The organism is Pseudomonas asturiensis, from assembly GCF_900143095.1.
GTDB classification, from domain to species: domain Bacteria; phylum Pseudomonadota; class Gammaproteobacteria; order Pseudomonadales; family Pseudomonadaceae; genus Aquipseudomonas; species Aquipseudomonas asturiensis.
Genome location: NZ_FRDA01000016.1, coordinates 57,383 through 112,416, shown reverse-complemented (window position 1 = coordinate 112,416; position 55,034 = coordinate 57,383). Strand labels below are relative to the sequence as shown.

Genomic DNA, 55,034 nt, shown 5'->3' with positions numbered 1-55,034 from the left:
CCGTCAGGCCGCCCAAGCCGCTGTACAGCAATGTCAGCCCCGCCGTGCCCTCGCCGTGCATCAGCACGTGCCGGCTGGATGAGCACAAGGTCTGTCTGGGATGCTTTCGTCATGTTGAAGACATCCGCGAGTGGCGCTCGGCCGATGACGAGCGCCGACGCCAGATCCGCCATGCAGCCGAGCAGCGTCGGTCCCGCGCTGACACAGGCCATGCCGCCGGCTGACGTCCCGTCGGGTTGTGTATTTATTGCACTGTGTTAGTGTCAGAACCTGCTTCTCTTGATAGAGAGGCCCGTCAAAACCCCGCCCAGCTCGGCGGGGTTTTGCTTTTATCACGCGCGGAAAAAGGAGTCTGCCCCGATCATGAACACTGCACCTTCACTCATCCTCACCCGGCTCGACGTACAGCGTCTTGAGCACCTGATCGACAGTCTGGACGATTCCACGCCGGGTCTCCTGGCGTTGCAGGCCGAGCTGGACCGCGCCGAACAGGTGGTCGGCCACGATGAAGTGCCTGCAGGCGTCGTGACCATGAACTCCCGTGTGCATTGCCGCGAAGAGGGCAGCGGCAAGGACTATCACCTCAAGCTGGTTTATCCACAGGATGCTGGCACTGAGGGCACTGTTTCTGTTCTGGCACCGATGGGCTCCGCGCTGCTCGGCCTGCAGGTCGGTCAACACATCGACTGGCCCGCGCCGGGCGGCAAGACCCTCAAGCTGACGCTGCTCGCCGTTGAGTATCAGCCGGAAGCAGCAGGCGAGTATCAGTAAGCCTGTGCGCTCATCGACCGCCAGAGAGAGCGAGCTTGCTCGCGAATTAAGGCGGTACAGTCGTAGAAGAGGCGGCGGCTGATGCATCGCCTTCGCGAGCAAGCTCGCTCCCACTGGGTTTTGTGTTTATTCGACAGGATCTGTGTATGGCACGGAGTTCAAGCTGACGGTGCTCGCCCCCACGGGGTTTGAGGCTGTCCGACACCTCACGCCTCGTCCATCGCCTCATTGAGCAGTTTTTCCAGTTCGGCCTTGTGGCGCAGGAACAGGATGCTCTGGCCGTGCCCGTCGTTGAGCAGGCCTGACAGGTCCAGATCGGTGATGTAGCAGCGATAGCGCTTGGGCTCCAGGCGTTTGCCGAGAATCTGGCGGGCCACCGCCTGATACAGCTGATCGCCATATTCGAGTTCGGAGAACTCGCTGTTGTCGCAGTACAGCGTGACGTTCAGTTGCCCCGGGGAGGTTTCCTCGATGATGGCCTGTACGTCGTAGAACGGTTTGTCCGCCGCCGTCGGGGCGCGGCGTGGTTCGATGCGGCGTGCGCGTGACGCGCCAGCAGGCATGAGCTGGTAGTAGAGCGTCTCCAGCAGGGTCGGTTCGTCCGGGTTGTCCAGCGGCAGTGACGCGCCGCGACGGTAGACCAGCGAATGAAAGAAACGCTGCAGCGGCATCAACAGGCTTTGTTCATCGTGCCACGGTACGCGTTGATGCCAGAGCGAATTGTGTTCATCCAGCACGTACAGGTCTGCCTCGTCATCGCTGACGCGGTAGAACACCTGGATGCATTCCGGTTGCCCGAACGGCAGGATTAACGCCAGATCGTGACCATCCAGTGCATGCGGGTCCAGATGCAGCGGGCTGTACTGGGGCAGTTCTTCACCCAGGTATTTGAACAGTCCTGGCAAGCTGTTGACCACCACGTGGCCAACCTGGCCAGGGACCATTTCCAGAATGTGGTACTGCTGCTGCACCTGAATCAGGTAGCGATGGTTGAGGCGTCGCGCGAGCAGCAGGCGTGCAGTATCGGTCAGTTCTTCAACACGCTGGGCGATGGCGGGTGCCCGGTTGTGGCAGAAGCAGCGCACATGGATACGTGGCTGGTTGGCGCCCTGAGGCAAGCTGCTCAGCAGCTCGCTCAGGCAATCCAGCAGCGCGTGCGGGCCGTCGTAGCGGTTGACCAGCGTTTCGTTCCAGCTGTTGAGGGTGATCTGGTCCAGGGTGAGCACCAGATTCTCGCGAACGCCTGCATAACTGAGCGAGTCGGTGCGCTCGGTCGTCATCAGGATATTCAAGTCGCGGTGATGCCTGAGTGGGTCGACCCCCACATTGACCAGCAGCAGTATTTCCCTGGGTTCGCTTGCCCGCAACAGGGCGTCGTCGCTGACGTCGGCCAGCGGCAGTTCGATGGTCTGTTGCAAGGCACCGAGCAGATTGAACAGCTCGAATTCACTCAGGTCGCTGGTTCCGGGATGCAGGGCGACGCGGGTTGTGGTGTCGATGACATTGTTGCGATGACACCACGCCAACAGGTCGAGCAGCTCGCGACTGCGCTTGATCGGAGAAAAATTCACCCATTCGTGTATCCCCAGGCTGCCGTTGTACAGCGCCCACTGATGCTTGCCGGGCTCGCGCTTGTCCGGTGAGTGCACCAGGGTCAAGGTGTCTTCAGCCAGATCCGGCGCGATGCCGGGGTTGATGAACTCGACCTTGCCCGCCTTGCGTTCGAATGCGGCATACAGGCGTCGCCCCAAAACCGTCAGGTCGCGAGCGTTGAGTGCGTCAGCGGTGCTTTGCAGTCGGGCGAACTGAGTCTGGAACCGATAGCTGTAATTCAGCTCGTTGACCAGTGCGCGGCGTTCGTGCGCGACCTGGCGGACTTTCCACTGGCTGCGACTGTCGAGCAGTGCCAATTGACGTTCATCCCAGCCCCATTCCTGGGTCAGACGCTCCAGTAACTGCCGCTGCCAGCTGTTGCTGCGCTGACGCGTCGGGCCGGTGAGCTTCTTGTTGACCTTCAGGTAGAGACTGCGTCGCACCAGCTCCAGGCGCTCCGACTCCTTGCGGGCCAGCAGGTGTTCCTCGATCCGGCGATACACGACCATATAGGGGTCGAGTTCGTCCAGGTCCAGCCGGTTGGCGAATACCGCCTGCTTGAAACGCATGCTCAGGCATTGAACGTCCGGGTGCTCGCTGGAGTACACCTCGATCAGCAGTAGTTTCAGAACGGATTTGTAAGGGGAGTCGATGGCCTTAAACAGTTGCCAGAGCCCGGCACCGACGAATTCAGCAGGCGGAATCTGCGCCATCGGCCCCAGATCGATGACTTCCTCGGCGCGAATGAATCGTTTGGACAGCAGCGTGTGGGTGTAATCCTCGTAGCTTTGCTCTTCGTAGACCGGCACCAGCCACCACATGGGGGTGCGTCCCGCGAGCCAGATAGCGGTGCGGTAAAACTCGTCGAGCAGCAGGTAATGCTGGGTTGTGCCGCAATCGTCAGAGCTGAGCTGCGTGTCGCGATCCCCCTTCCTGAAGCGCTGTGGGTCGATCAGAAAGAAATGCGCTTCCGCGCCCATGGTCGTGGCCCATGCTTCCAGCGCCTGGCATTTCTTGCGCAGCTCGGCGACGGCTTCAGCGTCCAGCTCGCTGTCGTGGCAGACCCACACATCCATGTCGCTCTGTTCGGCCTGCGCGAGCGTGCCGAGGCTGCCCATCAGAAACAGGCCGTGGATGGGCTGTGGAGGATTGCCGTGCCTGGCCTTGTACGAAAAGGAGCGCGTCATTCGCTGGGCTTCGGCCAGCGCCAGTGCGTCGGGCTCGTAATGGGAGACACCGGCAGGCGTACTGCTGGAGACATAGCCCGGCAATAGCGGATGGTTGACATGGAAGAACAGCGGCAACAGGGTCAGCACGGTTTGCTGGCGCGTCGACATTCCTTCCATGGCGCGCGCGTACCGCCCGTCATTGAGAGTCAGGAAACGGTTACGCAGCTGGCTGAGAACCTTGCGGTCAATGCCCTCATCCAGGTCGGGGCGAATTTCAAGATTACGCGTCATCGCAACTCAAGGCATCTGGCCTGTGGCAGGCGTGGAATTACTGAGCAAGATGGCGAAGAAGGTTTGCAGCCGAAAGAATGCAGGTTCGGTCGGGTTGTTATTCTGGCGCCAATTTTCTATATCGACCGGTGCTGCGATAAATGAAGGGCCTGCAGCCGTGTTTTTGCGGCAGGCCCTCAGCTAATCAGGCCGCTTCTTTTGATACATCCAGAATGGTCAGCAACGACTGGGCGTGCTCTGCAGCCTCAAGCCCCAGGCTGGTGAGGTAACCGCCATCGACCTGAGTCGTCAGTCCTTTTTCAAAGAGTCTTTTTGCAGCGGCAATCGCCGTGGGCGCAGCCACGTGATGGACTTTGAGGCCTTCCTGGATATTACCCAGGTTGAACAGTGCAAGGATTTCCAGTTCGGCAACCAGCTCAGGGGTATACGACATAGGTGCTCCAGACTTTTTGTAGTAGTACGACCTCGCAGGCTGCGGGTGTGTTCTGGAATCGACGTGTCCGTGCTGCGCTCGTCGGTTCTGGATGACCGCTGAAGCCGGCTTGGCGTGAGAGCCCCGGAGGATGTAGCGGCAGCGGGGCATTTGCAGTGTAGTCCAGCGCTCTTGAACTTTGCAGCATATATCTGACGGGTTTGAACCGGCGGGCCGGTTACTTCTCGGGAGGCAGCTCGGGCAGGGCGCGCAGGGCCGTTTCGTACCACTGGGTATCGAACGGGCGGTCCTGATCCAGCAAGGCGTCGATCTCGATCGCCAGTACATGAGCCATCATCTCGAGGATGTCATCACGCTCATAACCGACCAGCGTCAGCTTGTTGAACGTGGCCTTGGCGGCAGGAGGATTGTCGGCCTCGATCTGGTTTTCGATGGCTTCGATCAGGGTCGAGGCGGCGAATTCTTCTTCATCATTGTCGATAACGTCGGTCATGGCGATTCCTCAGGAAAGGCCCGCAGTCTAACCGGATTCCATGATCCGGACAGCCAGGACGTGCCCGACATCTCTTTGTAGGAACGGTCCTTAAAAACCCAGAAAGTGATGCAAGTCATTGATCTTAAAAGTTAAATTGATAGGCTTCTGACCGCCAGTGAATGGCTCATGCACACAGGGTCAAGGAGGCCAGCGATGCTGAAACTTTACGGATTTGCATCAAGCAACTACTTCAACATGGTCAAACTGGCGCTGTTGGAAAAACAGTTGCCATTCGAGGTCGTGCCGCTGTTCGGCTGTCAAAGCCCCGAGGTGCTCGCCGTCAGCGCACGTGGCAAGGTGCCGGTGTTGGGAACGGACGAGGGTTTCATCAGTGAGACGGACGTCATTCTGCGTTACCTGGAAGAGACCTTTCCCGATCGGCCGCTGCTGCCTGCTGACCCGTTTTCCCGGGCGCAGGTCTGGACCATCGCCAAGGAAATCGAGTTGTACATCGAGTTGCCGGCGCGGGTCTGCTACGCCGAAGTGATCTTTGGCGGCAGACCGACACCGCCCGACCTCAAGGCCAAGGCGCACCGGGATCTGGTCAAAGGCGTTGCCGCACTGGCCCAGCGCGCCCGATTCGCGCCTTACGTGGCAGGCGAGCGGTTCAGCGTGGCGGATGTGTATTTTCTGTACAGCATCGACCTGGCCCGGCAGGTGGGCGAGCGATTGTTCGACCTGGACTTTCTGGGCGACATGCCGAAAGCGCAAGCCTTGCTGGAGCGCTTGGCATTGAATCCGAATGTCCAGCAGGTCGCCGCGGACAAAGAGGCAGACTGGCCGGTATTCATGGCGCGGGTGAATCCGGCAGGGCGTCAGGCAGGCTAGGCAGCGCCGATTCCTACCGTGGGAGCGGACCGGGCGGCGCTCCGCTTGTCCGCGAAAGCAGGCACATCCGACGCCAGTGCAGCGTCTGAAATGCAGCATTCGCGGACAACCGCGATGGCGTCAGTCTATTCACTGACAGGGCGCTGCAGAAATCGCATCGCCGGCAAGCCGCCTCTTATCAAACAACCCATAAGTCACTGAAGAAAATGGATTTTGTGGGAGCGGACTTGTCCGCGAAAAGGCCGGTACATCCGACGCATATGCGGTGGCTGAAACACTGCATTCGCGGACAAGTCCGCTCCCACGACGCCCGGTGTTTGCTGCGCGACAGCGCTACGTCGAAGACGTGGTGGCGCCTCCCACAGAACATGCATTTATCCAGTGAGACGTATGTTTAGCTCAGAGCCTTTGCTTGATCAACGACTCGCCAGCAGTGCCTGCCCGCGAACCACGGCAGCCCGCACCTGTCCGGGTGCTGTGCCGCCGATATGGTTGCGCGCGTTCACCGAGCCTTCCAGGGTCAGCACGGCAAACACATCCTGCTCGATCTGATCGCTGAAACGGCGCAGTTCGTCCAGGCTCATTTCCGCCAGGTCCTTACCTGACTCGACACCGTACTTCACGGCATGACCAACGATTTCGTGGCAGTCACGGAACGGCAGGCCGCGGCGTACCAGGTAGTCCGCCAGGTCGGTTGCGGTGGAGAAACCGCGCAGTGCCGCTTCACGCATGATGGCGTGTTTCGGCTTGATCGCAGGGATCATGTCGGCGAACGCGCGCAGCGAGTCACGCAAGGTGTCGGCTGCGTCGAACAGCGGCTCCTTGTCTTCCTGATTGTCCTTGTTGTAGGCCAGTGGCTGGCCCTTCATCAAGGTCAGGAGCCCCATCAGGGCGCCGAACACGCGGCCGCTTTTGCCACGCACCAGTTCCGGAACGTCCGGGTTTTTCTTTTGCGGCATGATCGAACTGCCGGTGCAGAAACGGTCTGGCAGATCAATGAACTGGAACTGGGCGCTGGTCCACAGCACCAGCTCTTCGGAGAAGCGCGACAGGTGCATCATTGCCACGGAGGCGGCTGCGCAGAATTCGATGGCAAAGTCGCGATCCGACACACCGTCCAGCGAGTTTCCGCCAACCGCGTCGAACCCCAGCAATTTGCAGGTCAACTCGCGATCGATCGGGTAAGTGGTGCCCGCCAATGCAGCGCTGCCCAGCGGCATGCGGTTCAGGCGCTTGCGGCAATCCACCAGGCGCTCGTAGTCACGGCTGAGCATTTCGAACCAGGCCAGCATATGGTGACCAAATGTAACCGGCTGGGCGGTCTGCAGATGGGTGAAGCCCGGCATGATGGTGTCGGCTTCGCGCTCGGCCTGGCCCAGCAGACCCTGTTGCAGACGAGTGATTTCGCTCAGGATCAGGTCGATTTCGTCACGCAGCCACAAGCGAATGTCCGTGGCCACCTGATCGTTACGGCTGCGACCGGTGTGCAGTTTCTTGCCGGTGATGCCGATACGGTCGGTCAGGCGCGCTTCGATGTTCATGTGCACGTCTTCCAGATCGACGCGCCACTCGAACGTACCTGCTTCGATCTCGGTCTGAATGGTCTTCAGGCCGTCAATGATCGTGTCGCGCTCGGCGTCAGTCAGAACGCCGACCTTGGCCAGCATCGTGGCGTGGGCGATGGAGCCCATGATGTCGTGGCGGTACAGGCGTTGATCGAAGGTGACGGAGGCAGTGAAGCGCGCGACGAACGCGTCGACGGGTTCACTGAAGCGGCCGCCCCAGGACTGGTTGGTCTTGTCGGTGCTCATGGATTCGCTCGTTGCTCTACGGAAAGTGGCGTGCCCGATACGTGGCACACAGGCGGTTGCGATGATAACAGGGTTGCCACTTTTTTATTTCCGGATGGCTTGCCGCTGGCCCGGCCAGAGCCGAGACTGAGCCGATGCGAGATGATCCTGTAAAGCGTGACGCCGGGCGTAGGCCCGGCAAAGAATTCTTCCTCCCCGAACTGTGCCTGCCGCAGGCCCTGCTCGTGCTTGTGGTGCTGGCCGAACTGCTGGTTCTGGTGTTGGTGCTGGTCGAACCCATGCGCGCGGGTTTCGACTGGGTGCGCCTGGCGCTGATGTCGCTGTTCGTGCAGTGGATCGTGCTGCTGTCCGCCGCGCTGCTCTGCGGGCTGCGACCCTGGCTGGCGCGCCTTTCACCCGGACTTGCCGGACTGCTCGGTTGCCTGCTGGTGGTTGGCCTGACGCTGCTGTGCACGGCGGTCACGGATGTGTGCCAGCTCACTGGCAGGATCACGGTGGGCGGCATGGTGGATCGCTACATCCGCTATTCGTTGATTGCCCTGATCATGTCCGCGCTGACGCTGCGCTACTTTTATCTGCAGAGTCAGTGGCGCAAGCAGCAACAGGGCGAATTGCGGGCCAGGATCGAGTCGTTGCAGGCGCGTATCCGGCCGCATTTTCTGTTCAACACGCTCAACAGCATCGCAAGCCTTGTGGCCAGCAACCCGGTCAAGGCCGAGCAGGCGGTGCTGGACCTTTCCGACCTGTTTCGTGCCAGTCTGGCCAAGCCCGGCAGCCTGGTAACGTGGGGCGAGGAGCTGGCTTTGGCAAAACGATATTTATCGATTGAGCAATATCGTCTCGGCGAGCGTCTACAGTTGGACTGGAGGGTGAGCGCAATTCCCGATGACTTGCCGATTCCCCAGCTAACCTTGCAGCCATTACTGGAAAACGCTTTGATTTATGGCATTGCCCCGCGAGTCGACGGGGGCGTGGTCACGGTCGAAGCAGACTACGAAGGGGGAGAGTTCATATTGCGCGTCAGCAATCCCTATGAAGAAGTTGCCACTCGGCAGACTTCCAACGGTACTCAACAAGCCCTGACAAATATCGGTGCTCGCATTACGGCACTTTTTGGCCCATACGCCAGTCTGAGCGTGGAGCGCCGTGACGGTCGTCACTACACCTGTCTACGCTATCCTTGTGCGAGACTCACGCAGGAAGCCAGAGCTATATGAATGTCCTGATCGTTGATGACGAACCCCTGGCCCGCGAGCGACTGAGCCGATTGGTCAGCGAAATCGAGGGTTACCGGGTACTTGAACCCAGCGCCACAAATGGTGAAGAAGCTTTGGCGCTGATCGATAATCTCAAACCAGATGTCGTGCTGCTGGATATCCGCATGCCAGGCATCGACGGGCTGCAAGTCGCAGCCAAACTGTGCGAGCGTGAAGCGCCGCCTGCCGTTGTCTTTTGTACCGCACACGACGAATTTGCCCTGGATGCTTTTCAGGTCAGCGCTGTCGGTTATCTGGTCAAGCCCGTTCGCCCAGAACACCTTATCGAGGCGTTGAGAAAGGCCGAGCGCCCCAACCGCGTGCAGTTGGCGGCCATGACGCGTCCGGCAGCCGAAAGTGGTAACGGTCCACGCACCCATATCAGTGCCCGGACCCGAAAAGGCATCGAGCTGATTCCGCTGGACCAGGTGATCTATTTTATTGCTGACCACAAGTACGTCACCCTGCGTCACGAGGGGGGCGAAGTCCTGCTGGATGAGCCGCTCAAGGCACTTGAGGATGAATTCGGTGACCGCTTCGTGCGTATTCACCGCAATGCGCTGGTAGCGCGTGAGCGCATCGAGCGTTTGCAGCGCACACCGCTGGGGCATTTCCAGTTGTTTCTCAGAGGCCTCAATGGTGATGCATTGATCGTCAGCCGTCGTCATGTGGCGGGCGTTCGCAAGATGATGCAGCAGTTGTAGAAACCTGCTGTGACGGTTTGCTCGCGAAAGCCGAGCCATGGTACTGGCGTCAAAACCTGAACCCTGGGTAATCCGGTTCTCTGCGAACAACCGCCTCCTTTTCCGTCGAATCCGTGGGCTGAAATCGTCGTCAGGACGCGCCGTCAGGCGCTACTTTTCGGTCTACGCTGAAGTCGTTCCGGCTGAGCTGTTATTATCCGTCGCATTTACCCAGTACGGATCGTTCAATGTCTTCTCGCGAAATCCGCATCGCCACTCGCAAAAGCGCGTTGGCCCTCTGGCAGGCCGAATATGTCAAAGACCGGTTGGAGCAGGCGCATCCTGGCCTGATCGTGACACTGGTGCCGATGGTCAGTCGCGGCGACAAGCTGCTGGACTCACCGCTGTCGAAGATCGGCGGCAAGGGCCTGTTTGTCAAAGAACTCGAAACGGCACTTCTCGAAAACGAAGCCGATATCGCTGTGCATTCCATGAAAGACGTGCCGATGGACTTTCCTCAGGGACTCGGCCTGTTCTGCATCTGCGAGCGCGAAGACCCGCGCGATGCCTTTGTGTCCAACACTTACGCCAGTCTGGAGGCGCTGCCGGCAGGCAGCATTGTCGGCACCTCGAGCCTGCGTCGTCAGGCCCAGTTGCTGGCGCGGCGTCCAGACCTGAAGATTCACTTCCTGCGCGGCAACGTCAATACACGCCTGGCCAAGCTGGACAACGGCGAATATGACGCGATCATTCTCGCCGCTGCCGGCCTGATTCGTCTGGGCTTCGAAGACCGGATCACGCGCGCGATCAGTGTCGACGACAGCCTCCCCGCAGGCGGCCAGGGTGCCGTCGGCATCGAGTGCCGCAGTGTCGATGCGGAAATTCACGCCCTGCTTGCGCCGTTGCACCACGAAGACACGGCCGTGCGCGTGATTGCCGAGCGCTCCCTGAACAAACACCTCAATGGCGGCTGCCAGGTGCCTATTGCCTGTTACGCCGTGCTTGAAGGCGATCAGATCTGGCTGCGCGGCCTGGTCGGTGATCCTTCCGGTAGCCTGTTGCTTCATGCCGAGGCTCGCGCGTCGCAGACTGCAGCTCAGGCATTGGGTGTTCAGGTGGCCGAAGACCTTCTGGCGCAGGGCGCGGCGCAGATCCTCAAAGCCGTCTACGGCGAGTCCGGCGACGCATGAGCGCCTGGCGACTGCTGCTGACCCGCCCCGCCGAAGAGTCGGCGGCGGTGGCGAGTGTGCTGGCCAGCGCCGGTGTCTTCAGCAGCAGCCTGCCGCTGCTTGAAACCGAGCCTCTGACGTTGACGCCCGCTCAACGCTCGATCATCTTCGAGCTGCTCAATTATTGTGCGGTGATCGTGGTCAGCAAACCGGCCGCGCGCCTTGCCGTTGAACTGATCGACGAAGTCTGGCCGCAGCCGCCGATTCAGCCCTGGTTCAGTGTGGGCGCAGCGACCGGGCAGATACTGATCGATTATGGTCTGGATGCCCGTTGGCCCGAGCATGGCGATGACAGCGAAGCGTTGCTCGATTTGCCGCAGTTGCAGGCCGCGATAGCTGTGCCGGGAAGCCGGGTCCTGATCATGCGCGGCGACGAGGGCCGCGAGCTGTTGGCCGAGCGTTTGCGCGAGCAGGGCGTCATGGTTGAATACCTGCCGCTGTACCGCCGTTATCTGCCACAGTATCCGGCCTCGGCGCTGACCCGGCGTATCGAGTTGGAACGCTTGAACGGGCTGGTGGTCAGCAGTGGACAGGGTTTTGAACACTTGCTGCAGTTGGCAGGTGATGCATGGCCGGACCTGGCCGTTTTGCCGTTGTTTGTACCGAGCCCCCGCGTCGCCGACATTGCGCGTGCCGCAGGGGCTCTGAATGTTGTTGATTGCCGGGGCGCCAGCGCCGCGGCATTGCTGGCAGCGTTGCGGGGTCAACCTCAGCCTGCCGTCAGGGCGTATTGATCGACACCTTGTCGTTTACGCTATTACGCCAAAATGCAAAGGATGGGATACGTGAGCGAAACAGCCTTGCCTAAAGACGAAGAATCGGTCGTGAAGACGCCGCAATCCACGCTTGATCCTGTGCGGCCTGAGCGCCCGGTCAATCGCAACAGCGGGTTGGTGATCCTGGCGCTGCTGCTGGGCATTGCAGGTATCGCTGTCGCTGGCTGGGGTGTCTGGCAGTTACGTATGTTGCAGGCCGGGCATCAACAACAGCGCGGTCAGGTTCAGGACATTGCCGATCAAACGTTGGCCCTTGCCCAGAGCGATCAGCAACTGACGGCGCGCCTTGCTCAGTTCCCGCCTGCCGATCAACTTGAAGACAGCCGCCGTCTGGTCGCTCAACTGCAGGGCGACCAGCAGCGTCTGAGCCAGCGTCTGGAAACGGTTCTGGGTGCCAGCCGCAAGGACTGGCGTCTGGCCGAGGCCGAGCATCTGCTGCGGCTGGCCAGCCTGCGCCTGTCGGCGTTGCAGGACATCAACAGTGCCGAAGCCCTGGTTCAGGGCGCCGATGAAATTCTGCGCGAGCAGGATGATCCGGGCTCGTTCGCTGCCCGTGAGCAATTGGCCAAGAGCCTGGGGGCCCTGCGCAGTGTCGAGCAGCCTGATCGCACCGGGCTGTTCCTGCAACTCGCCGCGCTGCGGGATCAGGCCGTACAGCTCAACAAGCTGGCGCCCGAGTACGAAGACAAGGGCGAGTCCCTGTTGGGTCTGACCGCCGACAAGACCGAAGACAGTCAGTGGTCGCGCTGGTGGGACCAGATCTCCCATTATTTCCGCATCGATTTCAATGCCGACAAGGACATCCGCCCGGTATTGGCCGGACAAAGTCTTTCGCAGGTCCGCCTCGCCCTGAGCCTGACGCTTGAGCAGGCGCAGTGGGCTGCGCTCAATGGTGAGCCGCAGGTGTACGCAACCGCCCTGACGGAAGCCCGCAGCGTGCTGCAGGCCAATTTCAATCAGGATGATCCGCAGACCCGCTTGCTGGGTGAGCGTCTTGCCGCGCTGGCCGCGCAACCCGTTGCCGTCAAGACACCCGATCTGGCGCAGAGCCTGAGCGCGGTTCAGGCTTACCTTGAGCGCCGCCATGCAGCAGGCCAGCCGGTCGAGACGCAGCGGGGTACCAGCCCATGAAGCGCCTCTATGCAGTGTTGTTCATCGCCATCGTGGCGGCGGCGCTGATTGGCGTCGCCATCGCCGAGCATTCCGGCTATGTACTGATCGCCTACCAGAACTTCCGCTATGAATCGAGCCTGTGGGCCACGCTGGCACTGCTGGTCGTTGTCCTGCTGCTGATCGTGATGGTGCGTTGGCTGATTTATCTGCTGACAACGTCGGGACGTGTGGTCAACCCGTGGTCGCGCCGCAACCGTCGCCGCCGCATCCAGCTGGCGATCGAGCAGGGCCAGATGGACCTCGCCGAGGGGCGTTGGGCCAGTGCGCAGCGCCATCTGCATCGCGCTGCCGAAGCCGACACTCATCCGCTTCTGTACTACATAGGTGCCGCGCGTGCCGCCAACGAGCAGGGCCGTTACGAAGACAGTGACAGCCTTCTGGAACGAGCGCTTGAGCGTCAGCCGCAAGCTGAACTGGCCATTGCGCTGAACCACGCGCAACTGCAGCAGGACCGTGGCGACACCGACGGCGCATTGACGACGCTGCAGGCGATGAAAGAGCGCCACCCCCATAACCCGCAGGTACTGCGCCAACTGCAGCGGTTGTATCAGCAGCGGGGTGACTGGTCCGAGCTGATCCGCCTGATGCCCGAGCTGCGCAAGGACAAAGTCCTGCCGCCCAAGGAGCTTGCGGAACTTGAACGCCGTGCATGGGGTGAAAACCTCACGCTGGCAGCCTACCGAGAGGACGGCGAGAGTGCGCTGACCGGCCTGCCTTCGCTTGAAAAAGCCTGGCAGGGGCTGTCTTCCGCGCAGCGTCAGGAGCCGCAACTGGTGCTGGCGTACGCCGATCAGTTGCGTCGCCTCGGCGCCGATGCTCAGGCTGAAGAAGTGCTGCGCGCGGCACTCAAGCGCGATTACCACAGCCATCTGGCCCGGCTGTATGGCCTGGTTCGCGGCAGCGACCCGGCCCGGCAACTGCAGACCGCTGAAGGCTGGCTCAAGCATCATCCGGGCGATCCCAGCCTGCTGCTGAGCCTGGGGCGTATCTGCCTGCAAAGCCGGCTGTGGGGCAAGGCCCGTGATTATCTGGAAAGCAGCCTTCGGCTTGAGCGCAATCCTGAAACCTGTGCCGAACTGGCCAGGTTGCTTGCTCAATTGGGCGAGACGGATCGCAGCAACCAGCTCTTTCAGGAAGGCCTCGGTCTGCTTGATGAGCGCTTCCTTGCCCGCCCGTTGCCAGCGCTGACCAGCGGTTAAGCTGAATGATGAAAAGAGCCCTGTTTTTCAGGGCTTTTTTTCATGCAAGGCACCTGTGATTAAAGCCAGTCGGGGTGCTGCAGGAATATTCCTACGCAGGTGCGTCAATAAGCCGCACCGTCGCGTGTGTTGTTTCTTCATTTTGCAGCGACGTATCTGTACGGCATTGCCTTGAAAGCGGCGAGCCCTTTCCTCTACCGTTACGGCCTCGTCTTTTGTTACGGATTTGCCATGCACCTGGCTCGCACGCGTTCGTTGTTTTTTCTGGCATTCCTGACATGTGCATTGATCATTGCCGCTGTCCTGTATCTCCAGCATAGCGTTGGGCTTGAGCCCTGCCCGCTCTGCCTGTTTCAGCGCGCTTCGATGGTCAGTTGCGGCGTACTGACGCTGGCAGCCGCCTGCCATTCGCCCCGTGCAGATGGCTGGCGCCGGTATTGCGTGGGGTTGCTGGTGGTCGCGCTCACCGGGGTGGCCATTGCAGGGATTCAAGTGTGGCTGCAAACCGCTTCGGCCGAAGAGCTGACGCCCGTGATCGCAACGCTGCAACAGGGGCTCGACAGCATTGCGCCGGGCCGGTGGGGCGAGGGTTTGCGCGATGGCGCTGCGTTCTGTGCGCAGATCACCTGGTCGCTGTTCGGCATCAGTTTGCCCGAGTGGAGTCTGCTGGCATTCGTGGCCCTTGCCCTGCTCGCGCTTTACCCATTGCTGAGCGAATTGAGCCGCTGGATATCGGCCGAAAGTCGGGCCGACGATTAAACGCTTGTATGAACTTTATCTCCTGCGTACCTTGAAGGCCTGGTCGAGCGGGCATAATCTGGGCCGCACGCGTCATTGGAAGTATGCTGTACTGGCGCCTTCAACGGGCCAGGGCCTACAGATCGCCAAGGCCAGCACAAGGACCGCCTGCCCCTGAAGGGAAGAGAGAAGACCATGCTGGAAAGTTGTCAGAATGCTCAGGAACGCTGGGGTGGTGTCAATCTGTTGATTGATCGCTGGTTACAGGACCGCCACGAACTGATCAAGGCTTACGATGCGCTGGGCGACACGCCTGAAGCACTCGCTGCCGATCGCGCCGGACTGCAGAATTTTTGCGAAATTCTGGTTGATTATGTGTCGGCCGGGCACTTTGAGGTTTACGAACAACTGGGCGACGAAGCCCGGGCGTTCAATGACGAGCGTGGGCTTGAGCTGGCTGAAACCCTTTACCCGCGTCTGGATGTCATCACCAAGTTTGCGCTGGCTTTCAATGATCGCTGTGACAAAGGCGATTGCTCAGACTCCTCGGTGGTTGCAAAGGAGTTCAACCAGCTGGGTGGCTTGCTTCACGAGCGCTTTGAGCTGGAAGACTGCCTGATCGAAGTGCTGCACAACTCCCACAAGGAAGAGGTCGCCGCACAGGTTTGACCGCTTCGTGATCGTTGCGTGGGGTAGCGTTGCCAAGGGTGCTTTTGCACCCTTTTGCGTTTTTGCAGCGGCGGGTTATTGCGAGACTGCAATGAGCTCGATCTCGAACACCAGCGGGGTGAACGGATCGATCAGGTCGCCCGCGCCTTCAGCGCCATAGGCTTGATCCGAGGGAATCACCAGACGCCATTTTGCGCCCGTCGGCATCCCCTGCAGGGCGGTGGTCCAGCCGCTGATGACGCTGTCGAGCCTGAACCATTGCGGTTGTGTGCTCTGATCGAAGATCGTGCCGTCCGGCAAGCGACCCACATAGCGAACTTCCACCCGGCCGTTCACGTCCGGTTTCGGCCCGGTGCCCGGCGTCAGCTCGGTCATCAGAATGCCGTCGGCCAGCACCTTGACGCCAGGCTTGGCCTTCTCGCTTTCCATGAAACGCTTTTCCGCGCCCAGTGCAGCTTCGGTCGGCGCATCCGTGCCCGTGGTTTCCGCCTGGGCCATGGCCGCATCGTGCTCGCGCAGGATCTGATCGATGCGCTCCTGCTTGAGCGCCAGTGGTTTGCCCTGATAAGCCTGCTTCAAGCCGTCCACCAGTGCTTTGAGGTCCAGGTCAGGAACCTCCTGATGCAGACGTTCGCCAAGGCTGGCGCCCAGGCTGTAGGCAAGGTCGCGTGAATCAGTGTTTGGAGGGGTTTCAGTGGCCTGAGCCATGGGTAGCAAGAGAAACAACGACGTTAACAGGTAGCGCGACATGGATGCTCTCCGGCCTGGGAAGTCAGCGATTATGCCAGTGCAAGCGCCTGCCGTGACGGGTCTTGCCAGGTGAATTTCGTAACGCCCTTGAATCGGGCGTATTAATCATTTTGTGCAGTATGCAACAGGCCGCCTTTCATGGTGTCAAGATGCCCTAGCGGCGATGCGAGCAGAAGTCTAGTATGAGCCGCAATTTCGTCAGCCAGGAGGTAAGTCATGTCGGCCAAAAAGAAGCCAGTAAACACTCCGTTGCATTTGCTCCAACAATTATCGGGCAGCTTGCTAGAACATCTGGAAGACGCCTGTTCCCAAGCTTTGGCTGATGCCGAGAAGTTGCTCGCCAAGCTTGAGAAACAACGCGGAAAGGCGCAGGAAAAACTGCACAAGTCCCGCACCAAATTGCAGGATGCTGCCACAGCCGGTAAGGCCAAGGCACAGACCAAGGCCAAAGACGCCGTGTCTGAACTGGAAGAATTGCTGGACGCTCTCAAGGACCGTCAGACTGAAACCCGTACCTACATTTTGCACCTCAAGCGCGATGCCCAAGAAAGCCTGAAGCTTGCTCAGGGCATTGGTCGCGTCAAGGAAGCGGTAGGCAAGATCCTCACCACCCGTGACGCCAAGCCCGCTGCGCCCGCCAAAGCAGCAACTGCCAAGCCTGCACCCAAAGCTGCCGCCAAGTCGCCTGCTGCCAAGCCTGCCGCCAAAGCACCGGTGAAAACTGCCGCTAAACCGGTTGCCAAATCGGCTGCCGCCAAACCTGTTGCAGCCAAAACTCCGGCAAAAGCACCAGCAAAAGCAGCCGCCAAACCGGTGGCCAAGGCTCCAGCTGCCAAGCCAGTCGCTGCCAAAACGGCGGCTGCCAAGCCTGCTGCTGCGAAGGTCGCTGCGCCTAAAACTGCAACCAAGGCACCTGCTGCCAAACCGGCCGCAAGCGCCGCTGCCAAGCCGGTGGCCAAGGCTGCGGTGAAAGCGCCAGCCAAGGCCGCGGTAAAACCCGCTGCCAGGTCCGCCGCCAAGCCTGCTGCAAAACCTGCAGCTGCCAAGCCCGCTGCGACCGCGACACCTGCAGCCAAGCCTGCCGCTGCGGCTCCAACGCCAGCGGCCGCGCCTGCGCCAGCAGCGTCCAACGGCACGACACCCACCAGCGCTTCCTAAGGCTTAAGAGTGTCATCGGCCGCGATGCGCAGCACCTGCAGCGCATCGCGGCTTTTTTTCGCGTCCTGATCGACCAGCCCGTCCAGCCACGCGCTGACGTTCGGCTTTTCTCGGCGTGACCACGCCTGGACCAGCGTTTCGAGCCGACTCAGCAATTGCTGTTCAGCCTCCAGTTCCAGCGCTTTCACCTGGGCACGCAGCGCACTCAGCGACGCGTCCTGGCGTGCCGCCTCTCGCCATTGCATGCGCACCTCGCGCAGCGGCCGCACCACTTCATCGTGCCAGGGCGTCGCCAACTGTCCGATTTCCATCAATCGTTGCACAGTGCATTCAACGCCACGCACCCCCAGCCATACGCCGCACAATACTGCGCACACGTTGGCCCCGTTGGCTTGCAGCTCAAGACACGCCTGTTCCACGCCCGGTCGCGCGTAAAAATCCAGGGTGAAACTCCAGAGGTCTGTAGGCATAGTGATCTACCTGTTCGGGACGAAGCTGGTAGACTCCGCCGCCATTATGATTCGACTTCAAAGCCTTACCTTACAGCGTGGTCCGCAACGTCTGCTAGAAGACGCCGAGCTGACCCTGCACGCCGGCCATAAAGCCGGTCTGATCGGTGCCAATGGTGCCGGAAAATCCAGCCTGTTCGCGTTGTTGCGCGGCGAGCTTACGCCCGATGCCGGTGACTGTCTGTTGCCCGCTGACTGGCGCATCGCTCACATGCGTCAGGAGGTCGACACGCTCGAACGTCTGGGCGTGGACTACGTGCTCGATGGCGACGTGCGTCTGCGCGAGGTTCAGCGCCTGCTGGCCGAAGCCGAAGCGGCGCAGGACGGTGCCGCACAGGCGCGCCTGCACGCGGAACTCGACAGTGCTGACGGCTACACCGCCGATGCACGTGCCCGCAAGCTGCTGGCAGGCCTCGGCTTTACCAATGAGCAGATGGAACGCCAGGTCGGCAGCTTCTCCGGTGGCTGGCGCATGCGCCTGAACCTGGCGCAGGCTCTGATGTGTCCTTCGGACCTGCTGCTGCTCGACGAGCCGACCAACCACCTGGACCTCGACGCGATCCTGTGGCTCGAAGACTGGCTGAAAAGCTATCCGGGCACCTTGTTGCTGATTTCCCACGACCGGGATTTTCTCGATGCCGTGGTCGATCACATCGCCCATGTCGAGCAGCGCAAGATCACGCTTTACCGTGGCGGCTACAGTGCCTTCGAGCGCGCCCGTGCCGAACGTCTGGCCCAGCAGCAACAGGCCTACGAGAAGCAGCAGGTACAACGCGCGCACATGGAAAAATACATCGCGCGCTTCAAGGCTCAGGCCACGAAGGCGCGTCAGGCCCAGAGCCGGATCAAGGCACTGGAGCGCATGGAAGAGCTGTCCGCTGCGCACGTGGACTCGCCGTTCAACTTCGTTTTCCGCGAATCCGACAAGATATCCAGCCCGTTGCTGGACCTGTCCGACGCGCGTCTGGGTTACGGCGACAAGACCGTCCTGGAGAAGGTCAAACTGCAACTGACGCCGGGTGCGCGTATCGGTCTGCTGGGGCCTAACGGCGCAGGCAAGTCCACGCTGATCAAGAACCTGGCTGGCGAACTGGAACCTCAAAGCGGCCGACTGGTGCGCGGCGAGAACCTGACCGTGGGCTACTTCGCCCAGCATCAGCTCGATTCGCTGGACGCCAAGGCCACGCCTTTGCTGCACTTGCAGCGTCTGGCGCCGACCGAGCGCGAGCAGACCCTGCGAGACTTTCTGGGCGGCTTCGACTTCCGTGGCGCGCGTCTGGATGAGCCCGTGTTGAACTTCTCCGGCGGTGAAAAGGCGCGTCTGGCGCTGGCCTTGATTGCCTGGGAAAAACCCAATCTGTTGCTGCTCGACGAACCGACCAACCACCTCGATCTGGAAATGCGTCTGGCGCTGACCATGGCGCTTCAGGAGTTCGGTGGCGCGGTGCTGGTGGTGTCTCACGACCGGCACTTGCTCAAGAGCACGACTGACGATTTCCTGCTGGTCGCTGATGGCCGTGTTCAGGAGTTCGATGGTGACCTGGACGACTACACACGCTGGCTGGCTGACTACAGGTTGCGCAACGCGCCGGTCAGCAACACGCCGGTCAACGCCGACAAGACGGACAAGAAAGCCCAGCGTCAGCAGGCTGCGGCACTGCGTCAGCAACTGGCCCCGCACAAGCGCGAGGCTGACAAGCTGGAGCGCGATCTGGGCACGCTGCACGAGAAGCTCGCCAAGGTTGAAGAGGCCCTGGCCGACAGCGCCAACTATGACGCCGCCAGCAAGGACAAGCTGCGCGACCTGCTGGCCGAGCAGGCAAAGCTGAAAGTGCGTGAGTCCGAGCTGGAAGACGCCTGGATGCAGGCACTGGAGTTGCTGGAGTCGATGCAGGCCGAGCTGGAAGCCTTGTCGTGATGGAAATGCTGGGGTTGCCTGTTTCTGCGTACTGGGTCGAGCCGATTCTGCTGGGTGCGCAAATCCTGCTGATTCTCCTGGCGGGTTACGTGTTGCAACGCGTCGTCGGGCGTTTTCTGACCGGTCTGGGCGAGCGCTACCCATTGCCGCCCGAGCTTCTGGTTCCGGTACGTGGCGGTCTGCGCTGGTTGATCATGGGCAGTGCGTTCGTGTTTGTGCTGGGGCGCCTCGGCGTGTCGGCCACCGTGCTGTGGACCGCCTTGTCGGGCTTCGTTGCCGTCGCCGCTGTGGCGTTTTTCGCCATGTGGAGCGTGCTGTCCAACCTGCTCTGCGCGATTCTGATCTTCACCATCGGCCCGTTCCGTATCGGTGATCTGGTCGAGCTGGTCGACACCCTGGACAAGCCCGGCGTCAAAGGCCGGGTAGTCGCCATCAACCTGATGTTCACGACCCTGATCGAAACCCCGGAAGCCGGTGGTGCACTGGTTCAGGTGCCCAATAGCCAGTTCTTCCAGAAGTCGGTGCGTCGCTGGCGCGGGAGCGAACAGTACCCTCAGGCCGCCAGCCCGACTCCGCAAGACGAGCAGGATTAGAAATCAATAGTCACGGCGCGCGTTACGCACTAATTTAACGGGCATTGAACTTTGCTTGAGGTGCGTGATGGCGCTTGAAACGTGGCTGGGCTTTTTTGCGGCCTGCTGGATTATCAGTCTTTCCCCTGGTGCAGGCGCTATCGCCTCCATGTCGTGCGGCCTGCAATATGGCTTTCTTCGCGGTTACTGGAATGCGCTCGGTCTGCAAATCGCGCTGGTGGCGCAGATCGCCATTGTCGCGGCCGGGCTGGGCGCAGTGCTCGCTGCATCCGAACTGGCGTTCGCGTTGATCAAATGGTTCGGCGTGGCGTATCTGGTCTATCTGGGCATCAAACAGTGGCGGGCGTTGCCCATGGACCTGTCCAATGAGTCGGCTGTCCGCCCGGTCGGCAGTCCCTTGAGGCTGATTCTGCGAGGCTTTCTGGTCAACATCAGCAACCCCAAGGCGCTGGTGTTCATGCTGGCGATCCTGCCGCAGTTCATCGACCCTGCTGCGCCGTTGCTGATGCAATACGTGATCATCGCCGCCACCATGGTGGTCGTGGACCTGACGGTTATGGCGGGCTATACGGGGCTTGCGTCGAAGGTGCTGCGTGCGTTGAAGACACCCCGTCAGCAGCGTCGCCTCAACCGCACCTTTGCCAGTCTGTTTGTCGGAGCTGCCGGTTTTCTCGCGACATTGCATCGCGGCACGGCCTGATCAGCATTGCGCGAGCCGCCCATGATGAGCGGCTCGCGAATGCAGGTTGTCGCTAGCGCAGGATACGCGGCGCTTCGTCTCGGGGCAGGCTGTTCTGCGGTTGACGCTGCTCGGTGTATTCCACCTCGCCGCGCAGTTGCTCACGCAACTGGCGCGCCACGTCTTCGCCAATCGATTTGGACACGTCGCGAATCACGCGACCACGATTGAGCGAGACCTTGATGTCCCGACCATTCACCAGCTTGGTGTCCTGGCCTTCACCCATGGCGGTGAACGCCGAGGTGACTTCGTAGGTGCGGGTGTTGATCAGGCTGAAATCCGCCACCAGTGTCAGTGCCAGAATCGCCGAGTGGCTATCCGTGTTGGCGATCTCGCCGACGTCCTGCTGGAAGTCGATATCCGAGACCGTGCCGAACAGCACGTAGTCCGCGCCCTTGAAGTTGCCGTTCTTGATGCGCTTGATGACGTCGTAAACGTCTTCTTTCGAGCTGGCGGTGTAGGGCGTGCCCTGCACCAGCTGGAACATGCCGGACTTGAGAATCTCGCCCTTGATGTCGCCGCTGAACTTGCGCAGTTCGCCTTGCTCGATGTAGCTGGTGCGCGACTCGTACTCGTCATAGCTCGACGAGCCGCTTGCGCTGTAACGATTGGCCTGCAGGTTGGCGCGGGCCGAAACGGTGTGGATGTACTGCTCCACGCGCTCCTGAAAAGCCATGTCTGTCACTGCGATCTTCGGGGCAGCCTGCGCACCGAAGGCGCAGACCATGCCGATAATGCCAATCCATGCGCGCATCTGTTAACGCTCCGTGGTTTTACGAATTTCTTTCTCGTCCATCCACTCGGCCAGACCGCTTTCTACGTCGATCAATTGCAGGCTGAATTTGTAGAAAACGTCCTTGTAGTCGCTGCTGCGCTTGACGATGGAGCTGATCGAGCCTTCCAGACGGTATTTGGCAGCGACCATGTTGCCGGTCTTGGCAACGGTGGTCTTCTTGTACAGACCGCTCTGGTTCTGCAGTTTGAGCTGATCGACCTGGTTCTGCATCTGGTTGTCGTCGCTGGCAAAACGGGCGGTGCCGCTTTTCATCAGCTGGGTCTTGATCGAGGTGGTGATCTCGCGGGTATCGATGTATTCGCTGGTCTTGTTCTTCACGTCATAGACCTGAACCACCGGACGGCCTTGCAGCGTCCCGGACTGGGCGAGCGAACGCGTCATGCTTTCGGCAATCATCTGCAGGTCGGTCGAGCCGAATTCGTTGGTGACGGTCTCGACGGCCTTGGTGTCGCCGTAGCTGATGTTCTTGCTGCCCAGGCTGGGCGAATTGTTGGCGCAGCCGGTGACCAGCAGTGCAAGGGCGGCGATGGAGCAGAAGCGTGTAAGCATTGAGGCGTTCTCCAGAACTGGGCAAAAAGGTGTGCCAATCAAGGCGTGTTGATCTCGATACGGAAATCGGTCGCACGCGGAACCGGTGCGATGGCTGGCAGCACGGTGCTTTGCGAGCCGTACAGGGTCATGCTTTTCCAGCTCTCTTCATCGGCAACCGGAAAGCCATCGTTGCCCAGCCAGGCAAAGCGGTAATACATCATCCGGTTGCGGCTGCTGGTGTTGGTCAACTGTGCCTTGACGGTCAGAAAGCCGTTTTCACGCGCGACACGCATGGCACCGACTTCGATGTTTTTGGTGTCGCCCATCGACACCACCTTGCTGGCTGCGCTGCCCGGCGCCGGGGGTGGCGGTGTTGAGCATCCCGCCAACAAGGCCAATGCCAGCAGGCCAAGAATCTTCATACGCATGGAAAATCTCCGATCAGGGTTGTTTGGCGGTTGCGATGGCTTGTGGCGCGTTCGTCGACATGACGTGGGCGGCCAGACTGCCTGCATAGACCTGGCTGCCCAGTGCGCGTAGCGGGATCACCTGATAGCGCTGATCGACGCTAACCCGCACATGCGAGCCGCCCATCGAGTTGGGCAGAATGATCTGGTGCTCGCCCTGGGTCAGGCGCAGGCGCGCGACCATTGTGTTGTCCGGCAGCGTGCGCCAGGTACGGGTGTCGGCGCCTTCGGTGACGGCCGAGGCAATGCCCACGGCCAGACCGGCCAGCGGGTTGACGTCGTTGAGCTGCTTCTGGGCAACGCCACGCGTGATGGCGCGGACCGTGGTGCGCAGGATGATGCCGGGCATGTCGTCACGCAGTGCGCGGCGGGACATGTCGGTGGTGCTGTTGAGCAGTGTCAGATTGAGCGGCTTTCCGTCCAGGGTGATCTGGTTGAAGGCGGGCGTGGAGGTGTCGGGCTTGATGACCGGGAAAGACAACGGCGTGATGACCAGATTGCCGCTGATCGGCAGCGGCAGCGGGATACGGACCGAGTCGCGGGCCGGTGCGAAACCGCTCTGCACCACGATCAGCACTTCGCTGTTGCCGTCTTTGCTGGCCGCAGCGTCGAGGTCTTTCAGCGCCTGTTCCAGCAATGGCGTATTGGGACGCAGCTCGGCTGCCTTGCGATAGCCGGGCGCTGCCAGGCCTTTCTCGCCGAGCGCTTCGTACACGAAGCCGGACAGGTAGTGGCTGAACGCACTTTGATAGCTGTTTTTCAGGCTGACGACTTCAGGTGCATCCAGTGAGGCGACCGGGTAGCCCTTGAGCTCTTTGAATTCGGTGCGCACGCCCCGGTTCTCGGCTTCCTGTTCGCTTTTCAGGTATTCCTTGTCGCGCAGCTCGGCGATGACGGCTTCACGCTCGTGGGTCTTCTTGATCTCGGTACGGGCGCCGTCGAAATCATTGCGGGCGAGGTGGTTAAGCGCCATCTGGGTGGTGAGCATGACCTTTTCGTAATCGTAGCCTTCGTAGCGACGTACTTTGTCGTTCACCAGGAAGCTGCCGAACTGGGCCAGGTATTTGTCGGTGTCGAGCTTGACCGACTCCTCCCACTTGAACACCACCAGATCAGCGGCACGCCAGGCAGTCTGACTGCCGGCGAAGTCACCCTTGGCACGCAGCAGCTCGCCTTTCTCGAAGTAATAGAGAAGGTCTTTGTCCTCACCCTTGTTGTTCTTTTCAAGGGTGCCAATGGCGGCATCGACATTGCCGCTGGCCAGTTGCTGATTGGTTTCCTTCAATTCTGTGTCGTAGCTGCGAAATGCAGAGCAGCCCGCCAGTTGAAAAGCAGAGATCAGCGCAAGCGCGGTCAGGGCACGAGAGGACATAGGCGTTCTATTCCCTAAGGGGATAGCCAGGGCGGCTATTCAAGTCCGTTTGATCAGGCAGCGTGACTGTCTGAATAGTGAGGCCGCGCGTATCTGAATGGATCCAGCGCTGCGGGCGCGGAATTATAGGCGCAGGGAATGGGATGACAATGGCTTTTTGATGTCCTACGTAGGTTTTGGATGTTTCCTACCGTTCAGTCGAGACCTACCGCACAGTTTCAGGCGTCATCCGAGCGAGCCCGCCATTCACACCTCTCTGTAAAAGTATGTAACAAAAAACTGCCCGGAGTATTGAGTAGCGTCCCGTTGACGTGAACAATGCAACGCATCGCATTCTTATTGAGATTCACCAATGCTCCCGCTTTCCCGTTTGCTTGTCCGGCTTCTGGCGCCGATGTTGACGCTGTGCAGCTTCGGCGTACTGGCTGATCCCGTCGAAGGTGCCGCTCAGGCGCTGCATGTGCTGGACTACCTGAGCGCGGACTACCCGGCGACCGTGGCAGACGGCAAAGTGATCGATGCCGCAGGCTATCAAGGGCAGGTTCAATCGCTCGATGCGCTTCAGAGCCTGATCGTTGCACTGCCGCAACGCACCGAGCGCGCTGAACTCGAGCAGGGCGCAGCTGACTTGAAGACGGCTGTCGGCAAGCGACAGGACGGCACGCTTGTGGCTCGTCAGGCCAGGCAGTTGGGCGCAAGGCTGGCGCTGGCTTATGAAGTCAGCCAGGCCCCTGCCATCACCCCTGACCCTGCCCGAGGTGCGCCGTTGTACGCGCAGCACTGCGCGGTCTGTCATGGCGATACAGGTCTCGGTGACGGCCCGGCCGGTATCGGTCTGGAGCCTGCGCCGGGCAATCTGCGCGACGCCGCGCGGATGGATCGCCTGAGCCTTTACGGCCTCTACAACACGCTGGGTCTGGGTATCGCCGGGACTGATATGCCCGCGTTCGCCGACCAGCTTGATGATCGTCAGCGCTGGGACATTGCAACCTACATTGCAAGCTTCAGCGCGCAACCCGTCGCCAGCCCGGCCAAGACGTACAACCTTGCGGACCTGACGCGTCAGACCCCGGTGGAGACCCTGGCTGCCGAAGGTCCGGACGCTGCCGCGATATTTCGCGCCCAGCGCTCTCAGCCCCCGCAGGTTCAGCGCGGCCCTGCGCAGTTGCTCGACTACACCAGCGTGACGCTGGACAAGAGTCTGGCGGCCTATCGCTCAGGTGATCGCGAGCAGGCGTATGACTTGTCTGTGGCGGCCTATCTGGAAGGTTTCGAGCTGGTCGAGAGTTCGCTGGATAACGTCGACGCGCAGGTTCGTAAAGACACTGAAAAGAGCCTGATGGCTTACCGTCAGTCCCTGCAGGACGGGTTGCCTGTCCCGCAGGCGGCGCAGAAGCTGGAAGCGGCCAAGGCGAAGCTGAAACAGTCGGCTGACTTGCTGGGCAGCGACGGTTTGAGTCTGTCACTGAGCTACATTTCAGGGCTGCTGATTCTGCTGCGCGAAGGGCTGGAAGCGATTCTGGTGCTGGCCGCAATTCTGGCGTTTCTGCGCAATACCGGCCAACAGTCTGCGGTGCGCAGCGTCAACGTCGGCTGGGGCCTGGCGCTGTTGGCGGGCCTGGCAACCTGGGCAGTGGCCGCTTATGTGATCGACGTGAGTGGTGCGCAGCGTGAGTTGCTAGAAGGCGCGACCGCACTGTTCGCCAGCGTGATGGTGCTTTGGCTGGGCGTGTGGATGCACGATCGCCGGCATGCCGCTGCCTGGCAGGATTACGTAAAAAGCAGTCTGGTCGGCGGCGGCGGGCGTTTCGGCTTCGCAGTGCTGGCGTTCTTTTCGGTCTACCGCGAGCTGTTCGAGGTCATCCTGTTTTACGAGACCCTATGGCTGCAGGCAGGTCCGGCCGGGCATAACGCCGTGCTGGCGGGCGGTGCCACAGCGTTGGTATTGCTGGTGGGGTTGGCGTGGGTCATCCTGCGCGGTTCGGCGAAACTGCCGCTGGCGCTGTTCTTCAGCATCAACGCTGCCCTGTTGTGTGCGTTGTCAGTGGTGTTTGCCGGTCACGGCGTCAAGGCGCTTCAGGAAGCCGGTATCTTCGGCACCCGACCTGTGCCGTTCTTTGAGTTCGACTGGCTGGGTATTCACGCCGATGCCTACTCGCTGGCGGCGCAGGCCATTGCGCTGGCCGCTATTGCGGTGCTGTATGGCCGCAGTCGTCTGGCGGAGAAGCGCAGGGTTGAGGTGGCTGCGCAGAGACCGGGCTGAAACAACGACGGCTGGCGGAATACACATCCCGTGGTAGGTCCCGCCCCGTCTACGACGCCGCGCTGTCGCGCAGCAAACTTCGCGGACCGGGCGGCGTTCCACTTGTCCGCGAATGCTGTGTTTCAGCCGCTGAATATTTGTCGGTTTTACCGGCCTCTTCGCGGACAAGTCCGCTCCCACGGTTTGTTTGCGCATTGTAGGAGCGGACTTGTCCGCGAATGCAGCGGTTTGGCGATTGCATCTCTGGTGGATGTACCGGCTTCTTCGCGGACAAGTCCGCTCCCACAAATGTGCAGTTATCCAATAAGGATTGCGTAGAGCGCGGAGCGCAGAAACATCAGTTTCGCATCCTCACGCATCCTGCTCCTGCGTCAGTTCCAGCACGCGATCAACCAGTTTGTTGATGCCCGATGCCGCTTCGCTGATGCTCTTTGCGACCATATAGGCCGGGGTGCTGACCAGTTTTCGTGCTTCGTCTTCCACGATCTCGGATACTTCACAGTCCTGATGCGCGCCGCCCATTCTGGTGATGGCAGCGGCTGTCTCGGGGTCGTTGCCGATGGTGCAGGTCACGCCCGGGCCATAGATCTTGGCAGCAAGGGCCGGGGTGATGCAGATCAGTCCGACCGGCTTGCCTGCCAGCGCAAAAGCCTCGGCCAGCGCCAGCAGCTCAGGGTTGACCTGGCAGGCCTGGCCCTGTTGTGCAAAGTCCGACAGGTTCTTCGCCGAGCCAAATCCGCCAGGGACAATCAACGCATCAAAGTCGTTGACGTCGGCTTCCCGAAGATCCTTCACGTCGCCGCGCGCGATGCGTGCCGACTCGACCAGCACGTTGCGGGTCTCGGGCATTTCCTCGCCCGTCAGGTGATTCACGACGTGGTGCTGGGCGATGTCCGGAGCGAAGCACTGCACCTGCGCGCCACGCTGATCCAGACGCAGCAGGGTCAGCACGCTTTCATGGATTTCCGCACCGTCGTAGACGCCGCAGCCGGACAGGATCACAGCCACTTTCTTTTGCATGATTTCGACTCCTTGGTCATGACGCATCTACCAATGGAACACATTGCGCGTCATCTGTTCAGTGTCAGGTCTTGTCGAGGCGGGATCAGTCAGGGAGTTGGCGCGTCATCCGGGCGAGGCGTTTTGGCCTGCACCCGGAGAAATAGGGAGGGGTAATCAGTCGTCGGATTTTTTCTTCAGATCGACAGGCACTTCGATCGGCATGTCCAGATCGGAAGCCGCTGAGGATGCGCAGCATTGTCTCTCTTCACGGGCCTCGCGGGCGATGCGGGCATTCTTGATACGGCGACGCAGCCACAGGCCAAGGCCCAGCAGAATCAAGGCACCCAGCACCCAGAGCTCGTATTTCTTGACGTTGCCCAGCAGGCCTTCGAGCACCGCGCCGAAATGATACGCCGCCGACCCCAGCGCCGCCGCCCAGACTGCCGCGCCGATACCGTTGAGCAGCAGGTAGCGTCCTGGCGGATAGCCGGACAAACCGATGGCCACGGGCATGACGGTTCGCAGGCCGTAAACAAAGCGGAAGCTCAGCACCCAGATGTCCGGGTGTTTGCGCACAAGCCTTAAGGCCTTGTCGCCCATAAGCTGCCAGCGAGGCTTGCGGGCCAGTAGTTTGCGGCCGTGCTTGCGCCCCATGAAATACCACAGCTGATCGCCCGCATAGCTTCCACAGAAGGCCACGAGGATGACGATGTTGAGGTCCATGTACCCACGGAAAGCCAGGAATCCGGCAAGAACCAGAATGGTCTCGCCTTCAAAGAAGGTGCCGAGGAAGAGGGCGAAGTAGCCAAACTCATTCAAGAAATTCTGGAGCATTGTCTGGATGCTGGCGAAATGAGCACGCAGCCTAACGCGCCGAAGGCAATCATGAAAGTGTCGATATGTGTCTCGACGTTAAAGATTCTTGCAACCACAATGTTCCTTTCTCTCCAGTTGAGTCGCTGCGGCCTGCAGTCGCAGGTCGAACCATGACTGTCACACATTGGTCATAATGGCGGCTTATAACTGTCGCGCTTGCCCGCGTAAGCGGGCTCAGGAGTCTCGCCGTGAGCTTTACCCCCGCTAACCGCCTGTTTCCTCTCACTCGTCTGCGCCGTAATCGCCGCGACGACTTTTCCCGTCGGCTGGTCCGCGAGAACGTTGTCACTGTCGACGACCTGATTCTTCCCGTATTTGTACTCGACGGTGAAAACCGTCGTGAAAGCATTGCCTCGATGCCTGGCGTCGAACGCCTGAGCGTAGACCTGTTGCTCAAGGAAGCCGAAAGCTGGGTGGCGCTGGGCATTCCTGCACTTGCACTGTTTCCGGTGACGCCGCCCGAAAAGAAATCCCTGGACGGTGCCGAAGCCTGGAACCCGGAAGGCATCGCGCAGCGCGCCACACGTGCGCTGCGTGACCGCTTCCCCGAGCTGGGCGTCATCACTGACGTGGCGCTGGACCCGTTCACCACGCACGGTCAGGACGGCATTCTTGATGAAGAAGGCTACGTGCAGAACGACATCACGGTCGATGCGCTGGTCAAGCAGGCGCTGTCCCATGCTGATGCCGGTGCGCAGGTGATTGCCCCGTCCGACATGATGGACGGCCGCATCCAGGCGATTCGTGAAGCGCTGGAGCTGGCTGGACACGTGAATGTGCGGATCATGGCCTATTCGGCCAAATACGCCAGTGCCTATTACGGTCCGTTCCGTGATGCGGTAGGTTCTTCGTTGAACCTGGGCAAGGCCAACAAGGCGTCCTATCAAATGGACCCGGCCAACAGCAATGAAGCGCTGCATGAAGTGGCCGCCGATCTGTCTGAAGGCGCGGACATGGTGATGGTCAAGCCGGGTATGCCGTACCTGGACATCCTTCATCGGGTCAAGGATGAGTTCAAGGTGCCGACCTTTGTGTATCAGGTCAGTGGCGAATACGCGATGCACATGGCTGCAATCCAGAATGGCTGGCTGAGTGAAGGGGTGATTCTCGAATCCCTCACCGCCTTCAAACGCGCAGGAGCTGACGGCATCCTCACTTATTTTGCCGTCCGCGCTGCTCAACTGCTGAAAGGGCAATAGCCTCACAGGAACACTCATGAATACCGAAGGACTCATCGAAGCCGCTGTTGAAGTCGATGTTCAGGAAGCTGCTCCCGTGGTTGAACCTGACATTGACGTTGTCCCGGCCATCGAGGCACCCGTTGCCGTGGTGCCTGCCATTGTCGCTCCGAACCTGGACGACAGCAGCCTGTACATCCACCGTGAGCTGTCTCAGTTGCAGTTCAACATACGGGTTCTGGAGCAGGCGCTCGATGAGTCCTATCCGTTACTGGAGCGGCTGAAGTTTCTGCTGATCTTCTCCAGCAACCTCGATGAGTTCTTCGAGATTCGTGTCGCGGGCCTCAAGAAACAGATCACCTTTGCCCGTGAGCAGGCCGGTGCCGACGGCTTGCAGCCGCATCAGGCGCTGGCCCGCATCAGCGAACTGGTTCATGGTCACGTTGACCGCCAGTACGCGATTCTCAACGATATTCTTCTGCCGGAACTGGAAAAGCACCACGTCCGCTTCATTCGTCGCCGTCACTGGACTGCCAAACTCAAGGCCTGGGTACGTCGTTATTTCCGCGACGAGATTGCGCCGATCATTACCCCGATCGGCCTGGATCCTACGCACCCGTTCCCGTTGCTGGTCAACAAGAGCCTGAACTTCATCGTTGAACTGGAAGGTATCGATGCGTTCGGTCGCGACTCGGGTCTTGCGATCATCCCGGCGCCGCGTCTGCTGCCGCGCATCATCAAGGTGCCGGAAGAGGTCTGCGGGCCTGGCGACAACTTCGTGTTCCTGTCGTCGATGATCCACGCTCACGCTGACGATCTGTTTCAGGGCATGAAGGTCAAGGGTTGCTACCAGTTCCGTCTGACCCGTAACGCCGACCTGGCGCTGGATTCGGAAGATGTGGAAGACCTTGCACGCGCACTGCGGGGCGAGCTGTTCTCGCGTCGTTATGGCGACGCGGTGCGTCTGGAGGTGGCGGACACCTGTCCCAAGCACCTGTCGGACTACCTGCTCAAGCAGTTCAACCTGAACGAGTCCGAGCTGTATCAGGTCAACGGCCCGGTGAACCTGACGCGTCTGTTCAGCATTACCGGTCTGGATAGCCATCCAGAGCTGCAATACCTGCCGTTCACGCCAGCGATTCCCAAGCTGCTGCAGAACAGCGAAAACATTTTCAGTGTGATCAGCAAGCAGGACATCCTGCTGCTGCACCCGTTCGAGTCCTTCACGCCGGTGGTCGATCTGTTGCGCCAGGCCGCGAAAGACCCGCACGTGCTGGCCGTGCGTCAGACGCTGTATCGCAGTGGCGCGAACTCGGAAATCGTCGACGCCCTGGTCGATGCGGCGCGTAACGGCAAAGAGGTCACGGCAGTGATCGAATTGCGTGCCCGTTTCGACGAAGAGTCCAACCTGCAACTGGCCAGCCGTCTTCAGGCAGCCGGTGCGGTGGTGATCTACGGTGTGGTCGGCTTCAAGACCCACGCCAAGATGATGCTGATCCTGCGCCGCGAGGCGGGCGAGATTGTGCGTTACGCGCACTTGGGCACTGGTAACTATCACGCCGGCAACGCCCGTCTGTACACCGACTACAGCCTGCTGACCTCAGACGATGCGCTGTGTGAAGACGTCGGCAAACTGTTCAGTCAGTTGATCGGCATGGGCAAGACGCTGCGCATGAAAAAGCTGCTGCACGCGCCGTTCACGCTCAAGAAAGGCATGCTCGACATGATCGCCCGCGAGACGCAGTTCGCGATCGACGGCAAGCCTGCGCACATCATCGCCAAGTTCAACTCGCTGACCGATCCGAAGATCATCCGCGCACTGTACAAAGCCAGTCAGTCAGGGGTGCGTATCGATCTGGTGGTGCGCGGCATGTGCTGCCTGCGTCCAGGTATCGCCGGGGTCTCGCACAATATTCATGTGCGCTCGATCATCGGTCGCTTCCTGGAGCACACGCGGGTGTTCTACTTCCTTAACGGCGGCGACGAGCAGATGTTCCTGTCCAGCGCCGACTGGATGGAGCGCAACCTCGACAAGCGCGTCGAGACCTGCTTCCCGGTGGAAGGCAAGAAGTTGATCCTGCGGGTGAAGAAGGAGCTGGAAAGCTACCTGACCGACAACACCCACAGCTGGCTATTGCAGTCTGACGGGCGTTACGTGCGCAGCACGCCGACCGGCAATCAGAACGCTCGAAGCGCCCAGGCGACCCTGCTGGAGCGCCTGAGCAACCCGGTCCTCAGCGTACGCTGAAGACGATGCCGACTCGGGTCAGCCACTCCGCTTCCAGCGCGAAGTCGGCCTGAGTCAGCTGGTTGTTTTCCAGCCAGCCGGTCGGGAATTCCGCATCCAGGTTCGGACCGTCCGCACGCAGCACTACACGTGGCATCTCCTGGGTGCCACGAATGTGGTGGAACAGGATCGCGAAGCGCAGCAGTACGCACAGGCGAATCAGCTTGATGCCTTCATCGCCAAACTCGGCAAACTTGTCCTTGGGAATGTTACGGCGATGCCCGCGCACCAGCAGCGCGAGCATCTGCTGGTCTTCGCGTGAGAAGCCGGCCAGGTCGGAGTGCTCGATCAGGTAAGCGCCATGCTTGTGGTAATGATAGTGGGCGATGTCCAGGCCCACTTCATGCACTTTGGCAGCCCAGCTCAGCAGCTCTGCATAGCTTTCGTGCTGCAGGTCCCAGCTCTCGGCGACCTGTTCCAGCGCGTGCAGGGCCTTGGCCTCGACGCGAGCGGCCTGTTCCATGTCAACGTGGTAACGCTCCATCAGCGACGTCAGCGTACGCTCGCGCACGTCTTCGTGATGATGGCGACCCATCAGGTCATACAGCACACCTTCTCGCAGGGCACCTTCGCAGTGATCCATGCGCTTGAGTTCGAGGGCGTCGAAGATAGCTTCCAGAATGGCCAGGCCCGCCGGGAAGATCGCGCGACGGTCGGGCTTGATGCCGTCAAAGTCGATTTTCTCGACGTCACCCAGCTTGAACAGTTTGCGCTTGAGCCAGGCCAGCCCTTCGGCGTTGACCTCGCCTGCGCCGTAGCCGTTGGCCTTGAGCGCCACACCAATCGCACGAATGGTTCCGGAGGAGCCGATGGCTTCATCCCACTTCAAGCGATGCAGCGCGTGTTCGATGCTCATGATTTCCAGGCGGGCGGCGGTGTAGGCCTGGGCGTAGCGGGCAGGTGTCACCTTGCCGTCGCGGAAGTAGCGCTGGGTGAAACTCACGCAGCCCATCTGCAGGCTTTCGCGCAGCAGAGGCTCGAAACGCTGGCCGATGATGAACTCGGTGCTGCCGCCGCCAATGTCGGCCACCAGGCGTTTGCCGGGAGTGTCTGCCAGGGTATGGGAGACGCCCAGGTAGATGAGGCGTGCTTCTTCGCGGCCGGAGATGACTTCCACCGGATGGCCCAGGATTTCTTCGGCACGGTGAATGAAATCATTGCGGTTGCGGGCTTCGCGCAGGGCATTGGTGCCCACGATACGCACGGCGCCGAGCGGCAGGCCGTTGATCAGCTGGGCGAAACGCTTGAGGCAGTCGAGGCCCCGCTGCATGGATTCTTCAGTGAGCTGGCGCTCTTCGGTGATTCCGGCTGCCAACTGCACCTTCTCGCCCAGGCGCTCAAGAATGCGAATTTCGCCCTGATTGGCTTTTGCCACAACCATATGGAAGCTGTTGGAGCCCAGGTCGATAGCGGCGATCAGTGAAAGATTCTTGGGTTTAGAGTGCGGCATGGTCTGGCAATCCCGTTCGATAACCGCGCCATCGTGCCACGATCCACCTCTGCCGCCAACGCGAAGCTGCCCAAGCGGCTGAAATACCCGGTATTAATCTGGCCCGGCGATCGTTCCTGGCCGAGCCAGACTGGCGCGCTCCTTATATCTTCGACGCTACGCTACGCTGTCGCTCGGCAGGCACGGGCTCGCGGGCGACACCGCCGCCTCTTCGGGGCTGCGCTGTGTCGCCGCTAACACGGTGCTGTGGGAGGCGGCTTGCCGGCGATGAAGTCGGCACGGTTTTTCAGAAAAATCGCGTCATCGTTCATGGCGGGCAAGCCCCTCCCAAGGGGCTCGTTTGTTCAGTGAGGCCTGTGTCTCACGCCTGTTCCACTGTCCCGATAAAGTTGGCCAGTTCCGGGGTTTTCGGGTTGGCGAACAGTTCTTTCGGATCGCCCACTTCATGCACCTTGCCCTGGTGCATGAACACCAGTTTGTCGCCCACTTCCCGGGCGAAGCGCATTTCATGGGTGACCATGATCAGCGTCATGCCATCGGCAGCCAGCTGGCGCACGACGCTGAGCACTTCGTTAACCAGCTCCGGGTCCAGCGCAGACGTGATCTCGTCGCACAGCAGCACCTTGGGCGACATCGCCAGCGCACGGGCAATCGCCACGCGTTGCTGTTGACCGCCCGACAGCCGATCCGGGAAGGCATCGAACTTCTCGCCCAGCCCGACACGTTCCAGCATCTGCCTCGCCAGCTTTGCCGCTTCGGCTTTGGGCACTTTCTGCACGACCTGCGGCGCGAGCATCACGTTTTCGCCCACGCTCAGGTGCGGAAACAGGTTGAACTGCTGGAACACCATGCCGACTTTCTGCCGCAGCGTGCGCAGATCGGCCCGCGCGGCGTCCAGGTATTCGCCATCGACTTCGATCACGCCGTCGTTGATCGACTCCAGCCCATTGAGGGTGCGCAATAGCGTGCTCTTGCCCGAGCCGCTGCGGCCGATGATCGCCACCACCTGGCCTTCTTCCACGGAAAGGTCGATGCCTTTGAGAACGTGATGGTCGCCGTAGTATTTGTGCAGGGCGGAAATTCTAAGCAGAGGCATGCAGTCTCCTTTCCAGATGGCGCGCGCAGAGCGACAACGGATAGCAGAGGATGAAATAGCCCAGGGCAACGAAGCCATAGACCATGAAAGGTTCGAACGTGGCATTGGCCAGCATGCTGCCGGTCTTGGTCAGCTCGGTGAACCCGATGATCGAGGTCACGGCTGTGCCTTTGACCACCTGCACCGAAAAGCCGACCGTTGGCGCAACAGCGATACGCAGGGCCTGAGGCAGGATCACATAACGCATCTGCTCAAACGGGGTGAGCGCCAGGCTGGCGGACGCTTCCCACTGACCTTTGGAGATTGACTCCACGCAGCCGCGCCAGATTTCCGCAAGGTAGGCACTGGTGAACAGCGTCAGGGCCAGCGCGGCGGCTGCCCATGGGGAAATATCCATCCCCATCAGCGCGACGCCGAAGAACACCAGAAACAGCTGCATCAACAGCGGGGTGCCCTGAAACAGTTCTATATATAAGCTGGCGGCTACACGCGGCCCGGATTTCTCCGAGGTGCGCATGCCCATCACCAGCAGGCCGATCAGCCCGCCACCGATGAACGCCACCAGCGACAGGGCGACGGTCCATTGCAGGCCGGTCAACAGGTTGCGCAGGATGTCCCAGAGGGTAAAGTCCATCAGCTGCTCCTCGAGATGTAGCGACGCCCGATCCAGGCCAGCAATTGCCTGATCAGCAGGGCCATGCACAGGTAGATCAGCGTGGTGACGATGTAGGTTTCGAACGAGCGGAAATTGCGCGACTGGATGAAGTTGGCAAAAAAGCTCAGCTCTTCCGTAGCGATCTGCGAACAGACCGCCGAACCGAGCATCACAATGATGATCTGGCTGCTCAGGGCGGGCCAGACCTTGCTCAAGGCTGGCACCAGCACGACATAACGGAAGGTCTCATAGCGATTCATCGCCAGGGCCGCCGAGGCTTCGAGCTGCCCTTTGGGAATCGCCTGAATGCCTGCGCGGATGATTTCCGTGGAATAGGCCCCCAGGTTGATGACCATTGCCAGCACGGCGGCCTGCCACTCCGATATCTGCATGCCCAGCGAGGGCAGGCCGAAGAAAATGAAGAACAGCTGGACCAGAAACGGCGTATTGCGGATCAACTCCACGTACACCGCAAAGATCGTCGCGAAGGGCTGGATCTTCCAGGCCCTTACAACAGCACCGACGATCCCCAGGCTGACGCCGAGCAAAGTGCCAATGGCGGTCAGTTCCAGCGTGAATAATGCGCCGCGCAACAGCAGATCAATGTTCTGCAGAACGGGCGCAAAGTCGAAGTGATAAGCCATCGGCAGACCCTGTGAATCAGAAAACGGTGATCAAAGATCGGCTGGCAGCGGCTGCTTGAGCCAGGTGGTGGACGCTTTTTCCAGCGTGCCATCGGCCTTGGCGGCATTCAGGATCTCGTTGACCCTGGCCAGCAGTTCCGGCTGCCCCTTGTTCACGCCGACGTACACAGGCGAGTCCTTGAGCTTCACTTTCAATGCTGGAATACGCTTGGGGTTGCGCTCGCTGATCGCAACCATCACCACGTTGCCGCTGGCGATCAGATCGGTCTGACCTGCGAGGTAGGCCGCGATGGTGGAGTTGTTGTCCTCGAAGCGCTTGATGGTTGCACCTTGTGGCGCGACGGCCGACAGCTCGATGTCTTCGATTGCGCCGCGGGTCACGCTGATGGTCTTGCCATTGAGGTCGGCGATTTCCTTGATCGGGGCATCAGGCGGACCGAACACAGCCAGATAGAACGGCGCGTAGGCCCGCGAGAAGTCGATGACTTTCTCGCGATCCGGGTTTTTGCCCAGGCTTGAAATCACCAGGTCGACCTTGCCGGTGGTCAGGAACGGGATGCGGTTGGTGCTGTTGACCGGCGTCAGTTCCAGCTTGACCTTCAACTTGTCGGCCAGCAGTTGTGCGGTGTCGATGTCCAGACCGCGCGGCTTCATGTCCGGGCCTACCGAACCGAACGGCGGGAAATCCTGAGGAACGGCAACTTTCAAGGTGCCGCGCGCTACGACGTCTTCCAGGCCATTGGCATGGGCTGGGGCCTGGCTCAGCATCAGGCTGGCAAACAGGGCAGTAAGCAGGGCGCTGTAACGCTTGGTCATGAGAACTCTCCGGGCGGAACGAAAGATGTTGGCTTGTCCGGTAGTGCACAGCCCATGCCACTCATCATGTTTGTGCCATAACTCAAGGTGTGCAGCGGTTTTTTGGTCTTACTGGTCTGAACAGTCAGGCAGGGGTGCGCCCTGCTTTGGCGCGCCCCAAAGCCCGGCCGCCCCAGTGCTGGGCGTCGCTTGCCGAATGTGCGCGATGACGCTAAAAGGGATTTTTACTGGACTGACTGGCCTGAACAGTGATGCCTAACACTTCGCTCGCAGTACCTGAATCGGCGCTCAGGGCAATCCGCAAGCTGATTGCCGAGCAAGGCTATAAACCCGGTGACAGCCTGCCGTCGCAACGCGATCTGGCCGTTTTGCTGGGCGTCAGCCGTGCCTCGCTGCGTGAAGCGCTGTCCTCGCTCAGTGCGCTGGGGGTCGTCAGTGTGCAGCCCGGCAAGGGCGTGTTCGTGCAATCGCTTTCTGAACCAGAACAGCGCACAGGTGGATTTTCCTGGCCTTTCGATGCTCAGGTGTCGCCAGCGGATACGTTTCAATTGCGTTATGCGCTGGAAGGCTTCGCCGCAGGTCTGGCCGCGGTGACGCTGACGGCCGACGAACGGGATGTGCTGGAAGATAACGTCGAGGCCATGCGCCTTGAATTGCGCGCCGGCGACTTCGAGGCCGCTGCGCGTCTGGATTTCGAGTTTCACCGGCACATTCTGGTGGCCAGCGGCAACCAGGCAATGCTCGGAATTGTGACCGCAGGTGCCGACATCTTCCTGGAAAGTCAGAAAATGCCGTTCATAAGGGCGGCCAGGGTCATGGAAACCTGGCAAGAGCACCGCAAGATCATCCGCGCGCTGGCCCGTCATGCCTCTGGTCCTGCGCAAAAGGCCATGCAGGAGCACATCAGAGGCGCTGCGCTGCGCACTGGCATCGTTTTCGTTTCCCCTTCGAGCTAGGGATGAGCTATAACCTGACTCATCGGCCGTCATAGCCAGACTCAATGAACCTTTGCTTCCTGAATGTCATGAGGCCCGTTATGATGAGCGTCGTTTTTTAGCCTACGAACTCGGAGACATCCATGAGTAGCGACAAGATCAAACACGTCACCGACGCCAGCTTCGAAGCCGATGTACTCAAGGCCCAAGGCCCTGTGCTGGTTGACTACTGGGCTGAATGGTGTGGCCCTTGCAAGATGATTGCCCCGGTTCTGGACGAAATTGCCAGCACCTACGAAGGCAAGCTGACCGTTGCCAAACTGAACATCGACGAAAATCAGGAAACCCCGGCCAAGCACGGCGTACGTGGTATCCCGACGCTGATGTTGTTCAAGAACGGCAATGTTGAAGCGACCAAGGTGGGTGCTCTGTCGAAGTCGCAGCTGGCTGCCTTCCTCGACGCCAACATCTGAAGCGTTCCAAAGCCCTGCGAATAGCGGGGCTTTTTTCGTGTGCCGTACTAGACTCCTTGAAAATCGAGTGGTACATTCGGCCCCGCAACGGCTTCTCCGTTGCCCCCTGCTAGCCGTCGCCGACGCTCTCCTTTCGATTTAGTACGCGATCCTGTCGCCTTCTCTGCGGCGCGGCCTCATTAAGCCAAAAGCTTAATTTCCCCCTCCATACATGATTACGTCATTCCTATATGAACCTGACTGAACTCAAGCAAAAGCCGATTACCGATCTGCTCGAAATGGCCGAACAGATGGGCATAGAAAATATGGCCCGTTCGCGCAAGCAGGATGTGATTTTCTCCCTGCTCAAAAAGCACGCTAAAAGTGGCGAGGAAATTTCCGGTGATGGCGTGCTGGAGATCCTCCAGGACGGCTTCGGCTTCCTGCGCTCTGCAGACGCGTCCTACCTGGCCGGTCCGGATGACATCTATGTCTCCCCGAGCCAGATCCGCCGTTTCAACCTGCGTACCGGCGACACCATCGTTGGCAAGATCCGTCCTCCGAAAGAAGGTGAGCGTTATTTCGCGCTGCTCAAGGTCGACACGATCAACTACGACCGTCCGGAAAACGCCAAGAACAAGATTCTGTTCGAAAACCTGACGCCGCTGTTCCCGAACGTGCGCATGAAGATGGAAGCTGGTAACGGTTCCACCGAAGACCTCACCGGTCGCGTGATCGATCTGTGTGCGCCGATCGGTAAAGGTCAGCGTGGTCTGATCGTTGCTCCGCCAAAGGCGGGCAAGACCATCATGCTGCAGAACATCGCGTCGAACATCACGCGTAACAACCCCGAAGTGCATCTGATCGTTCTGCTGATCGACGAGCGTCCGGAAGAAGTGACCGAAATGCAGCGCACCGTGCGCGGCGAAGTGGTTGCCTCGACCTTCGACGAACCGCCGACCCGCCACGTACAGGTTGCCGAAATGGTGATCGAGAAGGCCAAGCGCCTGGTCGAGCACAAGAAAGACGTCGTCATCCTGCTGGACTCGATCACCCGTCTGGCCCGTGCCTACAACACCGTCATCCCGAGCTCCGGCAAGGTACTGACCGGTGGTGTCGATGCGCACGCCCTTGAGAAGCCAAAGCGTTTCTTCGGTGCTGCACGAAACATCGAAGAAGGCGGCTCGCTGACCATCATCGCCACCGCGCTGGTTGAAACCGGCTCGAAGATGGATGAAGTCATCTACGAAGAGTTCAAGGGTACCGGCAACATGGAACTGCCTCTGGATCGCAAGATTGCAGAGAAGCGCGTGTTCCCGGCCATCAACATCAACCGCTCCGGCACACGCCGCGAAGAGCTGTTGACCGCTGATGACGAGCTGCAGCGCATGTGGATCCTGCGCAAGCTGCTGCACCCGATGGATGAGGTCGCTGCGATCGAGTTCCTGATCGACAAGCTCAAGCAGACCAAGACCAACGATGAATTCTTCCTGTCGATGAAACGCAAGTAACAGACGGGTCGATTCAAGAAATGGCATCCTTCGGGGTGCCATTTTTTTTGGCTGTCGTTTGGCTCATTAGCTGCCTTGAGTGCTCAGAGCAGGTACGATGTGCGTCTATTTGGATAAATGGCCGGGTTAATGAAATTCAAAGATCTAAGGGATTTCGTACAGCAGCTTGAGCAGCGCGGAGAGCTGAAACGCATTCAGATGCCGATTTCCCCCGTGCTGGAAATGACCGAGATCTGTGATCGCACCCTGCGTGCGAAGGGCCCGGCCCTGTTGTTCGAAAAACCGGTCGGCTTTGATATTCCGGTACTGGGCAACCTGTTCGGCACGCCCGAGCGTGTGGCCATGGGCATGGGTGCCGAAGCGGTCAGTGAATTGCGCGAGATCGGCAAGCTGCTGGCCTTCCTGAAAGAGCCCGAGCCCCCCAAAGGCCTCAAGGACGCCTGGTCCAAGCTGCCGATCTTCCGCAAGGTCATCGCCATGGCACCCAAGGTCGTCAAGGACGCCCCGTGTCAGGAGATCGTCATCGAAGGTGATGACGTTGACCTCGGCATGCTGCCGGTCCAGACCTGCTGGCCGGGCGATGTTGCGCCGCTGATCACCTGGGGCCTGACGGTGACCAAAGGCCCGAACAAAGAGCGCCAGAACCTGGGTATCTACCGCCAGCAGGTGATCGGTCGCAACAAGATCATCATGCGCTGGCTCAGCCATCGCGGCGGCGCGCTGGATTTTCGCGACTGGTGCGCAAAGCATCCGGGCGAGCCTTATCCGGTCGCCGTGGCGCTGGGTGCTGACCCTGCGACGATCCTGGGCGCTGTGACCCCTGTGCCGGACAGCCTCTCCGAGTACGCATTCGCCGGCCTTTTGCGCGGCTCGCGTACCGAACTGATCAAGTGCCGCGGCAGCAACCTGCAAGTGCCTGCCAGCGCCGAGATCGTACTGGAAGGCGTGATCCATCCCGGCGAAATGGCCGCTGAAGGTCCCTATGGCGACCACACCGGTTATTACAACGAAGTGGACAGCTTCCCGGTGCTGACCGTCGAGCGCATCACGCACCGCATCAAGCCGATCTATCACAGCACCTACACGGGCCGTCCACCGGATGAGCCCGCGATTCTGGGCGTTGCCTTGAACGAAGTGTTCGTGCCGATCCTGCAGAAACAGTTTCCGGAGATCGTCGATTTCTACTTGCCGCCTGAAGGCTGCTCGTACCGCATGGCCGTCGTGACCATCAAGAAACAGTATCCCGGTCATGCCAAGCGGGTGATGCTGGGCGTCTGGTCGTTCCTGCGGCAATTCATGTACACCAAATTCGTGATCGTCACCGACGACGACATCAATGCCCGCGACTGGAACGACGTAATCTGGGCGATCACCACACGCATGGACCCCAAGCGTGACACGGTGATGATCGACAACACGCCTATCGACTACCTGGACTTCGCATCGCCGGTCTCTGGCCTGGGCTCCAAGATGGGCCTGGACGCGACCAACAAGTGGCCGGGTGAGACCAGTCGGGAGTGGGGCAGGGCCATCGTCAAGGATGAGGCCACGACACGTCGGGTCGACGAGATCTGGGATCAGTTGGGAATCAAGTGATGCGGGTAACCTTGCAGCCATCGGGTGCAGTGCTGGACGCTTTGCCGGGTGAGCGGATTCTCGACGCTGCACAGCGTCTGGGCTACGAGTGCCCGCAGAGCTGTCGCAACGGCAACTGCCACGTCTGTTCGGCGCTGCTGGTCGAAGGCCGGGTCATGCAGTCGGGTCAGGAACTGGATCACGGTGAAATCTACACCTGCCTGGCCGAGCCGCTGCAAGACTGCGTGGTGCTGTGGGATGGCGTGCTGGCCAAGGGCGAGTTGCCGGTGCGCAGTTTTGCCTGCCAGCTGAGCGAGTGTGTCGAGGTGGGGGGCGATGTCTGGCGTGTGCGCCTGCGTGCCCCGGCAGGCAAGGCGCCGCGCTACCATGCCGGGCAGTACCTGATGATCGAGCGCGAGAATGGTGAGAAATCAGCGTTCTCCATCGCCTCGGCACCTCACAGCGGGCGTGATCTGGAATTGCACGTGCTGGTGCGCGAAGACAGCGCACGCAACCTCATCGAACAGTTGCAGCGCAATGCGATGGCGCGGGTCGAACTGCCGTTTGGCGACACACACCTGGCCGAGCTGCCTGATGGGCCGCTGGTCCTGATCGCGGCGGGTACCGGTATGGCACAGATGAGCAGCCTGATCGAGCACTGTCGGGTGAAGGGGTTCAAACACCCTGTGCACCTGTATTGGGGCGTGCGTCGTCCCGAAGATTTCTATGCCATCAGTCACTGGGATGAGTGGCAGAAGCTGCCCAATCTGTTCCTGCACAAGGTGGTCAGCGACCTGTGTGGCTGGGAAGGGCGCTGCGGGATGCTGCACGAGGCCGTCTGCGATGACATCAAGGATCTGTCTGCCGTGCATGTCTACGCCAGCGGCTCGCCTGCGATGATCTATGGCACGCTCGACGCGTTGGTCAGCGCCGGCATGGACGCCCACCAGATGCGCGCAGACGTGTTTGCCTACGCACCTCGTCCGTGACACCTGACTGACGGTGGCGTAGCTGGATTGTAAATTGCTTGAAACCGCTTATGACGTCTGGTGATGTCAAACCATCGCCAGGTGTCTTTTTTGGAAAAAGGCCAATGGCCTGCAACAGAGAACGTACCACGACACCCTGACGCCGCTCGTCCATGAGCGATTCAGCGGGGCTCGGCAAAGACTGGCAGTCAGACTGTCAGGGAGGCAAATGGAGAACCCCATCAACGAACTGGCCGTGGCGGTACACGACGGCCTGGGCCTGACGTATCCACCTGTCATCGATCTTGGCCCGCAACTGACCCGTGAGCAATTGCTCGCGTCCATGGCTGCAACCATGCAGCGCCACAACGGTGGTCCGGTCTGGCTGTTCGCCTATGGCTCATTGATCTGGCGACCTGAATGCACTGCTGTAGAGCGTCGGCGCGGGCGCGTGCATGGCTACCACCGAGGCTTGTACCTGTGGTCCCATGAGCATCGCGGTACGCCGGAGGTTCCGGGGCTGGTCTTCGGTCTGGACCGGGGCGGCTCGTGCACCGGCTTTGCCTATCGCTTGCCGGATGAATGTCTGGAAGACTCGCTGCTCGCCTTGTGGCAACGCGAGATGCCTTATCCCTCTTATCGCCCACACTGGCTCAGTTGCCGTCTCGAAGATGGCAGGCAGGTGCAGGCCTTGGGGTTTGTACTGGAGCGGCATTTGCCAAGCTATGCGGGCAACCTGCCGGACAGCGTGCTGAGCCAGGTGCTGGCCAGCGCAAGCGGGCGGTATGGCACCACCCGCGATTACGTCGAGCAGACCGCCAACGCCCTGCGCAGCCACGCCATGCCAGATCTGCATCTGGAGGCGCGGCTCAAGCGCTGCCGGTCAGCGACGGCCTGAATCAGGCTTTGGCTTCACGCGAGGTACTGGCGACCTGTTTGTGACGCAGCGTCGGCGCCAGGAACACCATGGCCAGAATGCACGCGCCGATCAGCAGCACGAAGCCGCCGTCCCAGCCGAAGTGGTCCACGGTATAGCCCATCGCCGCGCTTGCTGCGACAGAGCCGCCCAGGTAACCGAACAGACCGGTAAAACCTGCCGCCGTGCCGGCCGCTTTCTTGGGCGCCAGTTCCAGTGCCTGCAGGCCGATCAGCATCACCGGGCCATAGATCAGGAAGCCGATGGACACCAGCGCAATCATGTCCACAGTCGGGTTGCCTTCAGGGTTCAGCCAGTACACCAGCGTGGCGATGGTCACCAGGAACATGAACACCATGCCGGTCAGGCCGCGATTGCCCTTGAAGATCTTGTCCGACATCCAGCCGCACAGCAGCGTGCCCGGAATACCGGCCCACTCGTACAGGAAATAGGCCCACGAAGTCTTGTCGACGGTGAAGTGCTTGGCTTCCTTCAGGTAGGTCGGCGCCCAGTCCAGCACGCCGTAGCGCAACAGGTAGACGAACACGTTGGCCATGGCGATGTACCACAGGAATTTATTGCGCAGCACATACTTGACGAAGATTTCCTTGGCGCTGAATTCCTCTTCATGGCTGGCATCGTAGCCTTCCGGGTAATCATTCTTGTAGTGCTCGATAGGCGGCAGGCCCACCGACTGTGGCGTGTCGCGCATGGTTGCAAAAGCGAACACCGCAACCAGCAGCGCCACAGCAGCCGGTACATAGAAGGCTGCGTGCCAGTCGTTGGTCCAGCCCATGCCCAGCAGGAACAGCGGACCGATCAGGCCGCCACCGACGTTGTGCGCCACGTTCCATACCGACACCACACCGCCGCGCTCTTTCTGCGACCACCAGTGCACCATCGTCCGCCCGCTCGGCGGCCAGCCCATGCCCTGCGCCCAGCCGTTGATGAATAGCAACACGAACATGATCGTGACGCTGGACGTCGCCCACGGCGCGAAGCCGAAAATGAACATGATCCCGGCCGACACCAGCAGGCCGAAGGGCAGGAAGTAGCGTGGGTTGGACCGGTCGGAGATGATCCCCATCAAGAACTTCGACAGGCCGTAGGCAATCGCAATCGCTGACATCGCCACGCCCAGCTGGCCGCGTGTGTAGCCTTCGTCGATCAGATAAGGCATCGCGAGCGAGAAGTTTTTGCGCAGCAGGTAGTAACCCGCGTAACCAATGAAAATGCCCGCGAAGATCTGCCAGCGCAGGCGGCGATACGTGCTGTCGACTTGCTCTTCGGGAAGGGGTGCCTTGTGCCTGGCAGGGCGGAAAAACGCAAACATATAGACTCTCCGGGTTCTTATTGTTTTTGCGAAAGCGAATATTACATTTTCGTTACAGAAAAAAGCAGTGCCTTTTGACCGAAATACGGCGGGAAATACGCGGTTTCGCATGTTGTTTTGCGAACGTCAGGGAGCTTTAACGATTCAGTTACTGAATAGGACAGGTCCTACGGTCGTATGGGAAATCGTGTCCTTATGTGTTCAATACGACCCCCTCTAGTATCGCGACACGGACGCCATGCAGGCATTCACGTCGCGGTGAGCAGAGGTAGGGATGAAATGGATTGTGGTTGTTTTGGTGGTTTCAATGGCCTTGATGGCAATGCCGCTCTACGCGGCGCAGGCGTTTGTGGTGCTGGCGCACAATCGCTTTTCGGAAACGACGCCTGGCAGTGTTCATACTGATGAAGTTGCCGACCTCAAAACAGTGCGGTGCAGCCAGATCAATCGGGCTTTGAGGCAGAACCAGACCCGCTGGAGCACAAAGCTGGCTCCGTACGATCTGGAAACATTCCGCCGAACCGAGCGCCATCTTTCCAGCGGCCCCGTGAACCAGGCGTTTCTCTCCACGGACGAGCGCCAGGCGCTGGTGCGTGATCTGGTCGCGGCGGTGCCGCAGGTGATCGCCGGTTGCCGTGAGAATCCGGGGCGGCAGTATGTGGATTATTTACCGGAGAGCGTTCGGCAGGCGCTTTAAGGACTGGAGCCTTGAGCGCCTGACGCCGTGTCAGTCTGGCGCAAGCTGACCCGGTGTTGTCTGTTCCGGCTAGGTCATGCGGTTTTTATTACTAGCTTCCCCACAGCCCTGCGTCCCCCCAACGCATCAATCGCCTCCCCTGCCCGCGCCAGCGGATACACCTGCGACACCAAGGGTTTCAACTTTCCCTCTTCAAACCACGCAAACAACTGCTTGAAGTTCGCGGCATTGTCCTGCGGCTGCCGTTGTGCGAAAGAACCCCAGAATACTCCCACCACCGAAGCGCCTTTGAGCAGGGCCAGGTTGACGGGCAGTTCGGGGATGCGGCCGCTGGCGAAGCCGACGACAAGGAGACGGCCGTTCCAGGCGATGCAGCGGACGGCCTGGTCGAAGAGGTCGCCGCCGACCGGGTCGTAGATTACGTCTACGCCGTTGCCGTTCGTAAGGCGTTTGATTTCGTCCTTGAGGCTGGTATCGGTGTAGTTGATGAATTCGTCGGCGCCGGCGTTTTTGGCGACGTCGAGTTTTTCTGCCGAGCTTGCAGCTGCGATGACGCGTGCGCCGAGGGCCTTGCCGATTTCCACGGCGGCCAGGCCTACGCCGCCGGATGCGCCGAGCACCAGCAGGGTTTCGCCGGGTTGCAGGTTGGCGCGTTGTTTAAGGGCGTGCATCGAAGTGCCGTAGGTCATGCTGAAGGCAGCAGCGTGGGTGAAGTCCATGCTTTCGGGAATCGGCAGGACGTTGTAGTTCGGCACCGCGACCTGTTCAGCGAAGCTGCCCCAGCCGGTGAGCGCCATGACGCGGTCGCCGGGTTTGAGATGGGTAACTTTTTCCCCGACAGCCGAGATCACGCCCGCTGCCTCGCCACCCGGTGAAAACGGAAAGGGCGGCTTGAACTGGTATTTGCCTTCTATGATGAGGGTGTCTGGAAAGTTGACACCGGCCGCGTGCACGTCGAGCAGGATTTCGTTCTTCTTGACGTCAGGCGCCGGGATGTCTTCGAGCACCAGCGTGCTCGCGGGGCCGAAGGCTTTGCACATGAGGGCTTTCATCGGGGCTATTCCTTTTCCAGAGATGGCCGATAAAGTCAGTTAAGCGGGTGTGCGGGTCAATGAGCATGACTCGGCCTGATAAGTACACATAAGCTATACCGGCTGTATAAGCTATGGGGCGAATCGTATTAAGGAGTGGACTGTGAAGTGGATCCTGATGTTGCTGGCCTTGTCATTGCCCGCTGTGGTGCTGGCTGAAGAAACCAAGGAAGAAGGTCCGCCCAAAGCGGCTTACGTGTCGCTGACGCCGCCGTTCGTGGGTAACTACGCGCTGGATGGTGGCCCGAAACTGCGCGTCTACAAGGCTGATATTGCCTTGCGCGTCACCGGTGCCGAGGCAGAAGCTGCCGTGAAGCGCAACGATGCATTGATCCGCAATCAGTTGGTGGCGCTGTTCACTCAGCAGACCGTCGACACCATGAGCAGCGCCGAAGCGAAAGAAAACATTCGTCAGGAAGCGCTCAAGCAGGTTCAGCGCGTCATGAACGATGAAGAAGGCAAACCGATCGTTGAGGACTTGCTGTTCAACAACTTCATCGTCCAGTAAGCGCTGATCAGCGCAGTGCCAGAATCGCCGCCCACTGTTCGGCGGTGACGGGCATGACCGAGAGACGGCTGCCTTTCTGTACCAGAGGCAGTTGTTCCAGCTGACTTTGCTGTTTCAGGTAGCCAAGGCCCAGGACGTTGCGAAACGTCTCCACGAACTCGACATCGATCGCGCTCCACGGATTCTTCTCGGGTGTAGCCTTGGCGTCGTGATAATGGCTGTCGGGGTCCAGTGCGGTCGGGTCCGGGTAGGCGGCTTCCGTGATTTTTGCGATTCCGGCAATGCCCGGCTCGGGGCAACTGGAATGGTAAAAGAAGAATTCGTCGCCAGCGGCCATGGACCTGATGAAGTTGCGCGCCTGATAGTTGCGCACGCCGTCCCAGCGGGTCTTGCCCAGGCGTTGCAGGTCGCTGATAGAGAGCTCGTCGGGCTCGGACTTCATCAGCCAATAGGCCATTAAGGGTTGCTCCTGAAGTGATAAGTTCATGTGGCTTTGATGACAAACCGACAGTCGGTTGGCGCCACTATTTGCGTACTGGTTCACGTTATCGCAAAATGCCGCCATTTTAAGCACCACGCTGCTGCACGGCTCACATAAAACCGATGCTGACATCGTATTGATTTGCCTAAGGAGGGCAGTCAATGAAACGCAAGCCTGATTTACTCTGGATTCTGGTCGTATTGTTTGGCTTGGGTGTCGTGACAACCGGTTATGCGCAAAGCCTGTGGTCGAACAAGGCCGATATGCCTGTCGAACTCACCCAGCAACAGCAGAAAGTCCCTGGCCGACACTGATTGCCCCTGTTATTTGCGTGCTGACACGCCCGTCCTGCTCTGATCGTCCATACGCCTTCGCAACGAAGCCTGATCGGTCAGAGTGCCTGAGCCAGATACCAGCGTTTGTCCGAAACCGTCCCCTGTAACGGAACATCCCAGCTGGCCTGCGCCAATCGCTCTACCTTCTGACATTCATGCGCGAGCCCCAGCAGCACCGGTTTGCGCCAGGTGGTCCTGCGCGTTCTGTAAGCCAGACTGCGGTCATAGAAGCCGCCGCCCATGCCCAGGCGTCCGCCTTCGTCATCAAACCCCACCAGCGGCATCAGGATCAGATCGAGTGCCCAGATGCGGCGCTGCTTTGCGCGGTTGATACGGGGCTCGGGAATGCGAAATCGATTGGGTATGAATTTTTCACCTGGTCGCACGCGCTGGAAGACCATGCGGGTTCTTGGCCAGGCATTGAGGACAGGTAGATAGGTCGCCTTGCCGCGACGCTGTGCGGCGCGCAGTAACAGGCGAGGATCGATCTCGCCATCCATGGGCAGGTACAGCGAGACATGGCGGGCGCGTCTGAACAAGGGGTGGTGCGCCAGCTGGCGATAGAGGCCACGGGCGGCTTCGCGCTGCTGACTGCGGGTCAATGATCGACGGGCCTTGCGCAACTGGCGGCGCAATTGCGGGCGTGTGAGTGAAGGTGCGCTGGTCATGAGCGAGAAGTCATGCAGGCTGATCCGGAAGATGAATCCTTGAGGTTGATTTCAAGGCGGGATCGTCATTGCCAGACAGCTGGCTGGCAATGCATCGAATGAGGACTCCCCGACGAACCGCTGTCGGTTTAGCCCTTGAACCCGAAAGTTCAAGGTGGAGATTGCAGGAGGTTTTAAGGCTTTCCGTCGAGCGGACATGCACACCAACCCCAACGTGCAACCCCCGTGGTTGTGCGTATCGGCTCAGGGACATGACCGACTGGCAAGCACTCCAGGGAGCGGCGCAAGTATACAGAAATGCCCCGAAATAATCAGCTGCGAGTTGAATCCGGCGTTCCAGGTGTGTCGGTGGCGAGTACCAGATCGACTTTTTCCAGCAGATCGCGGACCTGTTCACGGGTCGACCCGCTGGCCTGTACGTCAGGCAGATCCTGCTTGTGCAGCAAATCGTGGGTGATGTTCAAAGCGGCCATTACGGCAATGCGATCGGCACCGATGACTTTGCCGCTGCTACGGATTTCGCGCATCTTGCCATCCAGGTAGCGGGCTGCACTGACCAGATTGGTGCGCTCTTCCTGTGGGCAGATGATGGAGTATTCCTTGTCGAGGATCTGAACGGTCACGCTGTTGCCATTACTCATGAGTCTTGCTCCAAAGCCTTGAGGCGCGAAATCATTGACTCGACCTTTTGCCGGGCGATTTCGTTCTTTTCAATGAGGTGGGCGCGTTCCTCGCGCCAGGATTTTTCCTGAGCTAATAGGAGTGCGTTTTGGGCTTTAAGTTGCTCGGCGTGCTTGAGTAGCAGCTCCACTCGTTTCATCAGCGCTTGCAGGTCGGTGTCTTCCATTGTTTTCCACTGAGTACTTTCTGATGAATGGCATGGGGGTTGTATTCATGCTCAAGCCCAAACCGTCGCGTTGATGATCTTGGCGCGCGGATAGTCTAGGATACAAGGCCTTCATTCTAGACATTGCGCCGTTTGGCGACTAGCTACCCATGCCCATTCAGAATTCTCCGTACAAAGCATTCGCCACCCTGCTCAATGGCAGTGGTCACCCTGTATCTCCAGCCGAACTCCATGGCCTGCTGCTGGGCCGCAGCTGTGCGGGTGCCGGTTTCGACAACGAAGGCTGGTTTGCCGACGCTTCAGTGCTGCTGGAAAGCGAGCCGGAAGACAACGTGCGTCAGGCGCTCGTCGGCCTTCAGGAAATGGTCAAGGGTGAACTCACCAGCGACGACATGACGGTTGTGCTGTTGCTGCCGGGTGACGACGAGCCCCTGGCCGAACGCGCTGCCGCGCTGGGTCAGTGGTGCCAGGGTTTCCTGTCGGGCTTTGGTCTGGCCGCAGGTGACAAGGTCCTGAGCATCGAGGCCACCGAGGTCCTGCAGGATCTGGCGGCCATCGCTCAGGTGCAGGACGCGCTGGAAGAGTCCGAAGACGGCGAAACCGACTATATGGAAGTCATGGAATACCTGCGCGTTGCGCCGTTGCTGCTGTTCACCGAGTGCAACAAGCCAGCCACGCCGGAACCCAAGCCTTCCCTGCACTGATTGCTCATCATCGCGTATCGGTCGACGCTGAAAAACCGCTGACCGATACGCGCCATCAGGACTCACGTTGCCGATGATCCCAATACCGAAGTCCGAATACGCCCGCCGACGCAAAGCCCTGATGGCCCAGATGGAGCCCAACAGCATTGCGATTCTGCCTGCTGCGGCTGTGGCGATTCGCAATCGTGATGTCGAGCATGTGTATCGCCAGGACAGCGACTTCCAGTACCTGAGCGGGTTTCCCGAGCCGGAAGCCGTCGTGGTGCTGATCCCGGGGCGCGAGTATGGCGAATACGTGCTGTTCTGCCGCGAGCGCAACCCCGAGCGTGAGTTGTGGGACGGTTTGCGCGCGGGACAGGAAGGCGCTATTCGCGATTTCGGCGCGGACGACGCGTTTCCGATCAATGATATCGACGACATCCTGCCGGGCCTGATCGAAGGACGCGATCGCGTGTATTCGGCGATGGGCAGCAATCCTGAGTTCGACCGTCACCTGATGGAGTGGATCAACGTGATCCGCTCCAAGGCGCACCTTGGCGCTCAACCGCCCAATGAGTTCGTCGCCCTGGATCACCTGCTGCATGACATGCGCCTGTACAAGTCGGCTGCCGAGATCAAGGTCATGCGTGGAGCGGCGCAGATTTCAGCGCGTGCCCATGTGCGGGCCATGCAGGCCTGCCGTGCCGGGCTGCATGAATTCAGCCTCGAAGCCGAACTGGATTACGAGTTTCGCAAAGGCGGCGCGAAGATGCCTGCCTATGGCTCCATTGTCGCCTCGGGTCGCAACGCCTGCATTCTGCACTACCAGCAGAACGACGCGGTGCTCAAGGATGGCGACCTGGTACTGATCGACGCCGGCTGTGAGATCGATTGCTACGCCAGCGATATCACCCGCACCTTCCCGGTCAGCGGCACGTTTTCGCCCGAGCAAAAAGCTATTTATGAGCTGGTGCTCAAGTCCCAGCAGGCGGCCTTCGAGGCCATTGGCCCAGGCAAACATTGGAACCAGGCGCACGAAGCCACGGTCCAGGTCATTACCGCAGGGCTGGTCGAGCTGGGTCTGTTGCAGGGCGATGTGGCTCAGTTGATCGAAGACGAAGCCTATAAAGCGTTTTACATGCACCGCGCCGGACACTGGCTGGGCATGGACGTGCACGATGTAGGCGAATACAAGGTCGGCGGTGAATGGCGCGTGCTGGAGGTCGGCATGGCGCTGACGGTGGAGCCCGGCATCTACGTGTCTCCCGACAATCTGAATGTCGCAAAGAAATGGCGAGGTATCGGCGTGCGTATCGAGGACGACGTGGTAGTGACCAAGAAAGGCTGTGACGTGCTTTCCGGCGACGTGCCCAAGACAGTGGCCGAGATCGAGGCCCTGATGGCCGCCTCGCGGACGCAGGCAGCATGAGCCGTTTCAACATTGCCATCGTCGGTGGCGGACTGGTCGGTGCCAGCCTTGCGCTGGCGTTGCAGGCTGGCGCCAAAGCGCGTGGCTGGAAAATCGTGCTGATCGAGCCGTTTGCGCCGGGCGAAACCTACCAGCCCAGCTACGATGCCCGGTCTTCAGCACTGTCATTTGGTGCGCGCCGCATTTATGAGCGCCTGGGCGTCTGGCAGCAGATCTCGCGCCGGGCCGAGCCGATTTTGCAGATTCAGGTCTCCGACCGTGGGCGCTTTGGCGCGACGCGCTTGTCGGCCATTGAGGAAGGCGTGCCGGCGCTGGGTTACGTCGTTGAAAATGCCTGGCTGGGGCAGTGCCTGTGGGCCGGGCTGGATCGTGACGTCGTCAGCTGGCGCGTGCCGGCCGAGGTGCGCAAGATGCAGCCGCTGGCGGATGGGTATCGCCTGACGCTGGCAGATGAGACCGAACTGGAATGCGACCTGGCCGTGCTCGCCGATGGCGGGCGCTCCGGCCTGCGTGAACAACTGGGTATCGGTGTTCGCCAGACGCCATATGACCAGAGCGCGCTGATCGCCAATATCACGCCGAGCGAAGCGCATTGTGGCCAGGCCTTCGAGCGCTTCACCGACGATGGACCGATGGCCTTGTTGCCGCTGCCGGAAAACCGCTGCGCGCTGGTCTGGACCCGTCGTGGTAACGATACCCAGCGTCTTGCCGAGCTGGATGACCGCCACTTTCTGGAAGAGCTGCAAGGTGTATTCGGCTATCGCCTCGGCACCTTGCGACAGGTCGGCGCACGCCACGTCTACCCATTGGCGTTGATCGAGTCCGAAGAGCAGGTGCGCTCGCATCTGGTGATTCTGGGCAATGCTGCGCACAGCCTGCACCCGATTGCCGGGCAGGGGTTCAACCTGTCGTTGCGCGATGCCGATGCGCTGGCCGAAACGCTGCTTGAAAGCGACGCCGTGCTGGGCGATCTGGCGACGCTGCAGGTCTATCGCGAACGCCAGCGTGCCGATCAGCAATTGACCGTGGGGTTCTCTGACAAGGTGACGCGCCTGTTCGGCAGCACCCAGTCGGCGGTCACCACAGGCCGTAACCTCGGTTTGCTGGGGCTGGACCTGTTACCCACCGCCAAGCGCTGGTTTGCGCGTCAGGCCATGGGCCTGGGGACGCGCACCGATGTTTGACGCAGGCACCTTAAACACAGGGCTACGGCCTCAAGCGGGAACGGTTTGAACATGGAAACGCGTGCAGATGTGCTGATTGTCGGTGCCGGCATGGTCGGCAGCGCCCTGGCGTTAGCCCTCCAGGGCAGCGGTCTGGACGTCATCGTCGTAGACGGCGGGCCGTTGAGCGTCAAGCCGTTCGACCCGGACGCCACGTTCGAACCCCGTGTCAGCGCGCTTTCGGCCGCCAGCCAGCGGATTCTGCAACGGCTGGACGTGTGGGAAGGGATCGCGTCACGCCGCGTCAGCCCCTATAGCCATATGCACGTGTGGGACGGCAGCGGCACCGGACAGATTCATTTCTCAGCCTCCAGCGTGCATGCCGACGTGCTCGGTCATATCGTCGAAAATCGTGTGGTACAGGACGCATTGCTTGATCGCCTGCATGACAGCGATATCGGCCTGCTGGCCAACGCGCGGCTTGAGCAGATGCGTTATTCCGGCGATGACTGGCTGCTGACCCTGTCGGATGGCCGCACGTTGCGCGCGCCGCTGGTCGTGGCTGCCGATGGCGCAAACTCTGCGGTGCGCCGTTTGACCGGCACGCCGACCCGCGAATGGGACTACCTGCACAACGCGATTGTCACCAGCGTGCGCACGGCCGATTCCAACCGGAAAACTGCCTGGCAGCGCTTCACTGATGAAGGGCCGCTGGCGTTCCTGCCTCTTGATCGCGCCGGCGAGCATTGGAGTTCCATTGTCTGGTCGGTGACGCCGAAAGAGGCCGAGCGCCTGATGGCGGTGACTGACGAAGTGTTCTGCAAGGAGCTTGAGCAGGCATTCGAAGGGCGATTGGGCCAGGTGCTGGCGGTCGATGCGCGCCTGTGCGTTCCGTTGCGCCAGCGGCATGCCAAACGCTATGTCGCCAAAGGCCTCGCCCTGATCGGCGATGCTGCGCACACCATTCACCCGCTCGCCGGGCAGGGCGTGAACCTGGGGTTCCTCGACGCTGCCGTGCTGGCCGAAGTGCTGACCCATGCGGCCGCACGCGGCGAGCTGCTGTCGGACGTGCGCGTGCTGGGCCGCTACGAGCGCCGCCGCATGCCCCATAATCTGGCGCTGATGGCCGCAATGGAAGGTTTCGAGCGTCTGTTCCAGGCCGATCCATTGCCGCTGCGCTGGCTGCGTAATGCCGGGCTCAAGGTGGTCAACAAGATGCCGGAAGCCAAGGCGCTGTTTGTGCGCGAGGCGCTGGGGTTGTCGGGGGAACTGCCGGAGCTGGCGCGGTTGTAGGGCTCTGCGGGTCATCCCTTGCTCCGCTTAACGCGCCGCGATCAGCGGAGGCTTTGGGGATCCTGCAACATCCAGTAACGCCTCCGGTGTCGCTTCGATTGAGATAGTAAATGGGATTCACTACCATTTCGCCTCATTTGCGAACGCGAGATACCTTCATGCAGGCAAGCAAGCGTCTTCTGGCTGCTCTGACACTGACCTTACTGAGCAGCGCCGTTCAGGCTGCTGACGAAGTGGTGGTGTATTCCTCCCGAATCGATGAGCTGATCAAGCCCGTATTTGATGCCTACACCGCCAAGACCGGCGTAAAGATCAAGTTCATCACCGATAAGGAAGCGCCGCTGATGCAGCGCATCAAGGCCGAAGGTGAGAACGCGACGGCCGACCTGCTGCTGACCGTCGATGCCGGCAACCTCTGGCAAGCCGAGCAAATGGGCATTCTCCAGCCGTTCACCTCGCCGGTCATCGAAGCCAACATTCCGCCACAGTATCGTTCCTCCACCCATGGCTGGACGGGCCTGAGCCTGCGGGCGCGGACCATTGCTTACTCGACGGATCGCGTAAAGCCTGCCGAGCTGACGACGTATGAGGCCCTCGCCGACAAGAACTGGGAAGGCCGCCTGTGCCTGCGCACGGCCAAGAAAGTCTACAACCAGTCGTTGACCGCCACACTGATCGAGACCCATGGCGCCGAGGCGTCTGAAAAAATCCTCAAGGGCTGGGTGAATAACCTGTCCACTGACGTGTTCTCCGACGACATTGCCGTGCTTGAAGCGATCAATGCCGGGCAGTGCGACGTCGGCATCGTCAACACCTACTACTACGGCCGTCTGCACAAGCAGAACCCGGATCTGGCGGTGAAGCTGTTCTGGCCAAATCAGGCTGACCGTGGCGTACACGTCAACCTGTCGGGCATAGGCCTGACCAAATATGCGCCACACCCGGAGGCCGCCAAGGCGCTGGTTGAGTGGATGACGGGTCCTGAGGCGCAAAAGATCTTCTCCAGCGTCAATCAGGAGTTCCCGGCCAACCCGAAAGTGCCGCCGTCGGAAGAAGTGGCGAGCTGGGGGAGCTTCAAGGCTGACACCATCCCCGTTGAAGTCGCGGGCAAGCGTCAGGCAGAAGCCATCCGCATGATGGATCGCGCGGGCTGGAATTGATTTAATACGCGGCGTTATATGCACAACCAACGGTCCGTGGGAGGCGGCTTGCCGGCGATGGCGTCAGTTCAATCGCTGACACGGCGCTTGAGCAACCGCATCACCGGCAAGCCTCCTGTCGAACGCCCCGTAAATCCTTGAATAAAAAGGTTTTGTGGGGGCGGACCGGGCTGCGTCCTGGACGGGCGAGATTTCCCACAGGTCATGCATCGCTCAGTTCCTATCGTTTTAGTTATCGAGAACGCCTTGGCCCATCCTGTTCAACGCCGCTGGTATCCCCTGGTCTTTGCCATCGCTGCGCTGGTGCTGTTGCCGCTGAGCGTGTTGCTGCTTTCCTGGCAAAGCATAGATCAGCAGATCTGGTCACACCTGCTCGAAACCCAGATGACGCGCCTGCTGGGCAACACGTTGATTCTGGTGGTCGGCGTCGGTGTGGGCGTGACGCTGCTGGGTGTAAGCCTGGCGTGGCTGACCAGCCTGTGCGAATTTCCCGGACGGCGCTGGCTGGACTGGGCGCTGATGCTTCCGTTCGCGATTCCCGCCTATGTGCTTGCGTTCGTCTTTGTAGGCCTGCTGGATTTTTCCGGCCCGGTGCAGACCCTGATGCGTGAATGGTTCGGCACCGGCCTGCGGCTGCCCAGGGTGCGTTCCACGGGCGGTGTAATCATCGTTCTGGTGCTGGTGTTCTACCCCTACGTTTACCTGCTGGCACGCACGGCGTTCCTGGCCCAGGGC

The 55,034-nt window shown here is 60.3% G+C and carries 56 protein-coding genes and 1 other RNA gene (2 of these 57 running past the window's edge); 33 read left to right on the top strand and 24 right to left on the bottom strand.

The features are described from left to right. Window positions 1-224: the 3' portion of a DUF1289 domain-containing protein gene (locus BUB69_RS22930; protein WP_163032163.1), read on the top strand. Its footprint begins 28 nt before the window's first position; only the last 224 of its 252 coding nucleotides appear in the window; its start codon lies beyond the left edge, outside the window; its stop codon occupies window positions 222-224. 139 nt (window positions 225-363) lie between these two features. Continuing rightward, window positions 364-771: a nucleoside diphosphate kinase regulator gene (rnk, locus tag BUB69_RS22925; protein WP_073170952.1), complete on the top strand. Its 408-nt coding sequence runs from the start codon at window positions 364-366 to the stop codon at window positions 769-771. 206 nt (window positions 772-977) lie between these two features. Here rnk and BUB69_RS22920 read toward each other — a convergent pair whose 3' ends face one another. The 3 genes from BUB69_RS22920 to BUB69_RS22910 all read right to left on the bottom strand — a co-directional run bounded on the left by BUB69_RS22920 (window position 978) and on the right by BUB69_RS22910 (window position 4,750). Further along, window positions 978-3,824, bottom strand: coding sequence for a class I adenylate cyclase (locus tag BUB69_RS22920; RefSeq protein ID WP_073170949.1), 2,847 nt, complete (start codon window positions 3,822-3,824; stop codon window positions 978-980). 184 nt (window positions 3,825-4,008) lie between these two features. After that, complete coding sequence (locus BUB69_RS22915) at window positions 4,009-4,257, bottom strand: TIGR02647 family protein (protein ID WP_073170946.1); 249 nt, start codon at window positions 4,255-4,257, stop codon at window positions 4,009-4,011. 217 nt (window positions 4,258-4,474) lie between these two features. Beyond that, window positions 4,475-4,750, bottom strand: coding sequence for a hypothetical protein (locus BUB69_RS22910; RefSeq protein ID WP_073170943.1), 276 nt, complete (start codon window positions 4,748-4,750; stop codon window positions 4,475-4,477). 195 nt (window positions 4,751-4,945) lie between these two features. Between BUB69_RS22910 and BUB69_RS22905 the strand changes: the two genes are divergently transcribed. Next, the gene (locus tag BUB69_RS22905) at window positions 4,946-5,620 is read left to right on the top strand and encodes a glutathione S-transferase family protein (protein WP_073170939.1); all 675 of its coding nucleotides are present in this window, start codon (window positions 4,946-4,948) and stop codon (window positions 5,618-5,620) included. Window positions 5,621-6,036: 416 nt separating this feature from the next. On the opposite strand, the gene argH is transcribed toward BUB69_RS22905, so the two are convergent. Next, window positions 6,037-7,431 (bottom strand): argininosuccinate lyase, encoded by a 1,395-nt coding sequence (gene argH / locus BUB69_RS22900; RefSeq protein ID WP_073170936.1) that lies wholly within the window; start codon window positions 7,429-7,431, stop codon window positions 6,037-6,039. A 134-nt stretch (window positions 7,432-7,565) separates the two neighbouring features. Here argH and BUB69_RS22895 point away from each other — a divergent pair, with 134 nt between their 5' ends. The 8 genes from BUB69_RS22895 to BUB69_RS22855 all read left to right on the top strand — a co-directional run bounded on the left by BUB69_RS22895 (window position 7,566) and on the right by BUB69_RS22855 (window position 15,154). Next, window positions 7,566-8,648: a sensor histidine kinase gene (locus tag BUB69_RS22895; RefSeq protein ID WP_073170933.1), complete on the top strand. Its 1,083-nt coding sequence runs from the start codon at window positions 7,566-7,568 to the stop codon at window positions 8,646-8,648. Continuing rightward, the gene (locus BUB69_RS22890) at window positions 8,645-9,391 is read left to right on the top strand and encodes a LytR/AlgR family response regulator transcription factor (RefSeq protein WP_073170930.1); all 747 of its coding nucleotides are present in this window, start codon (window positions 8,645-8,647) and stop codon (window positions 9,389-9,391) included. The genes BUB69_RS22895 and BUB69_RS22890 overlap by 4 nt, the downstream gene beginning before the upstream one ends. Before the next feature lie 227 nt (window positions 9,392-9,618). Further along, window positions 9,619-10,560, top strand: coding sequence for a hydroxymethylbilane synthase (hemC, locus tag BUB69_RS22885; protein WP_073170927.1), 942 nt, complete (start codon window positions 9,619-9,621; stop codon window positions 10,558-10,560). After that, window positions 10,557-11,333: a uroporphyrinogen-III synthase gene (locus BUB69_RS29235; RefSeq protein ID WP_073170922.1), complete on the top strand. Its 777-nt coding sequence runs from the start codon at window positions 10,557-10,559 to the stop codon at window positions 11,331-11,333. Before hemC ends, BUB69_RS29235 begins: the two co-directional genes overlap by 4 nt. A gap of 51 nt (window positions 11,334-11,384) precedes the next feature. Further along, window positions 11,385-12,506: a uroporphyrinogen-III C-methyltransferase gene (locus BUB69_RS29230; RefSeq protein ID WP_024695821.1), complete on the top strand. Its 1,122-nt coding sequence runs from the start codon at window positions 11,385-11,387 to the stop codon at window positions 12,504-12,506. Further along, entirely contained in the window at window positions 12,503-13,747 is a 1,245-nt protein-coding gene (locus tag BUB69_RS22870; protein WP_073170915.1) for a heme biosynthesis protein HemY, read from the top strand. The genes BUB69_RS29230 and BUB69_RS22870 overlap by 4 nt, the downstream gene beginning before the upstream one ends. Window positions 13,748-13,978: 231 nt before the next feature. Next, window positions 13,979-14,506 carry a disulfide bond formation protein B gene (locus BUB69_RS22865; RefSeq protein ID WP_073170912.1) on the top strand — a complete coding sequence of 176 codons (528 nt, stop codon included), beginning with the start codon at window positions 13,979-13,981 and terminating at the stop codon, window positions 14,504-14,506. A 174-nt stretch (window positions 14,507-14,680) separates the two neighbouring features. Beyond that, window positions 14,681-15,154: an Rsd/AlgQ family anti-sigma factor gene (locus BUB69_RS22855; RefSeq protein ID WP_073170905.1), complete on the top strand. Its 474-nt coding sequence runs from the start codon at window positions 14,681-14,683 to the stop codon at window positions 15,152-15,154. Window positions 15,155-15,229: 75 nt separating this feature from the next. On the opposite strand, the gene BUB69_RS22850 is transcribed toward BUB69_RS22855, so the two are convergent. Then, window positions 15,230-15,904, bottom strand: coding sequence for an FKBP-type peptidyl-prolyl cis-trans isomerase (locus tag BUB69_RS22850; RefSeq protein WP_073170902.1), 675 nt, complete (start codon window positions 15,902-15,904; stop codon window positions 15,230-15,232). Between the two features lie 216 nt (window positions 15,905-16,120). Between BUB69_RS22850 and BUB69_RS22845 the strand changes: the two genes are divergently transcribed. Then, the gene (locus BUB69_RS22845; RefSeq protein WP_073170899.1) at window positions 16,121-17,062 is read left to right on the top strand and encodes an AlgP family protein; all 942 of its coding nucleotides are present in this window, start codon (window positions 16,121-16,123) and stop codon (window positions 17,060-17,062) included. Here BUB69_RS22845 and BUB69_RS22840 read toward each other — a convergent pair. Next, window positions 17,059-17,532, bottom strand: coding sequence for a TIGR02444 family protein (locus tag BUB69_RS22840; RefSeq protein WP_073170896.1), 474 nt, complete (start codon window positions 17,530-17,532; stop codon window positions 17,059-17,061). The genes BUB69_RS22845 and BUB69_RS22840 overlap by 4 nt on opposite strands. Before the next feature lie 46 nt (window positions 17,533-17,578). Here BUB69_RS22840 and BUB69_RS22835 point away from each other — a divergent pair, with 46 nt between their 5' ends. The 3 genes from BUB69_RS22835 to BUB69_RS22825 all read left to right on the top strand — a co-directional run bounded on the left by BUB69_RS22835 (window position 17,579) and on the right by BUB69_RS22825 (window position 20,782). Then, complete coding sequence (locus BUB69_RS22835) at window positions 17,579-19,489, top strand: ATP-binding cassette domain-containing protein (RefSeq protein WP_073171041.1); 1,911 nt, start codon at window positions 17,579-17,581, stop codon at window positions 19,487-19,489. After that, window positions 19,489-20,082: a mechanosensitive ion channel family protein gene (locus tag BUB69_RS22830; RefSeq protein WP_073170893.1), complete on the top strand. Its 594-nt coding sequence runs from the start codon at window positions 19,489-19,491 to the stop codon at window positions 20,080-20,082. The genes BUB69_RS22835 and BUB69_RS22830 overlap by 1 nt, the downstream gene beginning before the upstream one ends. Window positions 20,083-20,149: 67 nt before the next feature. Then, window positions 20,150-20,782, top strand: coding sequence for a LysE family transporter (locus BUB69_RS22825; RefSeq protein ID WP_073170890.1), 633 nt, complete (start codon window positions 20,150-20,152; stop codon window positions 20,780-20,782). A 52-nt stretch (window positions 20,783-20,834) separates the two neighbouring features. Here the strand turns inward: BUB69_RS22825 and BUB69_RS22820 are convergent, their stop codons facing one another. From BUB69_RS22820 to BUB69_RS22805, 4 genes are read right to left on the bottom strand one after another with little or no spacing between them, the layout of a single operon-like run. Then, entirely contained in the window at window positions 20,835-21,575 is a 741-nt protein-coding gene (locus BUB69_RS22820; RefSeq protein WP_073170888.1) for a penicillin-binding protein activator LpoB, read from the bottom strand. Between the two features lie 3 nt (window positions 21,576-21,578). After that, window positions 21,579-22,166, bottom strand: coding sequence for a penicillin-binding protein activator LpoB (gene lpoB / locus BUB69_RS22815; protein WP_073170885.1), 588 nt, complete (start codon window positions 22,164-22,166; stop codon window positions 21,579-21,581). Window positions 22,167-22,204: 38 nt separating this feature from the next. After that, complete coding sequence (locus tag BUB69_RS22810; protein WP_073170882.1) at window positions 22,205-22,576, bottom strand: YcfL family putative periplasmic lipoprotein; 372 nt, start codon at window positions 22,574-22,576, stop codon at window positions 22,205-22,207. A 13-nt stretch (window positions 22,577-22,589) separates the two neighbouring features. Beyond that, entirely contained in the window at window positions 22,590-23,987 is a 1,398-nt protein-coding gene (locus BUB69_RS22805; protein WP_073170878.1) for a COG3014 family protein, read from the bottom strand. A gap of 352 nt (window positions 23,988-24,339) precedes the next feature. Here BUB69_RS22805 and BUB69_RS22800 point away from each other — a divergent pair, with 352 nt between their 5' ends. Continuing rightward, window positions 24,340-26,250: a cytochrome c/FTR1 family iron permease gene (locus BUB69_RS22800; RefSeq protein ID WP_073170873.1), complete on the top strand. Its 1,911-nt coding sequence runs from the start codon at window positions 24,340-24,342 to the stop codon at window positions 26,248-26,250. A gap of 351 nt (window positions 26,251-26,601) precedes the next feature. Here the strand turns inward: BUB69_RS22800 and elbB are convergent, their stop codons facing one another. Together elbB and BUB69_RS22790 are read right to left on the bottom strand one after the other, a co-directional pair. Continuing rightward, window positions 26,602-27,270 carry an isoprenoid biosynthesis glyoxalase ElbB gene (gene elbB / locus BUB69_RS22795; RefSeq protein WP_073170869.1) on the bottom strand — a complete coding sequence of 223 codons (669 nt, stop codon included), beginning with the start codon at window positions 27,268-27,270 and terminating at the stop codon, window positions 26,602-26,604. A gap of 156 nt (window positions 27,271-27,426) precedes the next feature. Beyond that, window positions 27,427-28,086 carry a DedA family protein gene (locus tag BUB69_RS22790; protein WP_073170865.1) on the bottom strand — a complete coding sequence of 220 codons (660 nt, stop codon included), beginning with the start codon at window positions 28,084-28,086 and terminating at the stop codon, window positions 27,427-27,429. A 230-nt stretch (window positions 28,087-28,316) separates the two neighbouring features. On the opposite strand from BUB69_RS22790, the gene hemB reads away from it, so the two are divergent. Together hemB and ppk1 are read left to right on the top strand one after the other, a co-directional pair. Next, entirely contained in the window at window positions 28,317-29,327 is a 1,011-nt protein-coding gene (hemB, locus tag BUB69_RS22785; protein WP_073170862.1) for a porphobilinogen synthase, read from the top strand. Window positions 29,328-29,343: 16 nt separating this feature from the next. After that, entirely contained in the window at window positions 29,344-31,554 is a 2,211-nt protein-coding gene (ppk1, locus tag BUB69_RS22780) for a polyphosphate kinase 1 (RefSeq protein WP_073170859.1), read from the top strand. Here the strand turns inward: ppk1 and ppx are convergent. The 5 genes from ppx to BUB69_RS22755 form a co-directional block, all read right to left on the bottom strand. Further along, window positions 31,541-33,043 carry an exopolyphosphatase gene (gene ppx, locus BUB69_RS22775; RefSeq protein WP_024695812.1) on the bottom strand — a complete coding sequence of 501 codons (1,503 nt, stop codon included), beginning with the start codon at window positions 33,041-33,043 and terminating at the stop codon, window positions 31,541-31,543. The two genes, ppk1 and ppx, sit on opposite strands and share 14 nt — an antisense overlap. Window positions 33,044-33,404: 361 nt before the next feature. Next, a complete protein-coding gene (locus tag BUB69_RS22770; RefSeq protein ID WP_073170856.1) occupies window positions 33,405-34,139 on the bottom strand; it encodes an amino acid ABC transporter ATP-binding protein in 735 nt (244 codons plus the stop codon). Beyond that, window positions 34,126-34,776 carry an amino acid ABC transporter permease gene (locus tag BUB69_RS22765; RefSeq protein WP_032610709.1) on the bottom strand — a complete coding sequence of 217 codons (651 nt, stop codon included), beginning with the start codon at window positions 34,774-34,776 and terminating at the stop codon, window positions 34,126-34,128. The genes BUB69_RS22770 and BUB69_RS22765 overlap by 14 nt, the downstream gene beginning before the upstream one ends. Continuing rightward, a complete protein-coding gene (locus BUB69_RS22760; RefSeq protein ID WP_073170852.1) occupies window positions 34,773-35,438 on the bottom strand; it encodes an amino acid ABC transporter permease in 666 nt (221 codons plus the stop codon). Before BUB69_RS22760 ends, BUB69_RS22765 begins: the two co-directional genes overlap by 4 nt. A gap of 30 nt (window positions 35,439-35,468) precedes the next feature. Continuing rightward, entirely contained in the window at window positions 35,469-36,254 is a 786-nt protein-coding gene (locus BUB69_RS22755) for a transporter substrate-binding domain-containing protein (protein ID WP_073170848.1), read from the bottom strand. A gap of 251 nt (window positions 36,255-36,505) precedes the next feature. Here BUB69_RS22755 and BUB69_RS22750 point away from each other — a divergent pair, with 251 nt between their 5' ends. From BUB69_RS22750 to BUB69_RS22725, 6 genes are all read left to right on the top strand, one after another. Beyond that, window positions 36,506-37,210, top strand: a complete 705-nt coding sequence (locus tag BUB69_RS22750) for a FadR/GntR family transcriptional regulator (protein WP_073170846.1) — start codon at window positions 36,506-36,508, stop codon at window positions 37,208-37,210. Between the two features lie 122 nt (window positions 37,211-37,332). Next, entirely contained in the window at window positions 37,333-37,662 is a 330-nt protein-coding gene (gene trxA, locus BUB69_RS22745) for a thioredoxin TrxA (RefSeq protein ID WP_004886824.1), read from the top strand. A gap of 230 nt (window positions 37,663-37,892) precedes the next feature. Further along, entirely contained in the window at window positions 37,893-39,152 is a 1,260-nt protein-coding gene (gene rho, locus BUB69_RS22740; protein WP_024689162.1) for a transcription termination factor Rho, read from the top strand. A 129-nt stretch (window positions 39,153-39,281) separates the two neighbouring features. After that, window positions 39,282-40,748 (top strand): 4-hydroxy-3-polyprenylbenzoate decarboxylase, encoded by a 1,467-nt coding sequence (gene ubiD, locus BUB69_RS22735; protein WP_073170842.1) that lies wholly within the window; start codon window positions 39,282-39,284, stop codon window positions 40,746-40,748. Then, window positions 40,748-41,716 carry a CDP-6-deoxy-delta-3,4-glucoseen reductase gene (locus BUB69_RS22730; protein ID WP_073170838.1) on the top strand — a complete coding sequence of 323 codons (969 nt, stop codon included), beginning with the start codon at window positions 40,748-40,750 and terminating at the stop codon, window positions 41,714-41,716. Before ubiD ends, BUB69_RS22730 begins: the two co-directional genes overlap by 1 nt. A 208-nt stretch (window positions 41,717-41,924) precedes the next feature. Beyond that, a complete protein-coding gene (locus tag BUB69_RS22725) occupies window positions 41,925-42,593 on the top strand; it encodes a gamma-glutamylcyclotransferase (RefSeq protein ID WP_024689159.1) in 669 nt (222 codons plus the stop codon). A gap of 1 nt (window position 42,594) precedes the next feature. On the opposite strand, the gene glpT is transcribed toward BUB69_RS22725, so the two are convergent. Next, on the bottom strand, window positions 42,595-43,944 hold the full coding sequence (glpT, locus tag BUB69_RS22720; protein WP_057409975.1) for a glycerol-3-phosphate transporter: 1,350 nt from the start codon (window positions 43,942-43,944) through the stop codon (window positions 42,595-42,597). 274 nt (window positions 43,945-44,218) lie between these two features. On the opposite strand from glpT, the gene BUB69_RS22715 reads away from it, so the two are divergent. Continuing rightward, on the top strand, window positions 44,219-44,641 hold the full coding sequence (locus BUB69_RS22715) for a hypothetical protein (RefSeq protein ID WP_073170836.1): 423 nt from the start codon (window positions 44,219-44,221) through the stop codon (window positions 44,639-44,641). Window positions 44,642-44,715: 74 nt separating this feature from the next. Here BUB69_RS22715 and BUB69_RS22710 read toward each other — a convergent pair whose 3' ends face one another. Then, window positions 44,716-45,693, bottom strand: a complete 978-nt coding sequence (locus BUB69_RS22710) for an NADPH:quinone oxidoreductase family protein (protein ID WP_073170833.1) — start codon at window positions 45,691-45,693, stop codon at window positions 44,716-44,718. Between the two features lie 157 nt (window positions 45,694-45,850). Between BUB69_RS22710 and BUB69_RS22705 the strand changes: the two genes are divergently transcribed. After that, window positions 45,851-46,240 carry a flagellar basal body-associated protein FliL gene (locus BUB69_RS22705; RefSeq protein ID WP_122697177.1) on the top strand — a complete coding sequence of 130 codons (390 nt, stop codon included), beginning with the start codon at window positions 45,851-45,853 and terminating at the stop codon, window positions 46,238-46,240. 7 nt (window positions 46,241-46,247) lie between these two features. Here BUB69_RS22705 and BUB69_RS22700 read toward each other — a convergent pair whose 3' ends face one another. Further along, window positions 46,248-46,697, bottom strand: coding sequence for an EVE domain-containing protein (locus tag BUB69_RS22700; protein WP_073170827.1), 450 nt, complete (start codon window positions 46,695-46,697; stop codon window positions 46,248-46,250). Between the two features lie 185 nt (window positions 46,698-46,882). Between BUB69_RS22700 and BUB69_RS22695 the strand changes: the two genes are divergently transcribed. Then, a complete protein-coding gene (locus BUB69_RS22695) occupies window positions 46,883-47,035 on the top strand; it encodes a hypothetical protein (RefSeq protein ID WP_073170824.1) in 153 nt (50 codons plus the stop codon). A gap of 77 nt (window positions 47,036-47,112) precedes the next feature. On the opposite strand, the gene BUB69_RS22690 is transcribed toward BUB69_RS22695, so the two are convergent. From BUB69_RS22690 to BUB69_RS22675, 4 genes are all read right to left on the bottom strand, one after another. Further along, window positions 47,113-47,724, bottom strand: a complete 612-nt coding sequence (locus tag BUB69_RS22690) for a 5-formyltetrahydrofolate cyclo-ligase (RefSeq protein WP_073170821.1) — start codon at window positions 47,722-47,724, stop codon at window positions 47,113-47,115. A gap of 102 nt (window positions 47,725-47,826) precedes the next feature. Then, a non-coding RNA gene (gene ssrS / locus BUB69_RS22685) (6S RNA) lies at window positions 47,827-48,005 on the bottom strand. Between the two features lie 30 nt (window positions 48,006-48,035). After that, window positions 48,036-48,365: a cell division protein ZapA gene (locus tag BUB69_RS22680; protein ID WP_024689152.1), complete on the bottom strand. Its 330-nt coding sequence runs from the start codon at window positions 48,363-48,365 to the stop codon at window positions 48,036-48,038. Then, on the bottom strand, window positions 48,362-48,571 hold the full coding sequence (locus tag BUB69_RS22675) for a TIGR02449 family protein (protein ID WP_073170818.1): 210 nt from the start codon (window positions 48,569-48,571) through the stop codon (window positions 48,362-48,364). The genes BUB69_RS22680 and BUB69_RS22675 overlap by 4 nt, the downstream gene beginning before the upstream one ends. A 149-nt stretch (window positions 48,572-48,720) precedes the next feature. Here BUB69_RS22675 and BUB69_RS22670 point away from each other — a divergent pair, with 149 nt between their 5' ends. The 6 genes from BUB69_RS22670 to BUB69_RS22645 all read left to right on the top strand — a co-directional run. Continuing rightward, window positions 48,721-49,275 (top strand): YecA/YgfB family protein, encoded by a 555-nt coding sequence (locus tag BUB69_RS22670; protein ID WP_073170815.1) that lies wholly within the window; start codon window positions 48,721-48,723, stop codon window positions 49,273-49,275. A 73-nt stretch (window positions 49,276-49,348) separates the two neighbouring features. Beyond that, window positions 49,349-50,683: a Xaa-Pro aminopeptidase gene (pepP, locus tag BUB69_RS22665; protein WP_073170812.1), complete on the top strand. Its 1,335-nt coding sequence runs from the start codon at window positions 49,349-49,351 to the stop codon at window positions 50,681-50,683. After that, window positions 50,680-51,867 (top strand): 2-octaprenyl-6-methoxyphenyl hydroxylase, encoded by a 1,188-nt coding sequence (ubiH, locus tag BUB69_RS22660; protein WP_073170809.1) that lies wholly within the window; start codon window positions 50,680-50,682, stop codon window positions 51,865-51,867. Before pepP ends, ubiH begins: the two co-directional genes overlap by 4 nt. A gap of 51 nt (window positions 51,868-51,918) precedes the next feature. Next, window positions 51,919-53,139, top strand: a complete 1,221-nt coding sequence (locus tag BUB69_RS22655) for a 2-octaprenyl-3-methyl-6-methoxy-1,4-benzoquinol hydroxylase (RefSeq protein ID WP_073170806.1) — start codon at window positions 51,919-51,921, stop codon at window positions 53,137-53,139. A 158-nt stretch (window positions 53,140-53,297) separates the two neighbouring features. Beyond that, entirely contained in the window at window positions 53,298-54,299 is a 1,002-nt protein-coding gene (locus BUB69_RS22650; protein WP_073171038.1) for an extracellular solute-binding protein, read from the top strand. A gap of 246 nt (window positions 54,300-54,545) precedes the next feature. Continuing rightward, window positions 54,546-55,034, top strand: the 5' end (the start) of a protein-coding gene (locus BUB69_RS22645; protein WP_073170802.1) for an ABC transporter permease. 1,128 nt of this gene lie beyond the right edge of the window; 489 of the gene's 1,617 nt are visible here — the first part of the coding sequence; its start codon is at window positions 54,546-54,548; its stop codon lies off the right edge, out of view.

Bases quoted from the DNA above. Each gene is read 5' to 3' on its own strand.
- BUB69_RS22910 (WP_073170943.1), bottom strand. From the start codon at position 4,750: ATGACCGACGTTATCGACAATGATGAAGAAGAATTCGCCGCCTCGACC.
- BUB69_RS22850 (WP_073170902.1), bottom strand. From the start codon at position 15,904: ATGTCGCGCTACCTGTTAACGTCGTTGTTTCTCTTGCTACCCATGGCT.
- BUB69_RS22820 (WP_073170888.1), bottom strand. From the start codon at position 21,575: ATGCGCGCATGGATTGGCATTATCGGCATGGTCTGCGCCTTCGGTGCG.
- BUB69_RS22675 (WP_073170818.1), bottom strand. From the start codon at position 48,571: ATGGAAGACACCGACCTGCAAGCGCTGATGAAACGAGTGGAGCTGCTA.
- rho (WP_024689162.1), top strand. From the start codon at position 37,893: ATGAACCTGACTGAACTCAAGCAAAAGCCGATTACCGATCTGCTCGAA.
- glpT (WP_057409975.1), bottom strand. From the start codon at position 43,944: ATGTTTGCGTTTTTCCGCCCTGCCAGGCACAAGGCACCCCTTCCCGAA.
- BUB69_RS22760 (WP_073170852.1), bottom strand. From the start codon at position 35,438: ATGGCTTATCACTTCGACTTTGCGCCCGTTCTGCAGAACATTGATCTG.
- BUB69_RS22755 (WP_073170848.1), bottom strand. From the start codon at position 36,254: ATGACCAAGCGTTACAGCGCCCTGCTTACTGCCCTGTTTGCCAGCCTG.
- BUB69_RS22865 (WP_073170912.1), top strand. From the start codon at position 13,979: ATGCACCTGGCTCGCACGCGTTCGTTGTTTTTTCTGGCATTCCTGACA.
- BUB69_RS22690 (WP_073170821.1), bottom strand. From the start codon at position 47,724: ATGACCAGCGCACCTTCACTCACACGCCCGCAATTGCGCCGCCAGTTG.
- BUB69_RS22790 (WP_073170865.1), bottom strand. From the start codon at position 28,086: ATGCTCCAGAATTTCTTGAATGAGTTTGGCTACTTCGCCCTCTTCCTC.
- BUB69_RS22650 (WP_073171038.1), top strand. From the start codon at position 53,298: ATGCAGGCAAGCAAGCGTCTTCTGGCTGCTCTGACACTGACCTTACTG.
- BUB69_RS22915 (WP_073170946.1), bottom strand. From the start codon at position 4,257: ATGTCGTATACCCCTGAGCTGGTTGCCGAACTGGAAATCCTTGCACTG.
- ppk1 (WP_073170859.1), top strand. From the start codon at position 29,344: ATGAATACCGAAGGACTCATCGAAGCCGCTGTTGAAGTCGATGTTCAG.
- ppx (WP_024695812.1), bottom strand. From the start codon at position 33,043: ATGCCGCACTCTAAACCCAAGAATCTTTCACTGATCGCCGCTATCGAC.
- BUB69_RS22655 (WP_073170806.1), top strand. From the start codon at position 51,919: ATGGAAACGCGTGCAGATGTGCTGATTGTCGGTGCCGGCATGGTCGGC.
- BUB69_RS22670 (WP_073170815.1), top strand. From the start codon at position 48,721: ATGCCCATTCAGAATTCTCCGTACAAAGCATTCGCCACCCTGCTCAAT.
- BUB69_RS22695 (WP_073170824.1), top strand. From the start codon at position 46,883: ATGAAACGCAAGCCTGATTTACTCTGGATTCTGGTCGTATTGTTTGGC.
- BUB69_RS22715 (WP_073170836.1), top strand. From the start codon at position 44,219: ATGAAATGGATTGTGGTTGTTTTGGTGGTTTCAATGGCCTTGATGGCA.
- ubiD (WP_073170842.1), top strand. From the start codon at position 39,282: ATGAAATTCAAAGATCTAAGGGATTTCGTACAGCAGCTTGAGCAGCGC.
- BUB69_RS22845 (WP_073170899.1), top strand. From the start codon at position 16,121: ATGTCGGCCAAAAAGAAGCCAGTAAACACTCCGTTGCATTTGCTCCAA.
- BUB69_RS22805 (WP_073170878.1), bottom strand. From the start codon at position 23,987: ATGTCCTCTCGTGCCCTGACCGCGCTTGCGCTGATCTCTGCTTTTCAA.
- BUB69_RS22835 (WP_073171041.1), top strand. From the start codon at position 17,579: ATGATTCGACTTCAAAGCCTTACCTTACAGCGTGGTCCGCAACGTCTG.
- hemC (WP_073170927.1), top strand. From the start codon at position 9,619: ATGTCTTCTCGCGAAATCCGCATCGCCACTCGCAAAAGCGCGTTGGCC.
- ubiH (WP_073170809.1), top strand. From the start codon at position 50,680: ATGAGCCGTTTCAACATTGCCATCGTCGGTGGCGGACTGGTCGGTGCC.
- BUB69_RS22840 (WP_073170896.1), bottom strand. From the start codon at position 17,532: ATGCCTACAGACCTCTGGAGTTTCACCCTGGATTTTTACGCGCGACCG.
- BUB69_RS29235 (WP_073170922.1), top strand. From the start codon at position 10,557: ATGAGCGCCTGGCGACTGCTGCTGACCCGCCCCGCCGAAGAGTCGGCG.
- BUB69_RS22770 (WP_073170856.1), bottom strand. From the start codon at position 34,139: ATGCCTCTGCTTAGAATTTCCGCCCTGCACAAATACTACGGCGACCAT.
- lpoB (WP_073170885.1), bottom strand. From the start codon at position 22,166: ATGCTTACACGCTTCTGCTCCATCGCCGCCCTTGCACTGCTGGTCACC.
- BUB69_RS22705 (WP_122697177.1), top strand. From the start codon at position 45,851: ATGTTGCTGGCCTTGTCATTGCCCGCTGTGGTGCTGGCTGAAGAAACC.
- BUB69_RS22855 (WP_073170905.1), top strand. From the start codon at position 14,681: ATGCTGGAAAGTTGTCAGAATGCTCAGGAACGCTGGGGTGGTGTCAAT.
- rnk (WP_073170952.1), top strand. From the start codon at position 364: ATGAACACTGCACCTTCACTCATCCTCACCCGGCTCGACGTACAGCGT.
- BUB69_RS22725 (WP_024689159.1), top strand. From the start codon at position 41,925: ATGGAGAACCCCATCAACGAACTGGCCGTGGCGGTACACGACGGCCTG.
- pepP (WP_073170812.1), top strand. From the start codon at position 49,349: ATGATCCCAATACCGAAGTCCGAATACGCCCGCCGACGCAAAGCCCTG.
- BUB69_RS22800 (WP_073170873.1), top strand. From the start codon at position 24,340: ATGCTCCCGCTTTCCCGTTTGCTTGTCCGGCTTCTGGCGCCGATGTTG.
- BUB69_RS22700 (WP_073170827.1), bottom strand. From the start codon at position 46,697: ATGGCCTATTGGCTGATGAAGTCCGAGCCCGACGAGCTCTCTATCAGC.
- BUB69_RS22905 (WP_073170939.1), top strand. From the start codon at position 4,946: ATGCTGAAACTTTACGGATTTGCATCAAGCAACTACTTCAACATGGTC.
- BUB69_RS22890 (WP_073170930.1), top strand. From the start codon at position 8,645: ATGAATGTCCTGATCGTTGATGACGAACCCCTGGCCCGCGAGCGACTG.
- argH (WP_073170936.1), bottom strand. From the start codon at position 7,431: ATGAGCACCGACAAGACCAACCAGTCCTGGGGCGGCCGCTTCAGTGAA.
- BUB69_RS22830 (WP_073170893.1), top strand. From the start codon at position 19,489: ATGGAAATGCTGGGGTTGCCTGTTTCTGCGTACTGGGTCGAGCCGATT.
- BUB69_RS22920 (WP_073170949.1), bottom strand. From the start codon at position 3,824: ATGACGCGTAATCTTGAAATTCGCCCCGACCTGGATGAGGGCATTGAC.
- BUB69_RS22710 (WP_073170833.1), bottom strand. From the start codon at position 45,693: ATGAAAGCCCTCATGTGCAAAGCCTTCGGCCCCGCGAGCACGCTGGTG.
- elbB (WP_073170869.1), bottom strand. From the start codon at position 27,270: ATGCAAAAGAAAGTGGCTGTGATCCTGTCCGGCTGCGGCGTCTACGAC.
- BUB69_RS22895 (WP_073170933.1), top strand. From the start codon at position 7,566: ATGCGAGATGATCCTGTAAAGCGTGACGCCGGGCGTAGGCCCGGCAAA.
- BUB69_RS22750 (WP_073170846.1), top strand. From the start codon at position 36,506: ATGCCTAACACTTCGCTCGCAGTACCTGAATCGGCGCTCAGGGCAATC.
- BUB69_RS22680 (WP_024689152.1), bottom strand. From the start codon at position 48,365: ATGAGTAATGGCAACAGCGTGACCGTTCAGATCCTCGACAAGGAATAC.
- BUB69_RS22825 (WP_073170890.1), top strand. From the start codon at position 20,150: ATGGCGCTTGAAACGTGGCTGGGCTTTTTTGCGGCCTGCTGGATTATC.
- BUB69_RS22730 (WP_073170838.1), top strand. From the start codon at position 40,748: ATGCGGGTAACCTTGCAGCCATCGGGTGCAGTGCTGGACGCTTTGCCG.
- BUB69_RS22810 (WP_073170882.1), bottom strand. From the start codon at position 22,576: ATGCGTATGAAGATTCTTGGCCTGCTGGCATTGGCCTTGTTGGCGGGA.
- trxA (WP_004886824.1), top strand. From the start codon at position 37,333: ATGAGTAGCGACAAGATCAAACACGTCACCGACGCCAGCTTCGAAGCC.
- BUB69_RS22870 (WP_073170915.1), top strand. From the start codon at position 12,503: ATGAAGCGCCTCTATGCAGTGTTGTTCATCGCCATCGTGGCGGCGGCG.